Origin of the sequence: Oculatella sp. LEGE 06141 (assembly GCF_015207605.1) — a bacterium.
Taxonomy (GTDB): Bacteria; Cyanobacteriota; Cyanobacteriia; order Elainellales; family Elainellaceae; genus Oculatella.
The window spans coordinates 172,433-230,103 of record NZ_JADEWO010000003.1 but is presented as its reverse complement, the minus strand read 5'-3'; the positions used below and the strand labels follow the sequence as shown (position 1 = coordinate 230,103).

44 protein-coding genes and 1 tRNA gene (1 of these 45 cut by a window edge) are annotated in these 57,671 nt (G+C 50.0%); 26 read left to right on the top strand and 19 right to left on the bottom strand.

The genetic code is table 11. The features are described 5' to 3' along the window. Positions 1–902 carry the beginning of an NAD(P)H-quinone oxidoreductase subunit F gene (locus tag IQ268_RS04000; RefSeq protein WP_193875764.1) on the bottom strand. Its footprint begins 976 nt before the window's first position, so the window shows 902 of its 1,878 coding nt (coding positions 1–902); it begins with the start codon at positions 900–902; its stop codon lies off the left edge, out of view. A gap of 845 nt (positions 903–1,747) precedes the next feature. On the opposite strand from IQ268_RS04000, the gene IQ268_RS03995 reads away from it, so the two are divergent. From IQ268_RS03995 to IQ268_RS03970, 6 genes are all read left to right on the top strand, one after another. Continuing rightward, entirely contained in the window at positions 1,748–2,056 is a 309-nt protein-coding gene (locus IQ268_RS03995; protein WP_193875762.1) for a carbon dioxide-concentrating mechanism protein CcmK, read from the top strand. Between the two features lie 106 nt (positions 2,057–2,162). Then, the gene (locus tag IQ268_RS03990) at positions 2,163–2,504 is read left to right on the top strand and encodes a carbon dioxide-concentrating mechanism protein CcmK (RefSeq protein ID WP_193875760.1); all 342 of its coding nucleotides are present in this window, start codon (positions 2,163–2,165) and stop codon (positions 2,502–2,504) included. 7 nt (positions 2,505–2,511) lie between these two features. Then, positions 2,512–2,811, top strand: coding sequence for a EutN/CcmL family microcompartment protein (locus tag IQ268_RS03985; protein WP_193875758.1), 300 nt, complete (start codon positions 2,512–2,514; stop codon positions 2,809–2,811). Between the two features lie 83 nt (positions 2,812–2,894). Further along, the gene (locus IQ268_RS03980; RefSeq protein WP_193875756.1) at positions 2,895–4,613 is read left to right on the top strand and encodes a ribulose bisphosphate carboxylase small subunit; all 1,719 of its coding nucleotides are present in this window, start codon (positions 2,895–2,897) and stop codon (positions 4,611–4,613) included. A 150-nt stretch (positions 4,614–4,763) separates the two neighbouring features. Further along, positions 4,764–5,339 carry a transferase gene (locus tag IQ268_RS03975; RefSeq protein ID WP_193875754.1) on the top strand — a complete coding sequence of 192 codons (576 nt, stop codon included), beginning with the start codon at positions 4,764–4,766 and terminating at the stop codon, positions 5,337–5,339. Between the two features lie 35 nt (positions 5,340–5,374). After that, complete coding sequence (locus tag IQ268_RS03970; protein ID WP_193875752.1) at positions 5,375–6,190, top strand: BMC domain-containing protein; 816 nt, start codon at positions 5,375–5,377, stop codon at positions 6,188–6,190. A 57-nt stretch (positions 6,191–6,247) separates the two neighbouring features. Here IQ268_RS03970 and IQ268_RS03965 read toward each other — a convergent pair whose 3' ends face one another. Continuing rightward, complete coding sequence (locus IQ268_RS03965) at positions 6,248–6,541, bottom strand: DUF4342 domain-containing protein (RefSeq protein WP_370584640.1); 294 nt, start codon at positions 6,539–6,541, stop codon at positions 6,248–6,250. A gap of 697 nt (positions 6,542–7,238) precedes the next feature. Here IQ268_RS03965 and clpB point away from each other — a divergent pair. From clpB to IQ268_RS03930, 7 genes are all read left to right on the top strand, one after another. Continuing rightward, positions 7,239–9,914, top strand: a complete 2,676-nt coding sequence (clpB, locus tag IQ268_RS03960) for an ATP-dependent chaperone ClpB (protein ID WP_193875748.1) — start codon at positions 7,239–7,241, stop codon at positions 9,912–9,914. 188 nt (positions 9,915–10,102) lie between these two features. Further along, positions 10,103–12,079, top strand: a complete 1,977-nt coding sequence (gene htpG, locus IQ268_RS03955; protein ID WP_193875746.1) for a molecular chaperone HtpG — start codon at positions 10,103–10,105, stop codon at positions 12,077–12,079. Between the two features lie 178 nt (positions 12,080–12,257). Next, entirely contained in the window at positions 12,258–12,494 is a 237-nt protein-coding gene (rpmB, locus tag IQ268_RS03950) for a 50S ribosomal protein L28 (protein ID WP_193875744.1), read from the top strand. 877 nt (positions 12,495–13,371) lie between these two features. After that, entirely contained in the window at positions 13,372–18,126 is a 4,755-nt protein-coding gene (gene hpsA / locus IQ268_RS03945; protein ID WP_228035065.1) for a hormogonium polysaccharide biosynthesis protein HpsA, read from the top strand. Positions 18,127–18,141: 15 nt separating this feature from the next. Further along, on the top strand, positions 18,142–18,915 hold the full coding sequence (locus tag IQ268_RS03940; RefSeq protein WP_193875740.1) for a prepilin-type N-terminal cleavage/methylation domain-containing protein: 774 nt from the start codon (positions 18,142–18,144) through the stop codon (positions 18,913–18,915). Between the two features lie 50 nt (positions 18,916–18,965). Continuing rightward, entirely contained in the window at positions 18,966–19,970 is a 1,005-nt protein-coding gene (locus tag IQ268_RS03935) for a prepilin-type N-terminal cleavage/methylation domain-containing protein (RefSeq protein WP_193875738.1), read from the top strand. Between the two features lie 45 nt (positions 19,971–20,015). Beyond that, a complete protein-coding gene (locus tag IQ268_RS03930; protein ID WP_193875736.1) occupies positions 20,016–20,534 on the top strand; it encodes a Tfp pilus assembly protein FimT/FimU in 519 nt (172 codons plus the stop codon). Between the two features lie 166 nt (positions 20,535–20,700). Here the strand turns inward: IQ268_RS03930 and rpiA are convergent, their stop codons facing one another. Beyond that, a complete protein-coding gene (gene rpiA, locus IQ268_RS03925; RefSeq protein WP_193875734.1) occupies positions 20,701–21,411 on the bottom strand; it encodes a ribose-5-phosphate isomerase RpiA in 711 nt (236 codons plus the stop codon). Positions 21,412–21,516: 105 nt separating this feature from the next. Between rpiA and IQ268_RS03920 the strand changes: the two genes are divergently transcribed. After that, positions 21,517–22,731 (top strand): tetratricopeptide repeat protein, encoded by a 1,215-nt coding sequence (locus tag IQ268_RS03920; protein WP_193875732.1) that lies wholly within the window; start codon positions 21,517–21,519, stop codon positions 22,729–22,731. 82 nt (positions 22,732–22,813) lie between these two features. Here the strand turns inward: IQ268_RS03920 and IQ268_RS03915 are convergent. Both IQ268_RS03915 and IQ268_RS03910 read right to left on the bottom strand, forming a co-directional pair. After that, positions 22,814–22,887, bottom strand: a tRNA-Val gene (locus tag IQ268_RS03915). A gap of 48 nt (positions 22,888–22,935) precedes the next feature. Next, a complete protein-coding gene (locus IQ268_RS03910) occupies positions 22,936–27,738 on the bottom strand; it encodes a translocation/assembly module TamB domain-containing protein (RefSeq protein WP_193875730.1) in 4,803 nt (1,600 codons plus the stop codon). 282 nt (positions 27,739–28,020) lie between these two features. Between IQ268_RS03910 and IQ268_RS03905 the strand changes: the two genes are divergently transcribed. Next, positions 28,021–28,404, top strand: coding sequence for a DUF3110 domain-containing protein (locus tag IQ268_RS03905; RefSeq protein WP_193875728.1), 384 nt, complete (start codon positions 28,021–28,023; stop codon positions 28,402–28,404). A 28-nt stretch (positions 28,405–28,432) separates the two neighbouring features. Further along, positions 28,433–29,380 (top strand): N-acetylmuramic acid 6-phosphate etherase, encoded by a 948-nt coding sequence (gene murQ / locus IQ268_RS03900; protein ID WP_193875727.1) that lies wholly within the window; start codon positions 28,433–28,435, stop codon positions 29,378–29,380. 19 nt (positions 29,381–29,399) lie between these two features. Here the strand turns inward: murQ and IQ268_RS03895 are convergent, their stop codons facing one another. Beyond that, positions 29,400–30,284 (bottom strand): S1 RNA-binding domain-containing protein, encoded by an 885-nt coding sequence (locus IQ268_RS03895; protein WP_193875726.1) that lies wholly within the window; start codon positions 30,282–30,284, stop codon positions 29,400–29,402. A gap of 382 nt (positions 30,285–30,666) precedes the next feature. Beyond that, the gene (locus IQ268_RS03890) at positions 30,667–31,407 is read right to left on the bottom strand and encodes a dienelactone hydrolase family protein (RefSeq protein ID WP_193875725.1); all 741 of its coding nucleotides are present in this window, start codon (positions 31,405–31,407) and stop codon (positions 30,667–30,669) included. Positions 31,408–32,057: 650 nt separating this feature from the next. Between IQ268_RS03890 and IQ268_RS03885 the strand changes: the two genes are divergently transcribed. Then, a complete protein-coding gene (locus IQ268_RS03885) occupies positions 32,058–33,047 on the top strand; it encodes a GntR family transcriptional regulator (protein ID WP_193875724.1) in 990 nt (329 codons plus the stop codon). A 42-nt stretch (positions 33,048–33,089) separates the two neighbouring features. Here IQ268_RS03885 and IQ268_RS03880 read toward each other — a convergent pair whose 3' ends face one another. The 4 genes from IQ268_RS03880 to tig form a co-directional block, all read right to left on the bottom strand. Further along, positions 33,090–33,986: an alpha/beta fold hydrolase gene (locus IQ268_RS03880; RefSeq protein WP_193875723.1), complete on the bottom strand. Its 897-nt coding sequence runs from the start codon at positions 33,984–33,986 to the stop codon at positions 33,090–33,092. 143 nt (positions 33,987–34,129) lie between these two features. Further along, positions 34,130–35,464: an ATP-dependent protease ATP-binding subunit ClpX gene (clpX, locus tag IQ268_RS03875; protein WP_193875722.1), complete on the bottom strand. Its 1,335-nt coding sequence runs from the start codon at positions 35,462–35,464 to the stop codon at positions 34,130–34,132. Positions 35,465–35,473: 9 nt separating this feature from the next. Further along, positions 35,474–36,079 (bottom strand): ATP-dependent Clp endopeptidase proteolytic subunit ClpP, encoded by a 606-nt coding sequence (gene clpP / locus IQ268_RS03870; protein ID WP_228035064.1) that lies wholly within the window; start codon positions 36,077–36,079, stop codon positions 35,474–35,476. A 314-nt stretch (positions 36,080–36,393) separates the two neighbouring features. Continuing rightward, on the bottom strand, positions 36,394–37,857 hold the full coding sequence (tig, locus tag IQ268_RS03865; RefSeq protein ID WP_193875720.1) for a trigger factor: 1,464 nt from the start codon (positions 37,855–37,857) through the stop codon (positions 36,394–36,396). Positions 37,858–38,525: 668 nt separating this feature from the next. On the opposite strand from tig, the gene IQ268_RS03860 reads away from it, so the two are divergent. The 4 genes from IQ268_RS03860 (at position 38,526) to IQ268_RS03845 (ending at position 43,436) form a co-directional block, all read left to right on the top strand. Continuing rightward, a complete protein-coding gene (locus IQ268_RS03860) occupies positions 38,526–39,578 on the top strand; it encodes an aspartate-semialdehyde dehydrogenase (RefSeq protein WP_193875718.1) in 1,053 nt (350 codons plus the stop codon). A gap of 75 nt (positions 39,579–39,653) precedes the next feature. Then, complete coding sequence (gene dapA, locus IQ268_RS03855) at positions 39,654–40,550, top strand: 4-hydroxy-tetrahydrodipicolinate synthase (protein ID WP_193875716.1); 897 nt, start codon at positions 39,654–39,656, stop codon at positions 40,548–40,550. Between the two features lie 184 nt (positions 40,551–40,734). Then, positions 40,735–42,504 carry a ribonuclease J gene (locus IQ268_RS03850; RefSeq protein WP_193875714.1) on the top strand — a complete coding sequence of 590 codons (1,770 nt, stop codon included), beginning with the start codon at positions 40,735–40,737 and terminating at the stop codon, positions 42,502–42,504. Positions 42,505–43,007: 503 nt separating this feature from the next. After that, the gene (locus IQ268_RS03845) at positions 43,008–43,436 is read left to right on the top strand and encodes a Mo-dependent nitrogenase C-terminal domain-containing protein (RefSeq protein WP_228035063.1); all 429 of its coding nucleotides are present in this window, start codon (positions 43,008–43,010) and stop codon (positions 43,434–43,436) included. Between the two features lie 27 nt (positions 43,437–43,463). Here IQ268_RS03845 and IQ268_RS03840 read toward each other — a convergent pair whose 3' ends face one another. The 4 genes from IQ268_RS03840 to IQ268_RS03825 all read right to left on the bottom strand — a co-directional run bounded on the left by IQ268_RS03840 (position 43,464) and on the right by IQ268_RS03825 (position 48,936). Beyond that, a complete protein-coding gene (locus tag IQ268_RS03840; RefSeq protein WP_193875712.1) occupies positions 43,464–44,207 on the bottom strand; it encodes a response regulator transcription factor in 744 nt (247 codons plus the stop codon). Positions 44,208–44,771: 564 nt separating this feature from the next. Next, positions 44,772–45,230 (bottom strand): SRPBCC family protein, encoded by a 459-nt coding sequence (locus tag IQ268_RS03835; protein ID WP_193875710.1) that lies wholly within the window; start codon positions 45,228–45,230, stop codon positions 44,772–44,774. An 86-nt stretch (positions 45,231–45,316) separates the two neighbouring features. Continuing rightward, a complete protein-coding gene (gene zds, locus IQ268_RS03830; RefSeq protein WP_193875708.1) occupies positions 45,317–46,753 on the bottom strand; it encodes a 9,9'-di-cis-zeta-carotene desaturase in 1,437 nt (478 codons plus the stop codon). 158 nt (positions 46,754–46,911) lie between these two features. Beyond that, on the bottom strand, positions 46,912–48,936 hold the full coding sequence (locus tag IQ268_RS03825; protein ID WP_193875706.1) for a DICT sensory domain-containing protein: 2,025 nt from the start codon (positions 48,934–48,936) through the stop codon (positions 46,912–46,914). Positions 48,937–49,415: 479 nt separating this feature from the next. Between IQ268_RS03825 and IQ268_RS03820 the strand changes: the two genes are divergently transcribed. Together IQ268_RS03820 and IQ268_RS03815 are read left to right on the top strand one after the other, a co-directional pair. Continuing rightward, positions 49,416–50,165, top strand: a complete 750-nt coding sequence (locus tag IQ268_RS03820; protein ID WP_193875704.1) for a HEAT repeat domain-containing protein — start codon at positions 49,416–49,418, stop codon at positions 50,163–50,165. A 345-nt stretch (positions 50,166–50,510) separates the two neighbouring features. Beyond that, positions 50,511–51,437, top strand: a complete 927-nt coding sequence (locus IQ268_RS03815; RefSeq protein ID WP_193875702.1) for a LysR family transcriptional regulator — start codon at positions 50,511–50,513, stop codon at positions 51,435–51,437. 29 nt (positions 51,438–51,466) lie between these two features. Here the strand turns inward: IQ268_RS03815 and IQ268_RS03810 are convergent, their stop codons facing one another. After that, on the bottom strand, positions 51,467–51,913 hold the full coding sequence (locus tag IQ268_RS03810; protein ID WP_193875699.1) for an SRPBCC domain-containing protein: 447 nt from the start codon (positions 51,911–51,913) through the stop codon (positions 51,467–51,469). 170 nt (positions 51,914–52,083) lie between these two features. Here IQ268_RS03810 and IQ268_RS03805 point away from each other — a divergent pair, with 170 nt between their 5' ends. Beyond that, positions 52,084–53,475: a malic enzyme-like NAD(P)-binding protein gene (locus tag IQ268_RS03805; protein ID WP_193875697.1), complete on the top strand. Its 1,392-nt coding sequence runs from the start codon at positions 52,084–52,086 to the stop codon at positions 53,473–53,475. Positions 53,476–53,551: 76 nt separating this feature from the next. On the opposite strand, the gene IQ268_RS03800 is transcribed toward IQ268_RS03805, so the two are convergent. Continuing rightward, positions 53,552–54,073, bottom strand: a complete 522-nt coding sequence (locus IQ268_RS03800) for a hypothetical protein (RefSeq protein ID WP_193875875.1) — start codon at positions 54,071–54,073, stop codon at positions 53,552–53,554. A gap of 601 nt (positions 54,074–54,674) precedes the next feature. On the opposite strand from IQ268_RS03800, the gene IQ268_RS03795 reads away from it, so the two are divergent. Both IQ268_RS03795 and IQ268_RS03790 read left to right on the top strand, forming a co-directional pair. Then, positions 54,675–56,267 (top strand): DEAD/DEAH box helicase, encoded by a 1,593-nt coding sequence (locus IQ268_RS03795; RefSeq protein WP_193875695.1) that lies wholly within the window; start codon positions 54,675–54,677, stop codon positions 56,265–56,267. A 110-nt stretch (positions 56,268–56,377) separates the two neighbouring features. Beyond that, positions 56,378–56,878, top strand: a complete 501-nt coding sequence (locus tag IQ268_RS03790) for a DUF4149 domain-containing protein (RefSeq protein WP_193875693.1) — start codon at positions 56,378–56,380, stop codon at positions 56,876–56,878. 66 nt (positions 56,879–56,944) lie between these two features. Here IQ268_RS03790 and IQ268_RS03785 read toward each other — a convergent pair whose 3' ends face one another. Then, positions 56,945–57,250 (bottom strand): TMEM165/GDT1 family protein, encoded by a 306-nt coding sequence (locus tag IQ268_RS03785; RefSeq protein WP_193875692.1) that lies wholly within the window; start codon positions 57,248–57,250, stop codon positions 56,945–56,947. 11 nt (positions 57,251–57,261) lie between these two features. Further along, positions 57,262–57,582, bottom strand: coding sequence for a TMEM165/GDT1 family protein (locus IQ268_RS03780; RefSeq protein WP_370584639.1), 321 nt, complete (start codon positions 57,580–57,582; stop codon positions 57,262–57,264). Positions 57,583–57,671 lie beyond the last annotated feature (89 nt).

Here is a 57,671-nt window from a genome sequence, read left to right as displayed (position 1 = left end):
ATCAGCGATGTACCGATTGCTGTCACCGAACCGATAATGATCAACGCATCAGAAGAGATAGGAGATAGCGTAAATACAGGCTGAAGTTTGATCAGAACATACGCCCCAGCCGAAACAACAATCGAGTTTCGCATAATCGACGCTGGATTCGGCCCTTCCATCGCCTCATCCAACCACAGATTCAGCGGAAACTGAGCACATTTGCCCGTCGGCCCAGCAATCAATGCCAGCCCCAACAAAGCAGACGTTAAAGGCGATAACGGGTACGTCTCTGACCAATCTGCCAGCTCAGAAAAGTTCAACCCCGCACCATAGCTTGAAAGCGCCACTAGCCCCATAAACAGCAAAATATCACCGACTCGCTTGGTCAGAAACGCATCGCGAGCGGCGGTTACTACTAGCGGCTGAGCATACCAGAACCCAACCAGAAAATAGGTCGAGAGGGTGAGCATTTCCAGCAACCCGTAGCTCAGCAATAATGAATCACTGAGGGCGATCGCCAGCAATGCCGCCTCAAAGAAACCCATCATGCTATAGAAACGAGCCAGCGCCCAATCCTTCTCCATGTAACCCAGGGCAAAGAGTTGTGCCAGCAAACTAATAGCGGTGACGATCTCCATTGCCCCCAAACTCACAGGCGAGATTTCGAGGGTTAACGTCAAATCCAAATCAGCCGCTTGCAGCCAGTGAAACACCAACTGCTGCGGCTCTTGTCCCCAAATCAAAATAAACGCCGCCGAGCCGTGAATAAACGACAAAACGGTTAAAAACAAATTAAAGTATGCTGCTGGTCGCGGCCCAGTTCGACGCACGATTCCAGTGGACCATGGCAGGGTCAGAATGGCACCTAACAGAGCATACCCAGGCACCCACCAGATTGTCTGGAGCAGGAACTGAGTCATCACGCTTATCCTTTCAGTTGTCAGAGTTAAACGAGTATTCGATTCAACTGCCTATCTCGTTCAGAACAGACTTCCAGCATCCAGCCCAAAGACCGAACTGGTAGATAGAGCAACCTATTAAGCCATGCAACCTCATCCGTGGCTGCAAGCAACCTAGCCTTAGTCTAATGCTCTATGTCCTCTCATAGATAGCGATTGACCAGCTACTAGAGGGACAGAGATACATCATTACAAGTTTTATTATTAAGAAAATATTAGCATCTCTCAACTGAAATTTAATCATGTGTCATTTCAATAATTTCGCCTAACCAATATTTAACAAAATAACTAAATATTGAGAATCATTTAAATTAAAAACCTTTGCCTATCAATGGTATGATCCAAGTCAATCCCTGCCAGGTTCTTTTGCCCTATCTTCCCTGATGTGATTGGCGTGTAAATCTCAGGGGTGCCCTTCAGAAATGCTCATCGCCTAACAGAAGGTTGGTTCATTGCTGCTAAATCCGCTAGGCTTAACGAAGGTCAATCAAGGCAACTTGGGTGCGTAAATTGAATTCAAAAGAGAGCTAGATTTCGACCAAAGCTGTTAGAAAGGCGTTGACAAAACGGCAGTAGTGATGCCATTTCACAGAACCAACTTAGTAGGAAGAGCTACTTTGCATAAGCCGGGTTTATAGCTATCATTAAAAACTATCATTTTACATTATATTGTCAAATGTAAGAGTTGCCATGTATTCTTAACATGGGAATTCTGAAGCGTTTTTCAAAGATAAAAATCGATATTCCTGTCGAAATCTTCAGGCAAGATTTTGAACCAGTTTATTCTTCCTTTATGGAGCTAGACAATGCCGATTGCAGTTGGGATGATTGAGACTCGTGGGTTTCCTGCGGTTGTAGAAGCAGCGGATGCCATGGTCAAAGCCGCACGGGTTACCCTGGTGGGCTACGAAAAAATCGGTAGCGGTCGCGTTACTGTAATTGTACGGGGCGACGTGTCTGAAGTTCAGGCTTCAGTTGCAGCAGGGGTTGAAACCGCTAAGCGGGTTAACGGCGGTGAGGTGATCTCAACTCATATCATTGCCCGTCCCCACGAGAACCTCGAATATGTCTTGCCCATTCGTTATACCGAAGCCGTCGAACAATTTCGGTCTTAACGATTAAAGATTGAGGCGAGCAAAGCAAGTTTGTTCACACTTTTTAGAGTAGGTTGTTAGTAATAGCAACGTTACGTTTTCAACTTAATTGGAAGGGAGAATTATAATGGCGATTGCAGTTGGGATGATTGAGACATTGGGGTTTCCTGCGGTTGTAGAAGCAGCAGATGCCATGGTTAAAGCCGCACGGGTTACCCTGGTGGGCTACGAAAAAATCGGTAGCGGTCGCGTTACCGTAATCGTACGAGGCGATGTGTCTGAAGTGCAAGCTTCAGTTGCAGCGGGGGTTGATAACGTTAAGCGAGTCAATGGTGGACAAGTTCTGTCTACGCATATCATTGCGCGTCCTCACGAAAACCTCGAATATGTTCTGCCCATTCGCTACACCGAGGCAGTTGAGGCATTCCGGGAGAGTGTGAGCGGCATCCGTCCGATCAACCGTCCGTAGGATTCTGATGCAAATTGCTAAAGTTTGCGGCACTGTTGTTAGCACCCAGAAGGAACCCAGTCTTACAGGCGTTAAGTTCCTCCTGGTGCAACTGCTGGATGAGGAAGGGCAGCCTTTGCCAAAGTACGAAGTCGCTGCTGATACTGTTGGGGCGGGAATTGATGAATGGGTTCTTGTCAGCCGTGGCAGCGCTGCTCGTCAGGTTGCTGGTAGCGAAAGCCGTCCATTAGATGCTCTAATTGTTGGCATTATTGACACGGTTAGTGTCGAGAATCGTCGTCTCTACAGCAAGCGAGATCAGGGATAGGTTTCTGCTGACAGCGTTGTCGCGTCTATGTTTTTTAATACAGCTACTTGCGGTATCGCTTTTCAGTCAGGAGAGAAGACCCTATGGTAGTCCGTAGCTCTGCTGCTCCGCCTACTCCATGGTCGAAGAGTTTAGCTCAACCCCAAATTCACGACACCGCTTACATTCACTCTTTCTCGAATATTATCGGAGAAGTTCACATTGGTGCGAATGTGCTAATTGCACCGGGAACCTCCATTCGAGCAGATGAAGGGAGTCCTTTTCATGTAGGGGATGGCAGCAATGTCCAGGATGGAGTAGTCATTCACGGTTTAGAGCAGGGGCGTGTCCTTGGAGACGACCAGAAGCAATATTCCGTTTGGGTTGGCCAGAACACGTCTATTACGCATATGGCGCTGGTTCATGGTCCGGCCTATATCGGGGATGACTGTTTTATTGGTTTTCGTTCAACGGTGTTCAATGCACGCGTTGGCAAAGGCTGCATTGTCATGATGCACGTCTTAATTCAAGATGTAGAGATTCCACCCGGCAAGTACGTTCCCTCAGGGTCAATTATTACCAACCAGCAGCAAGCCGATCGCCTTCCAGATGTTCAATCCATTGATGTTCAATTCGCCAATCACGTTGTTGGCATCAACGATGTGTTGCGATCGGGCTATCAATCGGCTGAAGACAAAGCGCGTATCACACCCGTTCATAGTTCGTTAGACCAACCAGCGAGTAAAAAAGGCTCCAACAACCATAGCCATCGTTTTAGTCAGGCAGAAGGGACTCTTATGAATCAAGACGTAGTTGAGCAGGTACGTCAATTGCTTGCTCAGGGATATCGGATCGGAACAGAGCATGCTGATACACGCCGTTTTCAGACCAGCTCTTGGAAGACCTGTTCTCCCATTCAAGCCACCCGTGAATCAGATGTTTTCTCAGAATTGCAGGCGTGTTTAGCAGAACATAAAGGCGAGTATGTTCGCCTGTTTGGCATTGACACTAAGGTAAAGCGGCGTGTCTCGGAGTTGATCGTGCAACGCCCTGGCGATCGCCCCGTTGAAGCATCACGCTCGTCCTCCGGCAGCTATCCATCCAGCAGCTACCCGTCCAGCAGCTACCCGTCCAGTTCGTATCAACCGAGCAGCAGTCGCAGCAGCCATTCTTCCTCCGGTAGCGGTTCACTCCGTTCAGAGGCTGTTGATCTCATTCGCAATCTCTTAAGACAGGGTCTGCGAATTGGCTCAGAACATGCTGATGTCCGTCGCTTCCAGACCAGTTCCTGGAAAAGCTGTTCTCCCATTCAGTCTACCCGTGAGTCTGATGTGATTGGCGCTCTTGAACAGTGTATGGCAGAGCATCAGGGCGAATACGTGCGCGTCTTTGGAATTGACACGCAGTCAAAACGGCGTGTTTCAGATCTGATTGTGCAGCGTCCGGGCGATCGCAATAACGGCAACGCCAGCGCTTCCCGTTCGTCTGAGTCTTCGAGACACTCATCAGATTTTAGATCCTCCAACGGTAACGGCCATGGCCAGAAACCGCCAGCACCGGGGAACCTCAGCCGTGAGGTGGTCAATCAGGTGCGCCAGTTGCTTTCGCAGGGCTACCGAGTTGCAGCAGAACATGCCGATTCGCGTCGATTCCAGACGAGTTCTTGGAGAAGCTGCGCCCCCATTCATTCAACACGGGAAGCGGATGTTCTCGCAGCCGTTGAAGCTTGTGCCAACGAAAATCGCGGCGAATATGTCCGCCTGTATGGAGTGGATACCCAGTCCAAACGACGGGTAGCGGAAACCATTATCCAGCGTCCGTAGCCCCGATTCAGCGGGGAGCTTCTATTAAAATGGACTTTAGACATAGGCTCTCCAGGCACAGTTGAGCTTTTTCAGGAATCGGTGCTAAGGTGCAATGGTGCTAAGGTGCAATGGTCTAAAGTCCATACTGGAAGCGTTTTCCTCGATTTAATGGCTGCGACTTTGACCCAGATGAGTGAGTTCCACTTTTATATCAGCGGCGATGTGACGATTCACCCAGAAGCGGCGATCGCCGCTGATGTTGTCCTCCAGGCTGATCCAAACAGCCAACTCATCATTGCAGCCGGTGCGTGTATCGGCTCAGGGACAGTATTGCACGCTCAACAGGGCACTTTAGAAATAGAAGCAAGCGCAACGCTAGGAGCAAAAGTCCTGGTCGTTGGTAACGGTCGTATTGGCAAGAGTGCCTGTATTGGCTCACAGACCACCATCATCAACTGTTCAGTTGAAGCAGAACAGGTAATCTCGGCTAATTCTCTGCTCGGCGATACAAGCTATCAACTGACAGAATCTACGACTGACCCTGCTCATCACCCCACATCCTCCCATCCCCCAAAGGCGGATACAGCATCCAACTCAGACCAAGCAGGTACGCTCTCAGAAAGCCGTCCGGCTCAGGTCTATGGCCAAGCCTCCTTTAACCGAATGATGGTAGCGCTGTTCCCAACTCGCCAATCTTCTAATAATTTGTCGCCGTTCAATCCATCTTCTGATGGAGATACTTAAGTGAGAGAGGCGTATGGTTGTAGTGGAGGTAGGTGATGGATATTGAACAAAGTCAGTCAGCGTTATCTAAACCGTCGTTTCGCTCAAGGCAGCCTCAACTAAACGAAAGCAAAGACCTGACTGACAAAGCGCTAGGCATGGTTTCAACCCGCAGTTTTCCGGCCATCATAGGAACTGCTGACATGATGCTCAAGTCTTCAGGGGTGACGCTAGTTGGCTATGAAAAGATCGGTAGCGGCTACTGTACGGCGGTTGTTCGCGGTAGCGTCTCAGATGTACGAATTGCGGTAGAGGTCGGCGCAGAAACCGCTGAGCAGTTCGGCCAACTGATCTCAAAATCCATCATTGCTCGTCCTTATCCCAATTTAGACGCAGTGCTGCCAATTGGTAGTCGCCTGATGCATGTTGCAGAAGACCAGGGCTATAGCCGTCTAAGCAACATGGCCATTGGCCTATTAGAAACCCGAGGCTTCCCGGCAATGGTGGGGGCGGCAGATGCCATGCTGAAAGCAGCCGATGTTCATCTGGCCGCTTATGAAATTATTGGAGATGGCCTGTGTACTGCTATTGTTCGCGGTCGTGTTGCCGATGTGGCAATGGCGATCGAAGCCGGAATGCACGAAGCAGAACGCATCGGTGAACTCCACGCCGTGATGGTTATTCCACGACCGCTGGATGATTTAGAACAATCTCTGCCGAGCGCGAGCTGCTGGATTGAGAAACCACAGCCCCTAGCTCTGCCAATCGATCTAAAGGAACCGCAGAAAGAATTGGTGGAACAGCAGGAGCAAGTTCAGATTGAACTGCCAAATTTGACCCAGATTCCGGTTCACGACGAACGGTTACTTTAGATCCTTTGATCAACATCAGCCGTAGGTGACGAACGATGCAGATGAGCGGGACGGCTGTTACACTTTCCGCTCAATGACTACCGTCAGGTGGGCGACGAGAGCGCCGATCGCCCCCAGAGCTGCCACCACTGGAAACACTGCCGCTCCAACCAACCCTCCAACGACTCCTACAGTTAAGGGAATTTCAATCAACGTTCGCCCTTCTTCATTCTTGATGATGATGCGTCGAATGTTGCCTTGATGAATTAACTCTTTGATTTTCGCAACCAACGAGTCTCCGGTAATTTTGAATTCTTCAACGCTGATGTTGTCGTCGGCAGAACTATCAGACTCAACCGTCGGTTCAGTCATTTGAGGTTCAAGTGGTGGGCGATCGCTCGGTTCGTACATGGTTCCGCTCCTATCATTAACTTGTCTACGGGTTGTCTGTACTGCCATCATCCCCTGGCTGCGTGACTGGTCACTTACGAGCAGTAATTTAATAAATGGGTAATAACTGACTAATAGTAGATGAGTAGCACCATTATTCTCGGCAGTTGAAATGGCGATCGAATCTCTCGCAGGTTGCAATCTACACCAAACGACAGAGAACGACATGGCAACACTGGCATAGATTTGAAATCATACGCTTCAGAAGGCGTTTGAACGGTAGCAAACGATCTGCATTCGTTCCATCCAGTCCCTACTCTGAGGTTTTAACCTGAGCGCTCAGGTCAAAGCTCAGATCAGACCGTTTGGAAGGGGGCTTAGCGCTTATGGCATAACCATAAAAGGGAGCGGTTCGAGTACCACTCAGCCCGTTTGAACCATCCTGACCAGGCTCGGCAGCCAAGTTAAACAATTAACTGTATAGTAAGCGAAGCAGATAGGTAGCATGGGGCTAGTTCAACCAGTTGGAATCAATCTCAAGCAAGCGTATTGCTTCTTGAAACGTTAAGACCGAGTTGAGCCTATCCCCCGATTGCCGTCGGGTACCAGAAGCAACGTACCCCACTTGCTATACTGAAAGCGCCAGATTACGGTTTCTTGAGGTCATTTCGTTTAGAACATGCAGCCCACTGACCCTAGCAAATTTACTGAAAAAGCTTGGGATGCGATCGTTAAATCCCAAGATGTCGCCCGCAGCTTTAGACATCAACAGCTAGAGGTTGAACATGTATCGCTTGCATTATTAGAGCAAGAGGGGCTTGCCGACGGCATTCTAGACAAAGCTGGAATGAATCCAGATTGGCTGAAGCAGCAACTCGAAGGCTTTGCCCAGCGCCAACCCAGAGTATCAGACAGTTCTCAACTTTATCTTGGTCGCGGTCTGGATGTCATGCTAGACAAAGCCGAAACGGCGCGGCAAGTGTTGCAAGATGAGTACATTTCAGTCGAACACTTACTGTTGGCATTGGCGGAAGACGATCGCGTCGGTCGTCGCTTATTCAAAACGGCCAACGTCGAAGTCAAACAGCTTGAAACGGCTATCAAATCCGTTCGAGGTAGCCAAAAGGTTACCGACCAAACGCCTGAATCCCGTTACAATGCGCTCGACAAGTATGGGCGAGATCTCACCGAACAGGCCAAAGCAGGCAAACTCGACCCCGTGATTGGTCGGGATGAAGAAATTCGGCGAGTGGTTCAGGTACTTTCTCGCCGCACCAAAAATAACCCCGTTCTGATTGGAGAACCGGGAGTCGGTAAAACAGCGATCGCAGAAGGGCTGGCTCAACGCATCGTCAACGGAGACGTTCCAGAATCCCTCAAGAATCGGCTTTTAATTTCCCTCGACATGGGTTCGCTGATTGCCGGGGCAAAATATCGCGGCGAGTTTGAAGATCGCCTGCGTGCCGTATTGCGAGAAGTTACCAATTCCGACGGTCAAATTGTCCTGTTTATTGACGAGTTGCACACTGTGGTTGGGGCAGGAGCCGGACAGGGCACAATGGACGCTGGCAACCTGCTAAAGCCGATGCTGGCAAGGGGTGAGCTGCGCTGTATTGGTGCAACCACGCTGGACGAATACCGTAAGCACATTGAAAAAGATGCGGCGTTAGAACGACGATTCCAGCAGGTTTACATTGCCCAACCAGGCGTGGAAGCCACTATTTCAATTTTACGGGGTCTCAAAAATCGTTACGAAACCCACCATAATGTTCAAATTTTAGACTCTGCCCTGGTCGCTGCCGCGACGCTGTCCGATCGCTACATCACCGATCGCTTCCTGCCCGATAAGGCGATCGATTTAGTTGATGAAGCTGCCGCCAAGCTCAAAATGGAAAGCACTTCCAAACCAGAAGAGCTAGAGACGATCGATCGCCGCTTGATGCAGCTAGAGATGGAGCGCCTATCCCTTGAAGCAGAAGGTCAGGCATCGGGCATTCTCACTGCCTATCGCACCTCCAAAGAACGGCTGGAGCGGATCGAACAGGAAATTGACGAACTGAAGCAGCAGCAGCAGCAATTTAGCACTCAGTGGGAATCTGAGAAGCAAATGCTAGAGGCCATTAAGGCGCTGCGAGAAGAGGAAGAACAACTGCGGCGACAAATTGAGAAAGCCGAGCGAGACTATGACCTGAACACGGCAGCTCAATTGAAATACGGTCGTTTAGAAGCCGTGCATCGAGAGCTAGAGGCCAAAGAAGCCACGTTAATTGACATGCAGGCGCGTGGAGCGGCTCTACTCAAGCAGCAAGTAACGGAGAGTGACATCGCTGAAATTGTCGCCAAATGGACAGGCATTCCCGTTAATCGCCTGTTAGAAACAGAGCGGCAAAAGCTGTTGCAGCTTGAGAGTTACCTGCATCAGAGGGTTATTGGTCAGGAAGAAGCCGTTTCAGCCGTTGCCGCCGCCATTCGCCGCGCCCGTGCTGGTATGAAAGATCCCTCGCGCCCAATTGGGTCATTCCTGTTTATGGGGCCAACGGGCGTTGGTAAAACCGAACTGGCACGGACGTTAGCAGAAGCGCTGTTCGACTCCGAAGATGCGATCGTTCGCATTGATATGTCGGAATACATGGAGAAGCATGCCGTTTCACGATTAGTCGGTGCCCCTCCGGGGTACGTTGGCTACGAAGAAGGCGGACAGCTTACAGAGGCCATTCGTCGTCGTCCCTATTCAGTTTTGCTGCTTGATGAAGTCGAAAAAGCCCATCCCGATGTTTTCAACGTCTTACTGCAAGTGCTAGACGATGGGCGCGTGACCGACTCGCAAGGGCGAACGGTCGATTTCCGCAACACAATCGTCGTCATGACCAGTAATATCGGCAGCGACCACATTCTGGACGTGTCTGGGGATGATTCGCAGTATGAGGTCATGCGGAAACGTGTCATGGATGCGTTGCGATCGCACTTCCGTCCAGAGTTTCTCAATCGTGTCGATGACATCATCCTCTTCCATCCGCTCAACCTGAAGGAGTTGCGGCGCATTGTTGGCATTCAGCTTCAGCGGGTTCATCGGCTCTTAGCCGATCAAAAGATTGGGTTAGAGCTAACCACAGCCGCCCAAAATTACATTGCTGATGTGGGCTATGACCCGGTTTATGGGGCCCGTCCGTTGAAACGCGCCATCCAGAAAGAGGTAGAAAATCCCATTGCAACCAAACTGTTAGAAAACACGTTTGTTGAAGGGGATGTTATTCAGGTCGATCTGGTTGACCATCAACTGGCCTTCATCAAAAAGTTAGCGGTTCCCAGTCCTCCAGACCCAGCGGTTGCTCCTCTTCTCAGCACTGAGGGGTGAACTTCACCGCCCGGTGCAGGCCAAGCAACAACTTGCCGCTATTGACTAAGGTAGGGAAATCCGTATCACGATGGAGAAATAGTCTTCTAATTAAAATAGAGAGCGATCGCCTAGCGTATTGGTGTGACACATCGCTCCCGATTGGGCAAGAAAAATTTAAACCTAGACCTATAACCTGAAGTAGACCCATGACGACGATCCTAGAGCAGGGAAACATCAGTATCCATACTGAGAATATTTTCCCAATCATCAAAAAGTGGCTTTACTCTGACCACGAAATCTTCCTGAGAGAACTGATTTCCAACGCAGTAGACGCTATCCAAAAGCTCAGCATGGTTTCTCGCTCCGGTGAATACTCCGGCGAGTTAGGCGAACCAGAGATCAAAATTGCGATCGACAAGGAAAACAAAACGCTTTCCATCTCAGACAACGGCATCGGCATGACAGCCGACGAGGTGAAAAAGTACATCAACCAGGTCGCTTTTTCTAGTGCTGAAGAGTTTGTTGAAAAATACAAAAACAGCACCGATCAAAACATCATCGGTCACTTTGGCTTGGGCTTTTATTCCTCCTTTATGGTGGCAAGCCGAGTGGAAATCGATACCCTGTCTTACCAGGATGGTGCGAACCCGGTTCACTGGTCGTGCGACGGTTCGACCCAGTTTGAGATCAGCGAATCGACTCGCACCGAACGGGGCACCACCATTACGTTGACGCTGCAAGACGAAGAACTAGAATACCTGGAGCCGTATCGCATTCAGCAGTTAGTCAAAACCTACTGCGACTTCATGCCCTTCCCCATCAAGTTAGATGGAGAGCAAATTAACCAGCAAAAAGCACCCTGGAAGGAATCGCCCAATACGCTTTCCAAAGAAGATTATTTGGAATTTTACCGTTATTTCTATCCCTTCCAGGAAGAGCCGCTTCTGTGGGTTCATCTCAACACCGACTATCCCTTTGTGGTGAACGGCATTCTTTACTTCCCTAAACTGAAGCCCGATGTCGATGTCACCAAGGGGCAAATCAAGCTGTTTTGCAACCAGGTCTTTGTTAGCGACAACTGCGAAGAGGTGATCCCTCGCTTCTTGCTGCCGCTACGCGGCGTAATTGATAGCGTTGATATTCCGCTGAACGTATCGCGCAGCTTTTTGCAAAACGATCGCACCGTTCGCAAGATTGCAGATTACATTGCCAAAAAAGTAGGCGATCGCCTCAAGGAACTCTATCGGGACGATCGCCAGGCATACATCAAGAGCTGGCAAGACCTGGGCACCTTTGTCAAGTTCGGCTCCATGAACGACGACAAGTTTAAGAAGCAGGTTGAAGATATTTTGATCTTCCGCACCACTGCCAGTTTGGGAGCAACCGCTGACCAACCCAAGGTTGAGGTACAAACGGCAGAAAGCGATGTCTGGCAAGAAGCCTCGGAACCCAAGCAGAGTGACGTGGTGGATGGCAAGTCTTACACCACATTGAAAGACTATCTAGAACGTAACCAGGCTCGTCACGAAAACCGCGTGTATTACTGCACAGACGAGGCATCGCAAGCAACCTATGTCGAGTTGCACAAGAGTCAGGGCTTAGAAGTGCTGTTTATGGATTCCTTTATCGATAGCCACTTCATCAGCTTCCTGGAGCGAGAGCATCCAGACGTGAAGTTTTCGAGAGTCGATTCGGATCTCGACGATACGCTGATCGATAAAGATAAAGCCAGCGACATTGTTGATCCCAAGACCAACAAAACGCGAGGCGAACAAATTAAAGAGCTATTCGAGAAAGCGTTAAACAAGCCCAAGGTTACGATCCGGACCGAAGCGCTCAAAGCGGAGAATGCTGATACTGCTCCACCTGCGATCGTGCTGTTGCCCGAAACGCTACGCCGGATGCGGGAGATGAATGCACTGTTAACGCAACAAGCGGTCGAGTTTCCAGAAGAGCATACTTTGTTGGTCAACACAGCTCATCCGCTGGTTCAAAACCTGACCAACCTGAACCAGGGCAGTATTGTGCAAGCCGATGGAAACTCACCATCCAGTGAATTAGCCACCCTGATCTGCCAGCATGTTTATGATTTAGCACTGATGGCGCAAAAGGGGTTTGATGCCAATGGTATGAAAGCGTTTGTGGAGCGATCGAACCAGGTTTTGACACGTCTAACCCAATAACAGCGGCGAGTTGGGCACCCTCAAACCAGTCTCCTCAGCAGAGAAACGATAGGGGCAAGAGACATCCACTCGTCAATCGTGCTTTGTTCAACAGCGCGGCTTTCAGTCCTTGCCCTTTCCTCTAATCCGGTTCTTCGGATATAATCAACGTTCGTGTCAACTTACTCCAACTACTGCTATGTCGCGCAAGTGTGAACTAACTGGTAAGAAAGCAAACAATGCTTACGCAGTCTCCCACTCCCACCGCCGGAACAAAAAGCTGCAAGAAGTGAACCTTCAAGACAAGCGAGTGTGGTGGCCTCAGGGAAATCGCTGGGTAAAACTTCGTCTGTCCACAAAAGCCATCAAAACCCTGGAACGCAAAGGGTTAGCCGCAATGGCAAAAGAAGCTGGGATCGATCTCAGAAAATATTAATTTCGTTGTTTCACCAACTTCAAATTAATTTTAAGTATGCAAATAACGTAAAGGGCGCAGGACTTGCGCCCTTTTTGATTTTAAATTGCTCTGACGGGTGCAACGGTTCAAACTGCATTTGGGAAATATAGCTCCCCCTGATCGATTTTTGAGTGGACGGGGGCACTATAGGTCGTATTAGTTCATCACAAAATATTCATAAACTAAAAGCCTAATCAAGATAAAGTTGTGTTGGCATTAGTTTCCTGTTGTGATGTCCCAGCGTGACAACGCTGCGGCATAACTGCCCAGGTGTTCCTTTGAGAACTCAGGCAGTATTGTGTTGATGTGTATGGTTACTGTTAGCCCATCTCAGAGGATGTTTGAAAAGCGCCCTTTGATACCAAACACTTCAGATCTCCTTAAATTCCCTCAACACACGGGGAATTTGAACAGCTCAATTCCTCTCCAAATGAGAGGAATCAGGGAGGGTTTGAGAGGTTTGCATCTTGTTCCAGGGTGGATTAGATACTTTTCAAATCTCGTCTTGCTGATGCAGACCCATTGCTCTTTGCAAACGACCTCCGGGAATGCATTAGCTCTAGCGACATTCGATCGCCTGCTCAGCCGAGTCACCGTTAATTCTACGGAGTCAATCTATAGCCGTTATCGTAATTTCCCTGTTGATGAGGAGAGAGCCAGTTGTTAAGACATAAACACCGTGTGCTTAATCTATGAATTTTAGATGAAGTTTTTCGAACACAGGGTTTGAACCCCCGTTCAAACGGATTACCAGAGCAGCCGATTATCTCAGATCGCCTCTCTTCTACTAACCCATCCCACGTATCTTCCCTGGCCTTTGAATCTGGGGCATACTATCTTCGACAGGAAAGCAGCTATGTCAACGCGTAAGCTAAGTAGGGCAATCCAATCTCTTCTTGAACAAATCAGTAAACTCGCTCGTTCGGTTACAAAAGGAATCATCAGCTGGCTGCTTCGAGGTCTATTGGTCATTGGACGGCAGCCTCTGTTCGCCAAAGCAGGCTTTGTCCTACCGACAACAGTCCTTCTTCTGTTAGTAGTAACCCTTACCGTAGGCTCCATCGGTTATCGAACGTACACCCGATCGCAACAGACAATGGGCGAGCGGCAACAGCGGGTAATTTACAACGCAGCCACACCAGCCATTGACCGAGCCAAAGCCAAACTGGAATACCTCTTCGACGTTCAAAAAGATCCCCGGTTTCCTGGCGGTATTCCCAGTGAAGATTGGTTGATGGGAATGTTGCTGAATGACGGCAAGCCAGTCAATGGAATCACCGTTGGTCAACACCGTCCTCAGAACTATGACCCCTACACGTTTCCCGATGAGGGCACTCGGATTGACATCAACGGCGATGGACGGACAGACAACGCCTGGAAATACAAGGCAGATACCGATGGCGATGGGGTTGACGATGCCCTGGTGGCCTATTCCATCGTGTTCCAAACTCCAGCGGCCGCGAATGCAATGAAAGATTCGCGCCCTGCTGCGTTACAGGGGCGGGCAAAGAATTTGCAAGTGCGCCAGGCACCGCTCAGCAACCTGAGCGAACTCAACAATTCATGCAAGCTGGATTCATCCAATAGCCAGAGCGCTCCACCCATTGAACAGGGTTGGTTCCGAGATGACTCCAATACCGCCATCTTGCGGAAGAACTTCCAGGTTAATGCTTACGTTCTCCCCATCAACGCAGATGGTTCCCCCAACCTCAACGGCACCGTTTCAACTCTGGAGTTTCAGCAAGATCGCCAGCTAACGCGAGGAAACAAATGGGGTGCCTGGTTCCGCAATGACCTTGAGATTTTCCCTGGTCCTGCGTTCAACTGGAACGGAGCCATGCATACGGAGGGTAATCTGGTTGTTGGGGGAAGTCAATTTGTTGGCTATCTCATCAGTTCTCCGGCCTCATGCCTCTACACCAAAGATGCGTCGGAGATCACGATCGCCGCTAACGCCGCCGATCCAGCCAAGGATCAACCCGCCTTCACCGGGCAGTTCATGAGCGGTACGGTTAGAGACGACAAGTTCGACGGAAATTCCACCTTCCACCTCTACACCAGCACCGGCCCCAGCTACAAAGACGGGGGTGGTAACCCAATCAGCAAGCTTGATACAGGCACCGATTCGGTTAAACCGACTAGCGGTACGACCCCTGCCGCCTTCAGCCTCGATCCAGTTAGATTGCAAACCGAAAATATTTCTGCTGCTAGAAAGATCACGAACTTTGAACAGCAGATGGATGGCAACTGGGAGAAAGGGGAGCTGTCTAAGCAGGAACGGATGAGACGGCAAGCGGAAAAAGCGCCCTATGTAGACGATACCTACCGTGCCGATAACCGCTATGGCCCTAAACCAACCTATGCGGATGAAGCTATTCCAGGGGCGATCGGCCTACCTATTTCTGGTGAACCCAAGCTAATTGGCAACGATCCGGGGCCAGGGCAAGATACAACCAGTGTCGGTTTAGATGGCTACTGGGAACGCCGTGCCCGCCGTGAAGGCTTGCGCGTCATTGTTGGACAGCGGATGGAACTTGGAGATCAGGCAGGTTGGGGTGGCCCACAGGATGCAACCTATGAAAATGAACCGCTGCTTCCATTTCAAGGATGTACGGCTACCAATAACAACCGATGCGCCGAATCACGACAGCGGGAAACGTTATGGGATAATCTTTCTGCTGTTCAAGCGGCTGCAATCTACCACAAAGACAGTCCCTCCGGTGTTGATATTCCAGCCGCTTGCCTCGCTTTAACGGTTCATCCCGGCACAGCAAAGACACTGGAAGAAAGCGCCACATTTAGGAATTTAGCGTTGGGGCTGCCTGCCAGCACATTTCAGAACGTTAAGGATGAGAACGGCAACCCAGCTCCTATCATCAGTAACTTCTTCCGAGGGCAGGGAACCAACGGATGGGAATACAGCGTTCCGAAAAAAGACGACTTTAAATCGGGCACTCCATTAATGAGAGCGCTGAAAAACTTAGCGCTGTATGCGGGTGATCCAGCAGGTGGCGCTCCCTCTTTTCAGCCTCAGCAAGACAGCAACGGCGGAGATGTTCATCCCTATCCCAAAATGGCGATGTGGGGCGACTTCTCTATGCTGCGTAATGTCATCCGGCTAATAGATAACGGAGCCACCTTCGATACTCTCAGTCCAGCCGACAAGAGTACGCTTTACAGTGCCTCTTGCACGTTGGGCATGTTAGCTTACAACGTCAACTACTTAGAACAGCTTGACATTCAAAATCTTCCTGGCAACCTCATTGGCCCACCAGGACAGGGCGATGGAGCAATCAACAATGGACTGCGCGGTGCTCTTCGATCGCTGCTAAAGGGGACAGCCGCTGTTCCTCCGCTGACGGTACCAGATCCCGAACTCCTCTTGTACAAAGCCAAGATCAATCCGAATAATGCCACGGATAATGGCGCATGGGTGAATGCGACAGGTTCAAATAATCCAGATGTATTCGTCTGGATGCTAGAGCGTTGGGGAACGAAACTGAGCGGCGCAAATAAAACCACAATGGATTCGATCACTGCGCTGGCTCGTCTGGTGATTGATAAACAACAGGTAGAACGCGATCGCCACTATGGCTTCTCTAAGAACCAACAAAGCCTTACCTGTGATCTATGGGAAAAGTTAGCGAGCGCCGAGATCAAAAAGAAGGTGCCGCCTATACCTGATAATTGGTACAACCAACGCCTTGAGGAGCCGCTACTCCTTCTTTGCTCCAAGAGAGCACGATATCCAATTCTCCACTCGATCTTTACAACCTATGATCCGACTTTAGACGGGAACATCACGAATGAACCCAAGAAACGAATTGACCTTGACTACAGCAAGCTCGATAGCCACGACGAAAGTAGTGGGGTTCCCTTGCAGAGAACGCGAGACTTTTTCGATGCATACATTGATAAAGTCAACGTTCAGGCTAATCCACGAGCAATTTACACAGTGGTTCGGCCATCCGATATTGCTCTCAGCCCTCGATATTTAACCGACTGGAATCTTCCAGCAGTAGACAAAACCAATGCAGCTCTCCTTCCAAACAGCAACCGCGAGAATTTAATTAAATGCACACCCAACTGTCCAGATAGTGCATCTGGTGCTGCTGGTAGTGCCAAGGTTCTCAGTGTCGCGCTCAAAGATGGAGCCTTCTTCAACGGTCGAGAAATGATGAGTGTTCGAACGCTAGACATGGATCTAAAGTTGATGCGTTCACCCAGCAGCAAACTCAACAACAAACCCTGGCTACCTCCAAGTGGCATCGTTTATGCCTTCCGCGAAGACGCTGTCTCGGAGAACAACATCGTTCGACCCAGAACCTCAGGAGCAACCTGGAGCAAGTGCAAGAAGAATGACGATCTGCAAACGGCTACTTGCCGCATGAATGTATCTGCGACGGCTACAGATGCCTTTAACTCAACCGACCCGCCATACAACGAAACCAACCGGATTAGCACAAAACCTGTTGATTACTTTGCCGATCCAGATCGCCGACCAAACGGTTTCCGCATCCGGCGTGGAATGTTTGTTTGGCGCGACGGTGACGATGGTCGTGGATTGTCGTTCGTATCCGATAACCCCGTCTATATTCAGGGCGATTTCAACCTGCACCAGCGGTTCAGTTCCAATGGTCAAGAAACACGAGACGATGCCAATCGCCTGGAAGAGTTCAACACCAAATTGGCAGATAACTACACAGCCGACAACTTCTACAACCGCAAAGATCTAAACACTACTGAGTTTTCTCAGAAAGAAAAGGATCAGTGGCGACCGTCTGAAATTCTGGCTGATGGCATTACCATCCTTTCAGACAACTTCTGCGACGGCAGTATTGAAGATGGGTTTATGACGCTTGGTCAAGCTGGCAGCACCAGCTTGAAGGTGAGCAACAAGTTCTATGGTTGCATGGAGAATAATGCCGTTCCCACTCAAATCGCCACGTCTTACTTGAACCAGAACCGCCCCAGTGTAGTGACTGCGGCTAACACGAACGGCGTTTACTGGATGCGAACCAACATCGCTGAACTGGACAGACCCGTACTAGCAGCCGAAACCTCCGAAACCTCACCCATCGTGATTACTAATTCTGGCGACCCGATGCGCCACACTGGCGATGGCTACGACAAGGCTTACTACGCGGTAAACAGCGTTAAGGCTCGAAATGTTGCCAAAGATTTAACGCGGGTCAACTCAATTCTGATCAGCGGCATTGTGCCATCGCGTCCCAAGCAATCCTATGGCGGTTTGCACAACTTCCCTCGATTCATTGAGGACTGGAGTGGTAAAAAGCTCTACATTTCCGGGTCGTTTATTCAACTCAACTTCAGCAACTATGCTACTGCTCCGTTTGACCAGGATTCATTTGAAACCAACCAAACCACAGTAGATGCAGAGGTCATTCGATACTACGAACCACCGAACCGTCTCTGGGGTTACGATGTAGGGCTACAATATGCGCCGGCTGGCCCGATCGCACAGCGATTTGTAACCTCACAAGCCATTCGTAGTGAGTTCTACAACGAACCTCCGGCTAACGATCCGTTCATTCGGAACTTGTGCCTTCAGGTAAATACGGTATGTCCTCCGCTTGCGACTGGATCTTAAACGAGGTAGCCACCCATGTCACTGCTCACTGTCCTATTACAGCAACTCAGCAGGAGGGGGGCTACCCCCCCTCCCCAATCCGCCAAACACCCGCCGTCTCAAGATAGTCGCTTAGAACAAGGGTTTACGTTATTAGAGTGTTTGATGGCGATCGCTATCATTAGCCTCACCGTGGTTATGGTGACACCTCCTTTGTTTGTGGCAACGGCAACCCGAGTTCAAAATCGACGGGCAGAACAAGCGTTTCAGCTTGCACAAGGAGAGATCGATCGCATTCAGGTATTAGTCGAAAAAAGCGAACACTATCCCGACAAATTGCCAGCAATAGTGACCGGGCTTACCAAGCCAGAAACATATGCGCCTCCCTCCGCTATTTCAGCGCAGATGAAGTCTATCCGTAGCAGTTGTGGGACGTATACAGGTCAGCAAATTCCAGCCAACACAGCACTTAAGGTGGATATTGACGGCGATTGCGAAACCGACTTTTTAGTGCAGATCTATCGAACCCAAACCGCAAATGCGATTTCAGATGGAGAAAAAGCCACAAATAAGAATCGACCGACCAATTTTCAGATCGGCCTTCGGGTTTATGCGGCGATCGCCGGCGACAACAACACCCTGACTGGGTTAGATAATCCTGTCAGGCAGGCATCTTTACAGCTAACGTCCGGACAGGGAAGCCAGCGTAAACGCCCCCTGGCCGTTTTCTACTCCAATATCACCTGGAGCGATCAGAGCTTTGCCCTCTGTAACTACCAAACTACGAACACTGCACGTGCGTGCGATTAGCGTACCTGAAGCTCTTAGGACTAAACCAACCCAAGCTGGGCAAAACAATCATGGTGAAAACATCTTTACTCTCTCGAATGAGGCGCTTCCGGTACGCATTTAGCCAGCAGCGAACGAAAGGATTCACGCTCCTTGAACTGCTGGTTGTCATGTTAATTGCAGGCGGCATTGTTTCTGGCTTGATGTATGTTGTTGTAGAACTGACTACCACCGATCAGCGCGAGTCTTCACTCACCGAAACGCAACGGGAAATGCAGCTCGCTTTGGACTACATCGGTGCAGAGCTGCGTGAAGCAACCTACATCTACACCGGTGAATGTCTGGCAGGTCAAACAGAAGACCTCAGCAAGAACCCGCCAATTCCCTACTGTCCGGGACTTGCCGACTACATTCCGGCTACCCTTAAGACTGACAGAAGCGTTCCTATCATCGCTTTTTGGAAGCAACAACCCATTCCTAGCGCGGTTCGAGACAAATGCGCCAAGAATACTGAAGCCGTTGGCACACCCTGTCAGGCAGCCAGTTCGTATTCACTGGTGGTGTATTCACTGGCACTCAATCAACCGACGGACATCTGGAAAGGACGCGCCAGAATCACTCGTTATGCTCTGACTCAGTTCAATAGTAAAGGTGACGCAGTGGCAGGCTATGCCAACCCTGCTTCATTAGGATCGTTTGATAAGTGGCCTCTGGATAAGAATGATGTCAAACCCAGTGCGCGCCCCACGGGTGATCCAGTCACGTTGGTTGACTTTGTGGATGATGGCAGTGGAGCCGTCATCACCTCAACTAACTTTTCCACCTGCCCCACTGGATACAGCATGTCTCCTCCAAATTCGATGCTAACTGGAAAGTTTAGCGGTGTCAGAAGCGTTTACGCCTGTGTAAACATCGGACTGAGCGCAGGGGAAAATCGTGATGTGCTTCTGTTTGTTAGAGGCAATGCTTACGGTCGAGCAGGCGTGCGATCGGATGCTGGGTTTTTGCCTACATTACAAACCCAGGTTCTTAGCCGTGGAGTTCTCGGCAAAAACCCAGGGGCAACAACCAACTAGTCTCAAGACATTTCAACTGAACTATATAGACTGAGCGTGGAGAACATGACAAATAAGGGATGTCCAAAGCGTTCGATCGCCGGATTCTCACTCATCGAACTGCTGATCGTCATAGCAATTGTTGGAGCGTTGGCGGCGATCGCCGCTCCAAGCTGGCTGGCTTTCTTGAACAATCGACGGGCAACGGCCATGAGCGATCAGATTCTCCAGGGAATCCGGCAAACTCAGTCAGACGCAATTCGCAGCCGCCAGCCTCAAATCCTTGGCTTCAATCCAACCGCTATTCCTCCGACAATTACAGTGAGAGGAATTACCCAACAATTAGGCGTTGGCGAGATCTCGCCTACCGCCATTAATCTGCAAGCGGTAGACAATGCTGGTACTGCCGTCAGTCAAATTCAGTTTGATGCCTCCGGAACCGTTGCTGCCGATCTAAATTTACCCATTGCCATTCGAGTTACAACCCCAGCCACGGGCGGAAGCAGACGGTGTGTCGTTTTGCAAACGATCCTGGGAGCCACACAAACGTTGAGCCGTGGAGACGACGCTACGCTGTGTCCCTAACTCGTTACTGCATCTAAACTTTCATCCGAATACAACACAAGGCAGAGGGCTATCCCTCTGCCTTTTCAATTGTGGTTGAGTTACGCTGCTTCAATGCTGACGAGTATTAAAGTAGGCTCCGTACGCATCATCAAATGGATAGGAGTTCAACCCTTCACTGATTGCGTTAGAGTTCCCGCACAGAGGGCTGTTCCCCTTGAATTTCACCGATCAGCACGACATCCGCCAAACCAACAAATAGGCCGTTTTCTAGAACGCCTGGAATGTTGTTGATTGTTTTCTCCAAGGCGGCTGGGTCCGCGATCGCCCCAAAGTCAACATCTAGAACCATATTGCCTTGATCGGTAATTACAGGGCCATCCTTCTTCACTCCCATCCGCAGTTCCGATTTGCCGCCTAGCTTTTCGATCGCCCGTGTAACTGGACTAACAGCCATTGGCAAAACCTCAACTGGCAACGGAAACGTAGTACCCAATTGATCGACAATTTTGGAGCTATCAACCACAACAATAAACAGGTCGGCCAGGCCATCGACCACCTTCTCGCGAGTATGAGCTGCTCCACCGCCCTTGATTAAATTCTTTTGCGGATCAACTTCATCTGCTCCATCAATTGCAATATCAATTGTCTCAATCTCATCTAGAGTTGTGAGAGGAATTCCATATTGCTTTGCTAAAACCGACGCTTGGAAAGAAGTTGGAACGCCTTTGATATCTTTCAAGTCACCAGATTTAAGACGCTCACCAATAAACTGAATGGCAAAGGCAGTTGTTGATCCCGTTCCCAAACCAACAATAGACCCAGATTGCACTCGCTCAGCCGCCGATCTGCCGACCTGCTGCTTCATCAACTTTACAGGATCGTGCCCTGCCGTCATTGTAGAACCTCCTTAAAACAGACGAACGTTGTCTAATTGATAGACGGTTTCTAGCATATCGTTTGAACTGCCCAATCCCACTTTATTCTCATCAATTCAGTCTTTATGCCTTTTAGTCGAGATTCTACGACCGATGACAATGAGCCATCCGAGCAGGAGGGGAACGCTCCAGACCATCCGCCGACCAGCAATGCGCTGAGGTCTAATCAAGCCCAAGCGAATTTGCTTTGCCATCGGGGTTGGTACTTGACCCAGGCTGGACAATATGAGCAGGCGATCGCCAGTTTTGAGCAAGCATTAGAGCTTCAACCCGACTGTTACTACGCTGCACTCTATAAAGTTGTTAGCCTCGCTATGTCAGGCCAGTTTTTGAAATATTGTACCCGTTCAAATACTCGAGCAAAACTAGCGAAAGATTGGCTGATCATTCTCAATTTTTTGAAGTATCGCCTGTTTTTCCTAATCGGATTTATTGGGGTTTTAGCCTATGGAAAAGGAACGTGGATCGAAAGCATTAAGGATGCTCTACCGATCGCGCTTTCGGTAGGTATTATTGTTTTGATTGCTGTAGATTTGTGGAAAAACCGCTCACGAATTCATTTTATTTGGCAAACCTATTTCGGTTGTGGCATTCTCACTTATCTGCGCGCGATCGGAATCATTGTAGTAACCCTACAACTGTACACATTCGCAGATCATCATGCACTGCCCTTCATGCGATGGGGATGGGCCGATGCTGTGTTTGGTCAACCTGGCAACATTATTTTCCAGCCGTTCAACTTAGTAGAAGCCTATCCAGAGTGGGGGAGCCATTCTCTTGCTAATTCCGCTGACATAATCCGGCATTCTGTTGCGTTGATACATGTGGCAGTCAGCCCATCGCCTGCCTTGTTGGAGCATACTTTTCTGGGAACAATTGCCACTGGCCTCAACAGCAATACCCTGAAAATATTGACCGTTGTTTTTGTGATTGCTTTTTGGCTATTGCTATTGCTAGGAATTCCATTTTGGGCAATGCTAGAGGAACGAATCTTTCGTAAAGGTGCCAACACTTGGCGAAAAATTGGTATTCGCTCCGTCCAGTTTGGCATGGTTCATCTATTAGTTGGAATCCCGCTTTTGGGTGGATTTGTCTTAATTGTGCCAGGTTTTTTGTTTGCCTGTCGGTACAAGTATGTGCGCGATCGCCACTGGCATAAAACGAAGGATTCGATTCGGGCAGAAGAGATGGGAGTTCTCGCCAGTACAGCCGATCATGCGTCCTATAACGCCATTCTTGTCACCCTGCTGGTCGGCACTTTGTTGCTGTTTCCAGGCTAGAGTTAGTCCATAAATTAGCAATTGTAGCGATCGCAGCACCGATTAGTTGAGACGGCTGCTATGAAAAATAGACTCTGTAGAATGGACACAACTGGACTCGAACCAGTGACCCCCACGATGTCAACGTGGTGCTCTAACCAACTGAGCTATGCGTCCGCAAGGATTTCAAGAATAGCATAGCCTCCTGCACAAACACAAGCGTTATCAAAAACTGGTTCTAAACTCCAGAACCGCACGGCTGTCGCCCGATAGGTTCGTTGCACCGCGCAGCAGGAATTCATCCGTTAAGCGATAGCGGATGTTATATTGCGTGGGCACTTCAGCCGTCAAGACCTGCAACAGCGAGACTGAAATATTGTCAGTAATGTCGGTGCCTAGCTCAGCAGCCAGCCCAAAGGTAGAAGTGCGCTCTTCATCATTGATGATGGTGGTGGGAAACAGGCGAAACTCGCTTAAGCCCAAGGTATTGCCGATCAAGTTTTGCACATTGCTGAGCAAGGCAGAACCCGCTAAGTTGGCGATCGCCAAAGTGGCATCTCCTCGACCCAGCGTATCAATGAAACCGCCACCCAATAAGGCAATTAACTCAGTATCCGAACGAGACGGACTGCTCGAGAGTTCCAAGTTGTCGTAGATTTCACTGGCTGGCCCCGTCACGGTTGCTTCGACTCGAACGGTTTGAACCTCGCCAAACTCTGCTGCCGAGCTGACATCCGCTACTTCAGAACTAAAGAACGGCGAAGCAGATTGCTGGAATAACGGTGCCCGAGTCACCTCTAGAACAGAGGTCACCAATTGCACATCAAGGAACGGATCTAGCCCATCATCGGGATCAAACGTCACCGTATTGGGATAACGCCGCGCCAGATTGAATTGGCTGGTAAATAGATTAACCTGACCACTGCGGAGATTAATAACACCGTCTGGACGCAGATCGCTAAGCGTACCGTTGACCACTAAATCGCCTGTTGCCACAAAGCTAAGCAGCGGTTCTCGAGTGACTTGCAAATTATTCCCCAGCGTCAACATTAAGTTGTCGAGTTGAATGGGGGTTTCCTCATCTGCGGCGGGGATACCGGCTCCACCCGCACCGGGGGTACCAGCTTCAGAGCCATCTGGAATAGCAATACGACCGTTGCTAAGCAAAATGTTACCGCCAATCATCGGAGCAAGCGCAGTGCCCGTGATGATTGCCTGTCCTTCCACGCCGCCGTTATACAGTCCTTTAAAGTTGAGGTCGATACCATCTAACGCTACGGTGAGCGGTGTAGCCCGATCGGGGCTAGTTGCTGGAAGCGGTAAGAAGATTGGAATGATCCCCTGAGCCGCAACAGCACCATCGCTAAACTGTCCCTGAAGCGATTCAACCACAATGCGATCGGTATTAAACAGCACCGTTCCGGTCACATCAGTGATCGGTTCTGGCAACGCTTGCGAGGTGAACCGGGCACCATCAAAGGTTGCAATTCCATTTGCTCGCGGTTGGGATAGCGTGCCCCGAACTTGAAGATTGACGGCTCCTTCGCCACCACGCCACGCTACTTGATTGGTAAGCAGGTTGATTAGCCCCAACCCCTCATTGGCAACGTCCACGTCCAGACTCAGTTCGTCTGTGTCGGGCTGCCTGGTCATAAAGGGGAAGGCGTAAGGGATGTTTCCAACCACGGTGAGCGGTTGATTTTCCTCAATGACCACCACTCGGCCATCGAAGTTGAGACGGGCATCACTATAGCCAAAGATGCTTCTCGCCCCCTGAACGGCGGTATCGCTAAGCGTGGCATCGGTCAGGGTGATTTCCCCCAGCACTTGTGGATTTCCCAGGCTACCCGACAGCGTTGCCGTGGCGTTGAGGTCGCCTGCAATATCAAGCGGCACATCAAACAAATCTACCAGGGCTTCTGCGGGGACGTTTTGGGCGCGAAGCTGACCCGACTGTTCTTCTCCTCCCACTTGCCCAGAGAAAGTGAGCAGCGTTTCGTCAGATTCAAACCGCAGCGGCAGTAACGTTACAACTCCATTAGACAGGCTGCCGTCGGCAACAATTTGATCAACCTGATAGTCTTCCCAGACCCAATCTTGCCCACGCAGGCTGAAGTCGAGTTCAACGCCAGTTTGTGGCGCAAAGGCAATGTCCACTTGCCCAGTGAATATCCCTTCTAAACTGCTGAGGTCAGGTAAAAAATTGGCCTCTTCTCGTTGGGCAATTTGCTGTTGACGCAAAACGGCGATTTCCGAGAAGCGACGAAGCTGGTTGAGCAGGGAGGTATTGGGATTGCCAACCCCAACTGGCGCAACGGCGATCGCTGGGTCATAGGTGGGAGAACGAAAGCCCCGGCCAAAATCGCTCAGTTCAAAGATTTGCAGAGCCGTTAAGATATCCTCAACCCGGCCAGGTTCAGCCGTAATTTGTCCCTGTAGCTGTTTGGCCTGGGAGTCAAAGTTGCCTGATATCAGATAGCGGCTTCCCGCTTGCTGCAATTCACCGTTGTTTAAAGTGGCAACACCGTTGATGTAGCGGATTTGACCCGTAAAGCTGTCGCCAGCAATGTAACCAAGAGCGGGGTCGGCGATCGCCACTTCCCCCACCACCTGCGGATTGGACAAATCGGCAATGTTGAGGTTGAAGTTACCGTTCAGCGTTCCCCGCACGCTGCCAACGCCAAACTGCTCAGCCGGAGCAATATTTAGCACAGCCAGCGGGAAGTTGCGTAGCTCGGCGGCCAGCCGTTCCCCATCTCCTTCCCCGATGGCGATCGTCTCGTCTCGCTGAATCAAGAAGGAGGTCGGACGGTTTTGGGCGTTCAGCGCCACCTGAATTTGATCACGGGAACCCGCTACGTTTAAGTCTAACCCCTGGGCAGAATAGCGAATGTCGCCACTCAGCACAGGTTCAAAGGCGATCGTATTAACGGCCAACCCTTCTAGCTGGAGGGCACCGACCAAATTGGGGCTGGCTGGCGTTCCGGTTAAGCGTCCGGTAAAGTCAGCCTGTCCGGCAACGAGCACCGCCTCAGGAATGGGGAAAGACAATTCGTTGAGGTCGTAATCTTGCAGTGCCAGGTTCAAGTCTAAGCCCGTGATAGCCGGGGCACCTTCCCCTTCCACCTGGGTTAAAACAAAACCGTCGGCGCGGAAGCCAGTTGCAGTAGCCTGGTCTACCCGAACGCGATCGCCCAGCCAGCGAACGTTGGCCGTAAGAGAGCGATCGATTGGGCCGATACCTCTAGAAAATTGGGCATTTCCCTGCGCTTGAATCGCCTCTGGCCTGACATCATCAAGGCTGCCAGACAGTTGAAAACTGCCGCCAAACAGTCCGCGCAAATCGCTCGAAAAACGAGCCAATTGAATTTGAGATGCATCGACAACCGCCTGCCAGCGTCGGTCAACAATCTGGCCTCTGCCGCGCACCGTTCCACCTGCCACTTGCAGCACCGTATTGCGAAACTGAGTAGTGCCGCCAGCGACCACGATCTCGCCTTGAGCTGGATAGGTTCCTTCTGGCGCACGCCAGTTAACGATCGTTTGAAAATCACCCAATGGCCCAAACACCTGGGCATTAGCGTTCACTTGTCCAATGTTGATCTGTTCAGCGTTGAAGCCATAGAGACGAGCAATCGGATCGCCGGGCACGTTTTGCCCCTGGATATCAAACACCACGCCGCCGCGATCGCCAAATTCAATGCGACCATTGCCTGTAACTTGCCCACCCACCGTAGGGTTGGCCGCAATTTCGTTAAACGTCAATCCTTGAGGGGTCAGAGTAAAGCGAGTCCGCACGTTTTCAACATCAACCCGATCGACCCGTGCCGTGCGAATGCTGGTTGCAATTCCGGTGAGCAGAGGGCTGTCGATCGCGCCAGCCAAATCCAAATCGGCACGCAGATTGCCTGCCACCGGAACTGGAGTGTCCAGGTCAAACGTGTTGAGCAACTGCGCCACAGTGGCGTTGGGCACTCTGGCAGTGAGGTTATATCCATTTTGGGTGTGCAGACTTCCCCCAGCAATCAGCGGAATTTCACCATAGAGCGCCCGCACATTCTGGAAGAAAATTTGCTGTTCGTTAAAGCGCAGCGTGCCGTTGCCCTGACTAAAGAGATTGGGAACGTTCTCAATAACGACCGTGGCATCTTGAAATTGCACCGTTCCAAACAGGTCGAGCGGCTCATCGTCCGGGGGAAATTGCACCTCTAAATCGGTGTTTAACAACCCGGCAGTGAGGTCAAGCGGCAAGGGAATAAGCTGATTAACATCGGTTGCCAGCAGGTCTTGACTGCGAACTCGCAGGATTGTTTCTCTGGTTTCTAAGTCAGTTTCGCCTTGAATTTGGAGTTGGCCGCTCGAAACGAGACGACCTGAAACGTCATAGGAAATTTGCTGGTTCCGGTTGCGAAAGACCGCAGCACCGTTTACATCAGTTAACGTAATTAGCGATCGTTCTGCGGCTGGAAGCGGCGGGTCGGTTGCATCGGTAGCTTGGCGCACGTTTGGATGCGGAGCAACGACTAACCGCGAATTCCTGACTCGAATTTCATTCAGTTCTGTCCGAATCGGCCCTTCCGATTCTTGCTGCTGAATTTCGGTGATAATCCAGCGTCCGTCTGGCGTTTGGTCAACATACAAATCGGCTTCAGCTAGCGTGATGTCTAGCCGCAGCGTTCGCGTCGTCAATAGTTCTAACAGGTTGAACCCAACCGCTACCGTTTCAACAGTGGCGCGATCGGCATCAGTTTCAGTGGGTGGCAGTTCTGACGGCCCAAACCGCAGCCCGTTCAGGTTAATCGTCTCCAGGTCTCCCAGATCGACGGGACGATTTAAAGTTTGTCTTAGATTTTGCTCGATTAAAGGGGCAAGCTGTTCGTGAATAAATACCCAGGCCCACCAGGCTCCGCCGATTCCCCCGACTAAAACAACACCTGCCAACAAAAAACCAGCACGCCGCCAGCCAAGTCGTGAACGGCGGCTGGTTACAGGTTCAGGCTCTTGACCTGAATTTGGAGAATTTGTCATCTCGTCCTCGCCCTACAAACCATCGCCATCGATGATGTCACGATTACCAAAGGAACAAGGTAGCTTCAATAAACCTGCGCTCAACATACAGGCTTTTTAGTACTAATACAATGGCGATTAGAGCATATCTCAGAAACTTGCCAATGTAAGTGGACGTTACCAAAATTGAGACTGAGAATCACATGGTCTTGCCTAAAAGAACCTTTACCCCACTACCATAGACAGTCGAGGCAGTCGAAGTAGTGTAGAAACAAGTCTTGGTTCAGAATTCTTAGGAAAACTATGCAAGTGTTCGTTTTACTATTTAATGCCCGCACAGAAAATGAAGGAATTCATACGCTAAAGGTGGGCGATCGCAACGTCGTATTGATGTTTGAATCGGAAGAAGATGCGACTCGGTTTGGGCTGATGCTAGAAGCGCAAGACTTTTCCAACCCGGCGGTAGAAAGGTTTGAAGACGACGAAATTGAAGAATTTTGTCGGGAGGCAGGCTATGAGTGTAAACTCGTTCCCGAAGGAATGTTGGCCGTGCCTCCTGATCAAAATGTTGACGTTACCGACTGGCAACCCGAAGGCACAAAGGCAACCCAACCGGAATCGAGCGAATCCGAATTCTCGGACTCTGAACTGGATCGAATTCGCCGTCAGCTAGAAGGGTTACTGTGAACTGGAAGGACATCAATACGGTATGGCGATGGAAAGCACAGAGCAAGTTATAGAGCGAGGCCACTTGCTCACCGAGCAGGTGAATCCGAATAGTCATAATCTGGATGAACTGACGGCGCTGGATATGGTCGCTCTGTTTAATCAAGAAGATGCCCAGGCGATCGCAGCAGTGGCAGCAGCTCGCAGTGCTCTGGCAGAAGCGATCGAGCGCACGGCTGTGGCACTACGGCAGGGAGGGCGCTTGTTTTATGTGGGTGCCGGAACCAGCGGACGTTTAGGCGTTTTAGATGCGGCGGAGTGTCCACCTACTTTCTGCACGCCCCCGGAACTGGTGCAGGGCATTATTGCAGGGGGAGCCGGAGCGCTGGTACGCAGTTCCGAAGATTTGGAAGATCGAGCCGAAGATGGCATGGAGGCGATCGCCCATCGCCAGATCACAGCATTAGATGTGGTGGTGGGCATTAGCGCCGGCGGTACAACACCGTTTGTGCAGGGGGCGCTGCGTGCCGCGCGCCAGCGAGGAGCCACCACAGTGATGATGGCTTGCGTTCCGGCGGAGCAGGTGCCCTGCGAGGTTGATATTGATATCCGCTTGCTCGTTGGCCCCGAAATTATAGCCGGATCGACGCGCCTCAAGGCCGGCACGGCAACCAAACTGGCGCTGAATATTCTCTCAACCGGGGTGATGGTCAAGCTGGGAAAAGTATACGGCAACCGTATGGTGGATGTTGCCGTCACAAACAAAAAGCTGCACGATCGCGCCCTGCGGATGCTGCAAGATCTGACGGACTTAAATCGGGAAGCGGCAGCGTTCTTGCTCGAAAAGAGCGGTCGCCGGGTCAAGCTGGCGTTGCTGATGCACTGGACTGGGGTCGATGCGGAAACGGGCGATCGCCTGTTGGCAGAACACCACGGAAACTTGCGGCAAGCAGTGCGAATCTATGGTGCTGGAGGGTCAGAACTAGGCCCCAGGTAGTACGGCATTACCAGCGAGCCTAGAGTCCTTCAACGCCCCGTGTCTCGATCGTTTTTTGCACCTTCTCAGCACGGGTTGCCGCGTCTGCCATCACCTCACCCATTTTTTCTAAAACCTCTCCAGGGTAATTCTCCAAGACTTTCGTGGAAAGGGAAATCCGTCGCTTAACGTCGTCTAAATCAATGATGACAGCTTTGATCGGCTGACCTACTTCAAAAATGGCTGGCAACGAGGCGACGTAATTTTTACTGACTTGATTGATGTGGAGTAGCCCGGTGGTTCCGTCAAAGTCAACAAATACACCAAACGGTTTGATGCCGCTAATTTTGCCGTCAACCAACTGACCAATTTGTAGCTGCTTTAAGCTAGCCGCCTGGGTTGCTAGCCGCTGCGACAAAACGAGCTTGCGGCTATCGGGGTTAATTTCCAGGAAACTGACGGTCAACGTTTTACCCACCAGCGCTTCTAGATCGCCGCGATCGACTAGGTGCGATCGTGGAATAAAGCCACGAATACCCTGGACATCAACCGTTACGCCACCTTTGTTAACACCGCCAACTCGCGCCTGTATCGTTGCGCCATCCTCTTGCATTTCCGCTAAGAGCTGCCAGGCTTTCTTAATTTCGAGCTGTCGAATCGAGAGTGTGACCTGCCCGTCTGCGTCTTGTTCGCGGATAATCAAAAATTCTCGTTCTGAGTCGATCGGTAGCAGGTCGGCTAAGTTCATGACTCGCCGTAAAGAGGCTTCCTCAAGAGGCAAAAACGCAGCCGATTTACCACCAATGTCAACATAAGCTCCGCTTGAGTCATGGCCTGCTATTTTGCCACGCACGAGCTGACCCCGTTGAAATTGGTAGTCATGCTGTTCTAGAGCTTTAGCGAAGTCGTCAGTGGAAAAGGACAAAAGTCAGCCTCCTACAGTAAATTAATATCTCTTGCAACAGGCCAAACCGGCTGACTTAAGCGATTCCCCTTGCGGACGGAATGAACGGTTTAACCAGGTTTGCAAGACTCTCAGGCTCAGTTGAGTTTTCTCAATATAATCAATTCGTGACGAGTCTGGCAGAAAATCGCATAAAGTTATTAATCAATTTGAACAAATACATATTAGAGGATGTTTTAAAGGGCTAATTTATAGCCCTTACGGGAGGCTTTTGAAACGTTTCAAACATCCCCTTGGGTTCGTCTGGGTTTAAGGTTGAACCCACCTGTAGCGGTCATGACCGCTTGAATGCTCGCGAACCACTTCGTCCTTTCAAGTTTGAACCGTGTTTTAACACATTCATCTACAAGGTGGTCTGAAACAATTCTTGCACCTGCTTCCAGGCATCAGTTGCGGCCTTGGCGTGATAGCTGCTACGCCGATCGCAGAAAAAACCGTGAGCGGCGGCTGGATAGCGAAAAACACGGTGCGAAACCTGCTGTTTTTGTAACTCTGCCTCAATCTGATCGATATGGTTAGGGGGAATACTGGCATCGTCCAGCCCAAAGAAGGCATACAGCGTACCGTGAATTTTGCAGGTTTGGGTAATCGTGGGCGCACCGCCACCCGGAATCCAGGTTGGAATGCCAGCCCCATAAAATGATGCTGTTGCCTTAATCTGGGGTAGGGTGGCAGCAAGATAGGCCACATGACCACCAAAGCAAAAGCCAATACAGCCGATCGCATCTGGCTTCACCGTGGACAATTGCTGGAGGTGGGCAATCGCACCCTGGATGTCGCCCAACAGCTCACTGGCCTGCGTTTGTTCTTTATAGGCTCGTCCCAGTTGAATATCCTCCGGAGTATAGCCCGCTTCAAAGCCGGGAGCCTGCCGCTGATAGAGAGCAGGGGCGATCGCAACGTAGCCGGCTTTAGCCAACCGCTCTGTGACATCCCGGATGTGAGCATTCACTCCAAAGATCTCTTGAATCACCACAACGGCAGGAAACGATCCAGCACCGACTGGCTCTGCCAGATACGCATCAATTGATAAGTCGCCGTTAACAACAGCGATGCTACTCGTACGAATGTCCTGATCTACCATAAAAGCGAGGTGGCTCAATCTCCGAACCAATCCTAAAGGGTTGTTTGAAAAGTAGCAAATGTGCCGCGTTCGCCTCCCTTGCCCGGTGTACCTAAAGGGCTTCAGCCCCTCCGGGTTAGGAAATGTCCAAATATTGCAATTTGAAGAACTCCGGTCGCATGGAGTTCTTGATAGTAGTTGCCATGCAATCTTTACAGTGAGTACTCCTAAAAAAACATAACCTTTTGGTAAAACACTCAATTAAACCTGCTTTAGGAAACGAAAACTAGCCATCAAAGCATCTGGTTCCAAACAGCGTAAAAACTAGCATTCCGTTTTACAAACTGCGATTTTGATGTCCCTCTTAAACGTCCTCTTATTGCTCAATTTGGTGTAATTTAATTAGGTTTGTTGATAAACTTAGGAATGTAGAGTCCCTGCGTCGAGATACAACCTAAACCTCAGCAGGTTAATTGTATTGGTTTAGTGTTACAGCATTTTGAGGTAATCTCTTCTTGAACATTTTCTAGCGTTAATCCATAACTTGCATACTTCACAAAACTCATTTATATCGGGAAAATAGAACTTCCAAACGGTAGATCTAATTATCTAAAAGTTACGTGGCAAACTACGAATAGACCCTGCTCAATTGGAGCACTGTGGAGACTCCTATGGTTCAGTTTCATATTCAACCTGATAGTGAAATTCCAGCATCTACCCAGCTTTATAACCAGATTCGTTTTGCGATCGCCTCGCGCCAGTTTCCCCCCGGGCATCGCTTGCCCAGCACGCGGCAGCTAGCCATGCAAACGGGGCTGCACCGTAATACCATTAGCAAGGTTTATCGCCAACTCGAAGACGATGGTGTAGTCGATGCCCATGCCGGTTCGGGCATTTATGTCCGAGCGCAAGGCGATGAAGGCGGCAGCGCCGGAGGGCGTTCCCCGCTGGCAGAAAAGTATCCGCAAGCCTATAAACTGGTACAAAAAAGCCTGGACGAACTGTTAAGCCAGGGATGCTCGTTAAGCCAGGCTCGCGAGCTATTTCTTTCGGAGGTAGACTGGCGGTTACGGTGTAGTGCCCGGGTACTGGTATCGACCCCCGGACAAGATATCGGTGCGGGTGAACTGATGGTGTCTGAACTGGAGCAGGCATTGCAAATTCCGGTACAGCTTGTGCCAATGGAAGAGCTGGCGCAGGTGTTAGACCAGGCGCGGTCTGGAACAGTGGTGACAAGTCGTTACTTTATTGGAGAAGCAGAGGCGATCGCCTCTCCCAAATCGGTTCGGGTCATCCCGGTCGATATTTATGACTACGCTCAGGAATTTCAGAAGCTGTTGAAACTGCCAAAAGATAGCCGTCTGGGGTTGGTCAGCCTCAGTTCCGGCATTTTGCGAGCGGCTGAGGTAATTGTCCACAGTCTCCGTGGAGATGAACTGCTGGTCACGACGGCTCAGCCCAACGATACTTACAAGCTCAATGCCATGGTTCGTAATGCCCAAAGTATCTTCAGCTTTGATCAAGTGAGCTGTGCCGCAACCAAAACCGCTGTCTCCAAAGCCAGAGAAGACATTATTCGTCCACCGCAACTAGTTTGCTGTGAAAACTACATTGGCACAAAGTCAATTAGCCTGCTCAAGCGTGAACTAGGGCTGGATTGAGCACCAGCCTGGTTTAGTAGTAGGGTTTAACCGCCCTGACCGTTATCGGTTGGCAGGTGTTGGGGCATTATCTAACTTAAGAAATGTCCGAACGTGCTGCAAATAGGTAGCCTCATCTTCCAACATCGGAAAATGACCCGTATTAGACATCACAACATGGTCAATGTTCTGATTTAGGGCTGCCGCCTGTCTGCCCATTTCAGCCGGAATAATCTGGTCATATTCTCCGGATACCAGCAGCGTTGGCACGGTTAACCTGGCAAATTCTTGCGGCATCTCTTCGGCAGCTCTCTGGCTAACGGAGGTATAGATCGTCCCTAACGCCGCTTCATATTCTGCCATCAGGAAATCTTCCATAAACTCGCGGCTAACGGCATCGGGTAGCGATCGCCGCAAAAAGCGTGCCATAAAGAGCCGATTCACAAACGGTAAATAGCTTAACCAGCGTGGTCGAAACTTGACAACATATCCACCAAATTTATGAAATGCAGTAAACGCTTTTTCGTCATATTCAAAGATGCCGCTACAGGTCAAAATGGCTTGCTCTACCTGCTCGGGATAGCGATTCAGAAACAGCGTCGCAATGGAGGAGCCAGTCGAATGGGCATTGAGATAAACCCGCAGGAGCTGAAAGGCATCTAACAAAGCCGCCAAATCGTCGGCATAGCTTTCCAGTTCATAGCCGATCGCAGTTACGTCTGATGAGATTGGTCGAGTAAACCGCGATCGCCCAAATCCGCGCAAATCGTAAAGCAAGCAGTCAAACTGCTCTGCTAACGCCAGAGCCGTCTTGTGCCAGTACCGGGCTGACCCTGCCCAACCGTGGAGAAAAACCATGACTGGTTTACCAGACTGGGGCTTTTCATCCAGGGAGGAAGGGGCTGATGTGCTAACCCATTCGTAATAGTGGTCAACCCCACGAATAGTGATATAAGGCATTTTTCAATGAGTTTGAACGGTAGATCAAGTACTTCAAACGGGGTTTAAAGCAAAAAAAGGGAGTCAGGAACTATTTTAAGCGTCGTCCTTATCCCTTTATGTTTAAATTTTAAGCTCGTGTGGTGCAGCACTCAAGGCTGCTTTCAAGCAGATTCAGGCTTCGGTATCGAAGACGGATGCAGCAACAACTCGGCGGTAGACCGTTTTTCAACCATTTCGCGGGTGATGAAACAGCGCGTAACGTCTTTGCGGGACGGCAGCTCATACATCACATCTAGCATCAGTTCTTCAACAATGCTGCGAAGCGCTCTAGCTCCTGTCTTTCGCCGATAAGCTTCTTTGGCGATCGCCCGCACGGCATCTGCCTTGAACTCTAATTGGACATTGTCCATCTTCATCAGCTTTTGGTATTGCTTCACCAGAGCATTGCGAGGCTCCGTCAAAATTTCCGTCAGTGCATCTTCGTCTAACGGCTCCACCACAGCAATTACTGGCACGCGCCCAATAAACTCTGGAATCATGCCAAATTTAACCAGATCATCTGGCTCTAAATGCTTCAGGATATCGGCGGCTCGCTTCTCCTTCGACTGGCTATCACCCGGTTGGATAAAGCCCATCGTTTTCTTGCCCGTTCGCTGTTCAACCGCTTTGTCCAATCCAACAAAGGCACCGCCGCAAATGAATAAAATGTTGCTGGTGTCAATTTGGATACAGTCTTGATAGGGATGCTTGCGCCCCCCTTGCGGCGGAACATTGGCGATCGTTCCCTCCAGCATCTTCAGCAACGCTTGCTGCACACCTTCGCCAGACACATCGCGGGTGATAGACGGGTTCTCGCTCTTGCGAGCCACTTTGTCGATCTCATCAATGTAGATGATGCCACGTTGAGCCTCTTCTACATCTAAATCGGCAACCTGTAACAGCCGCAACAAAATGTTTTCAACGTCTTCACCTACATATCCGGCTTCGGTCAGCGTTGTGGCATCGGCAACGGCAAACGGCACATCCAGCATTTCAGCCAGGGTCTGCGCCAGCAGCGTTTTACCACAACCAGTCGGGCCAATGAGCAAAATATTCGATTTCTGTAATTCAACAGCATCGTCTAGCTTGTTGCCCTTATTCTGAACGTAGCTCAACCGCTTGTAATGATTGTAGACAGCGACCGAAAGGACTTTCTTCGCTTCATCTTGACCAATCACATGCTCGTCCAGATGCTTCTTAATCTCCCTGGGCTTTGGTATCTGCCCTAAAGAGAAATTAGACGCTCGAACTTGCCGTTTTTCGGGCTGTTGTTCCCGTCTGGGAGAAGGCTGAGGAACTGCCGCACTGGAATCAAACAACTCCTCATCCAAGATTTCATTGCAGAGGTCAACGCACTCATCACAGATGTAGACTCCAGGGCCAGCAATCAACTTGCGAACCTGTTCCTGCGATTTACCACAGAATGAACACTTGAGATGGGAGTCGTATTTAGACATAGTTGCCTCTTATTTCACTGCGGTAACAGACTCTCCGGGCATGGGCATATCTTGCCGGGAGATAACCTGATCAACTAAACCGTAGTTCTTTGCATCCTCTGCCGACATGAAGAAGTCGCGCTCGGTATCTGCCTCAATTCTCTCAAGCGGCTGACCTGTATGATAAGCCAACAACTCGTTCAATTGGCGCTTGTGGTACAAAATTTCCTTAGCCTGAATCTCAATATCGGCAGCTTGCCCTTGAGCACCACCCAGCGGCTGGTGAATCATGATCCGAGAGCTAGGAAGGGAGAGACGCTTGCCTTTTGCACCACCGGCCAGCAAAAATGCGCCCATGCTAGCCGCTAAGCCGAAACAAATCGTAGCGACGTCAGGACGGACTTGCTGCATGGTGTCGTAAATTGCCATGCCTGCCGTCACCGAGCCACCTGGCGAGTTGATATAGAGCTGAATGTCCTTCTCTGGGTCTTCGGCATCCAGAAAGAGTAATTGAGCCACGATTGAATTGGAGATATCATCATCAACTGGAGTTCCCAGGAACACAATCCGCTCACGCAGCAGTCGAGAATAAATATCAAAGGCTCGCTCACCCCGACCGGATTGTTCAACAACCATAGGGATGACCCCGTCGGCAGCCACCAGATCGGAACTCCCAGAGTAATACCCTGAGGGTCTGACACCAGAAATTAAGTGATCGAACTGAGATACAAGCATAAACCAGGGAAAGATGAGAGAACTCTAGAAACTACAACAAACCGTGTTTCCCAAAAATAAAACATGTTTGCTGAGCAGTTCTATCCGACATTATGCCCTAATTACTTTAGGACTGGTGGGACTCTAGAAAATGCTACAAAAGTTTTCCGGCATGGCAACTCAGTATTGCCTCAGAACGATAAATAACTTAATCCTTTTCCGAGCCTATCAATACTTCATTCAGTCGCTTCGCTAACAGTAGAGGCAGAAACATCTACAGTGGCATCCGTCGGATCTAATTCGATATTTTCGTCTTCGGTTTCCTCATCTGCGTCGATCGCCACTTCGGGGTCGGGCGTAAGCGTGCCCTCTGGCACTAGCTCTACGGTACCGTTTTCCTCCAGCCATGCAATGATCTTGTCTTTTAGCAGCTCTTCTTCAATGACCTGGTGCAATTTTTCTTCGTCAACATCCTGACCGCTATAGTCTGCCAGAATGGTTTGAACTTTGGCCTCAACTTCGTCAGCCTCGACTTTAATCGACTCTAGCTTGGCCACTTCTCCTAACGCCAGGGTGCGCTGAATCCGGGCGATCGCTTCTGGACGAGCCTGATCGCGCAGAATTGAGACGATATCTTGCGTAAAGGTTTTGCGGATATCCATGCCCTGCTCACCCAGACGCATAGCGGTTTGGGTAATGGAAAAATCGACTTCTCGTTTAATCAACGTTTCTGGAATATCCACTTCCAGGTGCTTCACCAATTCCTTGAGAAGGGCCTGCTCTTTGTTGGCTTTTAATTTTTCGTCTGCTTCTTCCCGGAAGCGCTTTTCCAACGATTCTTGCAGTTCGGCTAACGTTTCAAAATCGCTAACCTCTTGAGCAAAGTCATCGTCCAATTCAGGCAATTCTCTTTCCTTCAGCTCTTTGACCGTCACGGTAAAGGTAGCCGCTTTGCCAGCCAGGTCTTTTTGCACATAATCGTCGGGAAATTGAACTGAAATATCCTTCGTTTCTCCTGAATTGATGCCGACAATCCCAGTAACAAAGCCAGGAACAAACTTGTCCTCAGCCAGCTCGATTTCAAAATCTTCAGCGCTGCCGCCGGGAATTTCTTCCCCTTGTTCGCCGTCTTCCTCGCCCTCTGTGGCTTCTTCATTGATCAGCCGACCGACAAAATCAACCACAGCCACATCGCCCAGTTGGGCAGGCCGATTCTCGATGGGCACCAGTGTTGCAGTTTGCTTACGATAGTTTTCTAAAACCTGCTCCACCCGTTCTGAGTCGTATTTCACCTCTTCTGCTTGAACCTGTAAGCCTTTGTATTGAGCTAGTTTGACAACAGGTGGTACATCAACCGCCGCAGAGAAGGTTAACGGATGTCCTGGCTCAAACTGGTCAATCAAATCTTCAAAGGACGATCGCAACTGAAAGTTGCCGAGCGCATCAATTTTTTCTTGCTCGATCGCCTGCTTCAAGCTGCTGTCAATCAAATCCTCTAAAACCGCTGCTTTGAGGCGAGTTGAACCAAAACGCTGAATCAAGACTTGACGAGGAACTTTACCCTTGCGGAACCCAGGAATATTGGCAGAACGAGTGAACTCTTGTAGAGTCTTCTCATATGCCTTCTTGGACATCTCGGGAGTGATCTCAATTTCCAGACCAATCTGACTAGCAGGTAGTTTTTCCTGGGTAACTTTCATTGCGCGTCTCGTAACGATTAGTTTTTCAAAGCGTAGCTATCCGGCTACTGAGATAACTCAGCTTTGCCGCAATTAGCTATAGTAACTGATTCTGACTCAGGCGATGAGAAGATTCGTTGAAATCTAATCCTCTTCATCCCAGCGTAATGATTGGGGCAACTGGTGTAATTATTTCAGGTTCTCCAGGCCAAAAGGATTCCAGTTCAGATTGGTAGAGCATATTGTCAAGATAGACACAGAATGAGTGCAGAGTCCGTTATCATCGTATGTAGCTAAAAAGGTTAGGTAGCCGCAAGCCGTTAGGGTGCTTAAAAATATATCGCCCTTGTCTGGTTAGCCTCAGGGTCAATGACTGGGGAGTCACTAACCACAAAATAAAGTTTTATGAATATTTAACATTATTTCGTTACTGCTAGTCTTGGGTCAATGCGAGGTGACAAACCGCACCTTTTCGATTGGAGGAGTAATTAGAGGATTCAGACAGCTTTATCCAACTATTCATTCAATGTCATTCAACCAATGGTTTTGTTGGTTGCAGATCTGAAGTTTACGAGCTTTGAAGTTCAAGGATGTCAGTTAATTCTTCCTGAAAGCTTGTTTCTGAGATGGTCAGATAACCGTTTTTGAAGACTGATACATTAACTTACTTGTCTGGAGGAAAATTAGAGTTGCCTCAATCATATAGAGTCGCTATCTTAGGCGCGACAGGTGCCGTTGGCAATGAACTGTTGACTCTCCTGGCGGAGCGCCAGTTTCCCGTCGCTAGTTTAAAGCTGTTAGCATCGCCTCGGTCTGCCGGGGAAACGCTTTCGTTTCAGGGAGATGATCTGCGGGTGGAAGCGGTGAGCGATCGCTCGTTTGACAACATCGATCTGGTATTGGCCTCAGCGGGCGGTTCCATTTCCAAAGCCTGGGCTGCAACGGCGATCGCAGCAGGTGCCGTCATGATTGATAACTCCAGCGCCTTTCGGATGGACTCTCAGGTACCTTTAGTGGTACCGGAAGTGAACCCAGAAGCGGTTGTGTCCCATCAGGGAATTATTGCGAACCCAAACTGCACCACAATTTTGATGGCCGTTGCAGTTTATCCGCTGCACCAGGTTCAATCCATCCAACGCATTGTTGCCGCTACCTATCAGTCGGCTAGCGGTGCTGGAGCCAGAGCAATGGAGGAAGTAAAAACTCAGTCTCAGGCCATTTTACAGGGTCAGCCTCCGGTGGCTAAAGTCTTTCCCCATCCGTTAGCCTTTAATCTGTTTCCCCACAATTCGCCCCTAAACGACATGGGTTACTGTGAGGAAGAAATGAAAATGGTCAACGAAACGCGGAAGATATTTGGCGCACCCGATCTTCGCGTGACAGCAACCTGCATACGGGTTCCCGTACTGCGTGCCCATTCAGAATCGATTAATATAGAGTTTTCAACTCCGTTTGATGTTGCACAGGCGCGCGACATCCTCAGTCGGGCTCCCGGCGTGAAGCTTGTGGAAGATTGGCAGGCCAACCACTTCCCTATGCCTGTAGAAGCCAGTGGTCAAGATGAGGTTTTAGTTGGTCGCATCCGCCAAGATATTTCTCATCCCAACGGTTTGGAGCTGTGGCTTAGCGGTGACCAAATTCGCAAGGGTGCCGCTCTCAATGCCGTACAAATTGCAGAGCTGTTAGCACAGCGCGGCTTGATTCGTCCAGTTGAGAAAATTGAAACGATTGGAGTTCGGTAATTTTAACCAGTGTCAGGATAGTTGAAGCAATAGGCTATCCTTGTCTATCTAGTTTCCGTGAGGAGTTAGCGTAGTGTGACTAGTTTTGGACGTGTTCTGACTGCCATGATCACGCCATTTCAACCGGATGGTGATGTCAGTTATGGAGTGGCTGAAGAGTTAGCAGCTTACTTGGTTAGCCACGGCACAGATACCTTGGTTATCTGTGGTACAACTGGAGAGTCTCCTACTCTCAGTTGGGATGAAGAATATCAGCTTTTCCAGGTGGTCAAACGAGCCGTAGATGGGAAAGCTAAGGTGATGGCAGGAACAGGCTCTAATTCGACAGCAGAAGCGATCGCAGCGACCCAAAAAGCCGATAAGATAGGGTTAGACGGAACGTTACAGGTTGTTCCGTATTACAACAAGCCGCCCCAGGCCGGTTTGTATCAACACTTTCGAGCGATCGCCGAAGCCAGTCCCGACTTATCGCTCGTTTTGTACAATATCCCTGGGCGAACAGGGCAAAACCTGTTACCCGAAACCGTTGCTCGTCTGGCAGAGATTCCTAATATTGTTGCTATCAAAGAAGCAAGCGGCAATCTCGACCAGGTTAGCCAGGTTAGGCGATTAACCCCCCCTGAGTTTGCCATTTACTCAGGCGATGATTCGTTGACGCTGCCAATGTTGGCAGTTGGGGCACAAGGAGTTATCAGTGTTGCCAGCCATCTGGTTGGGTTGCAACTGCAAGAGATGACTCAAGCCTTTGAGAAAGGGCAAACTCAGCTTGCCACCCAAATCCACCTCAAATTGTTTCCTTTATTTAAGGCGTTATTTCTGAGTACTAACCCCATTCCGGTTAAAGCCGCTCTCAGGTTACAAGGCTGGCAGGTCGGCTCGACCCGCTTACCCTTAGCGGATGACTCTTCAGATAATCTAGAGCAAGCATTAAGAGCAGTCATGGCAGACCTCGCCTTGCTGAAAGACAACTGACTGCTAATCCAGTTTTTTGCACAACTGAATAGTTTGATCACTCTCCTTGCCTGTGTGTCGCTCTTGTCTATACCGATAGTGTGACGATCCAGCTCTGGCTTACTAAGCGCAAGGTCTAATCAACGGCATACGCTTATGCCAACCATTCTTTAGTTTTTGAAACCCTAGTTGTTTAAGGATGAACATGAATCAAAACGGAAGTCAAAACGGTTCTTCACCAGCACTTAAAATCATTCCGTTGGGAGGCTTACACGAAATCGGTAAGAACACCTGCGTATTTGAAGTGAATGATGAAATTCTTTTACTAGATGCGGGTCTTGCCTTTCCTACGGACGGAATGCACGGGGTTAATATTGTCCTACCCGACACCACTTATTTGCGTGACAATCGTCACAAAATTAAGGGGATGATTGTTACCCACGGGCACGAAGACCACATTGGCGGTATTCCGTTTCATCTCAAGCAGTTTGATATTCCTGTAATCTATGGGCCTCGGCTAGCCATGGCGTTGCTAGAAGGCAAGCTCGAAGAGGCTGGCGTGGCCGATCGCACAGAATTGCGTTCAGTCAAGCCTCGCGAGATTGTTCGGGTCGGCAAATCGTTTTTAGTGGAATATATTCGCAACACCCACTCGATTGCAGATAGTTTCAGCGTTGCCATTCACACGCCCGTAGGTGTGGTGATTCACACCGGTGACTTTAAGGTAGACCATACTCCGGTGGATGGTGAGTATTTTGATTTTCAAAAGCTGGCAGAACATGGCGAAAAAGGCGTGTTGTGCTTAATTAGCGACTCAACGAACTCTGAAATACCTGGACAAACTCCATCAGAGCGATCGGTCTTTCCCAATCTCGATCGCGTTTTCACCCAGGCACAAGGACGGCTGTTGGTCACAACCTTCGCGTCTTCAGTCCACCGAGTCAACATGATTTTAGAGTTGGCGAAGAAGCACGGTCGTTCTGTCTCTATTGTTGGGCGATCGATGCTCAACGTCATCGCTCATGCCCGTAACCTGGGTTACATCAAATGTGAAGACGACCTGTTTGTGCCGCTCAACATGGTCAACAAACTGCCAGACGAGAAAGTACTGGTGTTAACCACGGGTTCCCAGGGAGAACCGATGGCGGCTCTCACCCGTATTGCCAACAAAGAACATCGGCAAGTCAAGATCCGGGAAGGGGATACGGTAGTCTTCTCAGCCAATCCGATTCCGGGCAACACGATTGCGGTCGTCAACACCATCGACAAACTGATGATGCAAGGAGCAAAGGTCGTTTACGGTCGCAGCGAAGGCATTCACGTTTCGGGTCATGGCTCTCAAGAAGATCAAAAACTGATGATCGCCCTTACCCGTCCTAAGTTCTTCCTTCCGGTGCATGGAGAGCATCGAATGCTGGTGAAGCATTCGGACACGGCTCAAAAAATGGGCATTCCCGCCGAAAATATGGTGATTATCAACAATGGAGATGTTGTTGAGCTGACGAAAGACAGCATCCGAATTGCGGATAAAGTCTCGTCTGGGATTGAATTGGTAGACTCGTCTTCTGGGGTAGTACATGAGCGAGTGCTGAAGGAACGTCAGCAGTTGGCAGAAGACGGCATTGTTACGGTTGCAGCGGCGATCGGTCAAACCGGAGAACTGTTAGCCAAACCCGAAGTGCATTTGCATGGGGTGGTCACTTCGGTTGAAAAAGCTCGGATGCAAAAGGTCGTTGCTTTAACGCTGAGTGATTTTCTGAGCGATCGCTGGAAAGACTTTACTCACTCCTTCAATGGCGATGACCTTGAAGTCGATTGGACAAAACTTCAGGCCAGTGTTGAAGCAGAACTGAGACGATTGGTACGACGCGAACTCCAAAGCAATCCGTCGCTAGTATTTTTGCTACAGACTCCAGAACAGACTGTCACGGCTTCACCCCGGAGGCAGCGATCGGCGGCTAAAGTTGCGTCTTAACGTCGCGGCCTGAAGTGGCTTGAATCAATACCTTAAACCGTTCTAAATGATTGGGGAGCAGAAGTTCTGCTCCCCAATTTTAGTTGCATGGCATAGCCGTTGCCGTAATCAGTGTTGATTGAGCGGTTGATTGAGCGTGATTGTCTTGGGTTGTAGCGATCGGAGTTCGAGAATCCAGCACCAAGGGAATTAAACCCTACTTTCAAATGTACGAGATCTGGCGCGGTTAGCTCTTTCAACAGATTTGCGGAGGAAAGCAGTGACCACCCAAAACTAACCAGCAAAACTTGAGTATTATCACTCACCCCTATCGTCTTAACTTCGGGAAAGATATGGGTGTCCTGTAGAAGAACATTCTATGAATCCCATACAGGATTAGGGACTCAACCAGGTTGCCTAAAGTGACGGCCCTTCAACCCTTGTTAATCCAGACGATGGTAAACCAATCTAACCAGTGTGCTTCAGCAAGTGTAGAGTTCCTATCGTGGAATTCTAAAACTACGATGCTCGTTAACTCAACAGTTGCTGACCTGAAAGAGCCAACGATGGACTTTGCCGATTGCATGGCGCAAGATCCAGCCCTCAATTGCTGGACTTGGATTTGTAAGGCAGATTCTGCTGCTCAGTGGATATCTGAGTCAGACCAGTCCATTCGCCCAACCCCTAAACTTCGCTTCAACTTATTGGACTCTGTACGTCAGTGGCTAGATCAAACTGAAATTCGCAACAGCAGGTTTGCCCACTTAGTTTGTAAGCTAATTCCTGCCCAATGTCCCTTTGAGCGCGATATCAAAGTTCTGGGTCACACACTGATCCACATTCCACCGCTCTGCAAGCTAAACCCGTGCTACGAGCAGGTGGTGGCCTTGCGTTTTCGTGCCCTGTGCTTCCTGGCAGATGAATGCGGCGAGGACATCACGCCCTATTGTTAGTGTCCGATTTCTGACCTGCTATGTAGGCTAGGCGACAGTAGACGATTCGGTATCGCCTGTCGCCTGCCCACTGGCGGGTAGTTCTAAACAGTAACCCGCTCCATATACCGTCTTGATGTATCGTGGATGACGCGGATCGGGTTCTAGTTTGGTTCGCAAATGCCGCACATGAACTCTAATGGTTTCAATGTCATCATCTGGATCGTAGCCCCACACTTCTTTAAGGATTTCGCTCGGCGAGACAGTTTGGCCGTGACGTTGCAGCAAACAGTGGAGCAACTCAAACTCCAAATGCGTTAGCTTTACCGTTTGGTCAAACCAAATGGCCTCAAGCCGCTCTGGTACAAGCGTTAGGGGACCATAGTTCAAGATTTCGCTGTGTTTAGCTGCCTGGGGAATGCGATCGGTTCGTCGTAGTAAAGCCCGAACTCGCGCCAGCATCTCTTCAACTTCAAAGGGTTTTGTTAAGTAATCGTCTGCCCCTGCATTAAAGCCTTCTACCTTGTCTTGTGTTTGACCCAAAGCGGTTAGCATCAAGACCGGGATATCAGCCGTCCGTTCATCACGACGCAAGCGCTGACATACCGTGAAGCCATCTACTTTTGGCAACATCAAGTCCAACATGATGAGATCTGGCAAGAGCTGGAGGGCTAAAGCTTGACCCTTGATACCATCTGCTGCCTGGCTAACGTCATAGCCAGCCATCTCTAGGTTGACTGCGACCAATTCTGAAATTGCAGGGTCATCGTCGATGACGAGTATCCGGGGCATTGCTAAATAAGTTTAACGACGGGTGGCGAGACGAAAGAAGTAACCTGACTAGAAATTACGAAGATTCCTGTACAGATTATAAGCAACGATTCTAAAATTTTTCTAATGCAACGGACATCAGAAAGGAAGGTTGTTAATTGATCAGATAATGCCGCTTTATGTTGTTTAATACGGGCTTACTCCTTTGGGGTAATGAGATGCTTGAGCCACAACCGAGCGTAATGAGGACAGCGTTTGCAGCCAATGTTGAGAGTGGGTGCGCTAAGAGCGAAATTAGTAGTGTATCAATCCTGGCATCTTCTGTCTGCTTCAATTCTGCTTTTCCTCAGTATTATCCTCTATACAGCGAAACTTCGCTACGCTAGTAGATTAGCTCTGGGTACTGCCCCAATGGGACACTGTTGTGTGTATGTGAGCAGTGTGTATGTGAGCAGTGAATTTACCAGGCATGCAATTCGTGATACAGATTAGTGCATTGAACAAAATGCAGCCGGATAAGTCTATTTTGTTAAACCACATCTGTTAAACCACAGATTGAAACGATGCAACCAGGAAAGCGGCGGGTTAAAGTGCTTGTTCCTGGTTGGCCTTTGCTTGCAGAGCATATTCCCGAAAGCGTTCCATGTCAGCTTTTAGTGTAGACTCAACGACTCGACCTAAGAATAAATCGTCCATCAGCCGACCCAAAAAGCCAGGGATTGCGTAAGCTACTGTCAGTTTGACGATGCTGCTATCGCCGCGATCGTAAAACCGAATTGCACCCCGGTTGGGCAAGCCGTCTACCGATTCCCACTGGATGATTTGATTGGGAACCTGTTTGAGGATGCGGGATAGCCAGCTAAACTCTAACCCCCCCGTGGCTAGTTTCCAACGCGACAACTCTGGGTTGTCTTCTAAAATTTTGACGGAATCGATCCATTTCATCCAGCGGGGCATCTGTTCGAGATCCGACCAGAGCCCCCAGACTGAATCAATGGGCGTTTCAACTTCGATTTGGACGCTGTGTTCTAGCCAGTCGGACATAAGGAGGTGGATTAAGAGTAGGCAACAGTTAAGAGTCGAACAAGCGCAAGGCATTAACCTGATGGGAATGCATACCCTATCCCCTACTACCCTACACCGTTCAGGATGGCCTTTGCGGCCTGTTCGCCTGAAATAGTAGCGCCTTCCATGCTGTCGATGTAGTCTTGCTGCGTATAGCTACCAGCCAGGAAGAAGTTGGCGATGGGTGTTTTTTGAGCCGGACGATAGAGATCCATGCCGGGGGCTTCTCGATATAGCGATTGAGCCAGTTTAACAACGCTGTACCAGGTCATGTTCAAGTCTCTGGAGGAGGGGAATAGATCGTGGACTTGCTTGAGGACATGCTGAGCGATCGCCTCATTGTTTTGTTTAATGAACGGATCGCCCGGTGTTAACACCACCTGTAACAGAGACCCTTGCCCTTGGCGATAATAGTCGCTGGGGCTGGTCAGCGCTAAGTCTGCGAAGCAGGAGAAATCTGCATCGGGCGTATAGAGTAAGTTGTCCATCCCTGCGGCGTGGTCGAGCTGGTTGCGCTCAGCGTGGTTGTGCAATTCAGTAACCCAACCATCAAACCGAAGTTGCACCGTCGCAACGGGAACCGTATCAAGCTTGTAGATGTTATCGAATTCAGACCAGGTTCGCCATTCCGGCGGCAGCAGGCGTTGGATGCCGGGAACATCGCAGGCGCAGAGATAGGCATCGGCCACAACGGTGTCCTGGTTGTCACCATTGGCGATCGCCAAACCTGTCACTCTGGTTTCCGCCCCCTCACCCGCAAACAGAATTTGCCGCACGCCCCGACGGGTATGAACCTTAGCGCCTCGCGCTTCTAAATAGTCGAGCAGCGGTTTGTGTAAGTATTCATGGGGTGACCCTTCCAGCATTCGCAAAATTGAGGCTTCGGTGCGAGCCGCAAATAGCTGAAAGATCGTTAGCATACACCGAGCCGAGATCGTTTCAGTGTCAATGAAGCCCAACGCATAGGCGATCGGATTCCACATCCGCTTAAGGCTGCCATTGGAGCCACCATGCTGGCGAAACCAATCGGCAAAGCTGATTCGGTCTAGCGCTCGAATCGTCTTCATTGCTCCGTCAAAATCGATTAATCCGCGCACAATTGGACTGGTACCCAGGGCGATCGCATTTTGCGCTTTGTCTTGCAGCGATAGTTGAGAGGTAGTGAAGAAGGCTTTTAGCCCATTGAAAGGAGCACCTGTGATGAAGCGAAAATCCAGAGTGCCCGTCTGTCCACCCCGATTCACAAAGGTATGGGTATGTTCTTTGAGGCGCAAGTTTTCTCCTGCACCGACCTTTTGCATCAACGAAAACAGGTGATAGTAGCAACCAAAAAAGACATGTAGCCCCATCTCAATATGGTTGCCGTCTGCATCAACCCAACTGCCGACTTTGCCACCAATAAACGGGCGAGATTCAAAAATTTCAACCTCGCAACCAGCATCGACTAATTCTACAGCCGCAGCCATACCGGCCAGCCCAGCACCAACGATCGCAACTCGCATTCAACCGTTCCTTATCCGTTTCTTTACAGATTGTAATGGGATTCAGTGCCCTGGGGATCAGGGAAAGCAGATTTATCCACCAGCACTGGATAGCAATGGTCTGAATATCAATTGGTCTGGATATCAATACTCTAGATACGAATGTAGCGACCAACGGCTTATCGTAACGTTGCCCGACTGCTGGAACGGCGGCTTTTGCCCGCAACGCGAGAGGGAGAGCTTAGTTTAGGAGTGGCTTCCGGTTCCGACGAGTCAGATTGTGCGATGGGAATGGTGAGGTGAAAGCGACTGCCCTGATCTCGCCCTGCGGACTCTGCCCAAATTTGCCCTCCCAGACCAAGCACAATTTGCCGGCAAATCGCCAGCCCCAACCCAGTACCACCCGCCGTCCGCCGTAATGCTCCTTCTTCCTGATAGAAGCGATCGAACACCGCTTCTAGTCGGTTGGGTTCAATGCCTCGCCCCGTATCTGCGATCGTCACTTCCAGCATTTTGCCCCCGTTGGGTTTAGCCTCAATCACAACGCGCCCTTCCGGCTCTGTAAACTTGCAGGCATTATCTAACAGTTTGGATAACGCTTCTACAAGCCATTCACCATCTGCTCGCACGAGAGGCAATTCCAGGGGAACATGGGTTTCAATTCGAGGAATACCATTGCTGTCTTGCCGCGTGCGAATGCTGCTCAAGGCCAAATCAACGCATTCATCAAGTGCGAGAGGTTCTAGATGCCATTGCACCCGTCCACTTTCCAAACGCGACAGGGTGAGAAAATCTTGCACCAGGCTCCGCATTCGCTCGGCATCTGTGAGGGCTGTACTCAGCATCACCTGTCGCATTTCCAGGGGCATATCAGGTTCGCTGGCGAGGCTTTCAAGGCATACCTGAATAGTAGAAAGGGGCGTTCGCAGCTCGTGTCCGGTGATGGCAATCAGGTTGCTACGGGTTCGCTCTAGCGCTTCTAATTGCTGATTGAGATCTTCTAAATTGGCATAGGATTCAGCCTGAATGAGAGCCACACCAAGCTGTGTAGCGATCGCCTCTACCAAATCGATCTCGTGTTCTGACCAGGCATGAGGAGCGGCCTGACAATGATGCAATTCGACCACTCCCAACAGCCGCCCTTGATACAGCACCGGAACAATCAGCCATGACCGAATACGCCAGCGATCGACAAGCGCTTGAATAGGTTCCAGGTTGTGTTGGGTTTCGTGCTGAGTGTCAACAATTGAAACCGGATCGAGCGTTTTAACAACGGCTTGAAACAGCGGATTATCTTGGAGCAACCACGTTTGCCCAACCAGGGATTGAATGGCTGGATCAGACAACGATTCGTGAATTATTGTCGTCGTCGCATCTGTGGCTTTGCAGCGGTAAATTAAACAGCGGCAGGCTTGACTGGCTTGACCCAGTTCTTTGACAGCAACTTTAAAGATCTCGTTGGGATCAAGCGATCGCCGAATGGCAGCCGTAATCGAGTTCACCAGTCTTTCTTTTCGTTCCTGTGCCGAAATAGAACGATAGGCTTTTAGCAGCTTGTATTGCCCTGCTTGCAGGTAGGTAATCAACCGTTGGGCAAAGGGATCTGGATCGACTTCTCGCACACCAGACGGGACTTCGGCAATTAATTTTGCTCTAGCTTTTTGGATTTTGGCCTTCAGTTCAGGGCGATAGACCTGAATTCGATTCAGCAAAATATCTGCGGCCTGACAGCTAACCTGCCGATCGAACGTCCAGACTCCCTCAAAGCGGCGAGTTTGATCCATGTGAAGCGGTTCATCCGACATTTCTGGCGAAAGGACTTGCCGTTCTCGACAAATAAGGCAGGCCGAATACTGATCGCTAATGACGACCAGGTGCCACTCGTGGCTGAGCTGATCGGTTGGCTCAAAGGCGATCGTTTCGTACTGCTTAGAGTCGTTGGAAAAACTGGTTTCTGGAGCAGCCAGAACATACACCTGGGGCGACAGTGCTGCAACCCGCTCGTAACGGTGTGCTTCCTGCCGATAAAACCGCTCCCGCTGGAAGCTAGCAATGACAAGGGGCTGGCTGCTGGCGCTTCCTGCCAATACCAGATCCTCCATGGCATGAGAAAGCGCAGTCAACGAGGATTTGAAATAGATTTGTGGGCGCAGGGATGGTGAGTTTTGCAGTAACTCTTCCAGCACGGAAGTAGGGATGCTCATTAGATCGTCTCTATCAATCCAAATTCTGCTCAAATCCAGGCCATTGCTGCATGGTCGAAGCCTATTCCCACAACTACACGGTGAACTCAGGTTCAGCGTGCAGTTGGTGACAGCAATGTCGTCCTAATCTATAGAAAAAATGGATTCCAGTGAATGCCTGAGCATCTGCCTGCAAACCAGATAGCAATCTGACCCAGCTTTTTTTCTATCATGAGCTGACGGTGTTGTAGATCCTTAAAAATCAGGACGAAGCCAAGCAAGTTAACATGCTCCTAGATCCAATATATATTTTTGGCAGGCTATTCGAATAAAACATTTGCACGAGACGCGAAATCCTGAGGGGTTGAGCTGTGCAAGCTCACTTCCACAACCTCACTTCCACAAATAGTAATCATTGATCACAAAGGCGATCGCTTGATTTGTGTAGACTCTATCCTTTAGCACTGATCGGAGCATAAGCTTTGCTGTAAAGTGGCTATATGTATGACGAAGACGAACTCACGGTGCTGGATGCCGATCTAGAGAGTCCTTTAGACAAACTGGGTCCGCTTAGCGCTGAGACAGAAACGCCTAAGCCCGATCCAGAAGCCATGCTGGCCTTGTTGGGCGCTCCCCAAAACCAGCAGCGAATGCTGGCTGCCCGAGCGTTTTGTGAAATTGAAGACGAGCGAGCCATTCCAGCGCTGATCGAGCTGTTAACAGATGCCTGTCCATTAATCCGCGTTAGTGCCGCCTACGCCCTGGGGCGCAACCCCAGCGCTGTCGCGGTGGAGCCGCTAATCGTGCAACTTCAGCGAGATTGGAACGGCTATGTCCGTAAGGGTATTGTGTGGGCGTTGGGCAATTGCCGCGATCGCCGTTCGCTAGAACCATTGATTGACGCGCTCAAAACCGATATATCCGCCGTTCGCCTGTGGGCTGCCAGCTCGTTGGCGCAAATGGCAATTAGCTATGAAACCATTGTCGCAGCCATGCCGCCGTTAATTGAAGCATTGCGGCAAGACCCCATTGCAGCGGTACGAAGCAACTGCGCCTGGACGATTGGCCAACTGTGTCGCGAACTGCCGTCCAATGTAATTTATGCTACTGCGATCGACGCATTGATTGAGGCGTTCGCAGAAGACCAGGAAATGGGAGTTCGTGAAGATGCTAAATCAGCCATTCTTAAGGTAGGCGATCCCAGAGGGTTGCAGGTGGTTGAAGAGCTAGAGCTAGAAGGATTCCTGTAAACATCAGTGGGTTATCTGCAAACCGGAACAGGCGATCGCCCCCGCCTGTCGGGAAAGATGCGTTTAGTTGCCCATCAACCTGACGCGATCAGACGCGCATGAGTCTGCGAATGCTGGAAAAGCGTTACGCAACCCAAAACAACCTTGCTCAAACTGGAAGGAACCGCAAGCGGAGCGGTCGTTTCAGCTTGACCTGGCAATTTGCTTGAGTTGCATAACGCAGGTTGGAAGGGAACCAGTAGACTTGCCAGTGCTGTTATAGTAGCGCCAAAAATCATAGATTAAAATCACTAGATATGTTATTTATGTTAGTCTTTTCTCTATGGTTTTTGAGGATGACGACACTTGATTCATGCCACTCTGCATCAACTAAAAGTTTTTGAAGCGACTGCCCGTCATGGCAGCTTTACAAGAGCGGCTGAAGAATTGTTTCTGACCCAGCCGACGGTATCCATGCAGGTCAAGCAGCTCACTAAAGCGATCGGTCTACCGCTGTTTGAGCAGGTAGGTAAGCGCCTTTTTTTAACCGATGCTGGACGGGAGCTATTTTCTACGTGTCAAGAAATCTTCAGCCGACTTGAGCAACTAGAAATGACCATCGCCGATCTGAAGGGCATGAAACAGGGACGGTTGCGGCTGGCCGTGATCACCACGGCCAAGTATTTTATGCCACGTCTGTTGGGGCCGTTTTGTCAGCTTTATCCAGGTATTGATGTATCGCTCACGGTAACTAACCATGAACGTGTGATCGATCGACTGGCGAACAACCAGGATGATTTGTATGTTATGACCCAACTGCCCTCCCATCTGGATATCAAGACACATCCGTTTTTAGACAATCCACTGGTGGTGCTTGCCCCCAGCAATCATCCGCTGGCAAACGAAAAATCGATTCCGCTGAAACGATTTGCCGAAGAACCCTTTATCATGCGAGAACCTGGCTCAGGTACCCGGCGAGCCGTTCAACAGCTTTTGGATGAGAACAATCTAACCGTAAAAGTGCGGTTAGAGTTAGGCAGCAATGAGGCAATTAAGCAGGCGATCGCCGCAGGGTTAGGGTTATCTATCCTCTCTCACCATGTCCTGTCTATGGAGGGCACAAGCGGCGCGCTGACGGTGTTAGACGTACAGGGCTTTCCCATCCAGCGGCAGTGGTACACGGTTTATCTTGCTGGAAAGCAGCTTTCTGTTGTGGCCAATACGTTTTTGCAATATCTACAAGAGGCGGCGCGTGAATTGGGGGAAGGAGTGCTGGCTAAAGAAAAATCATAGAAGAGAAGCCTTTCCATCAATGATGCCGCTCACCAGCCTGGTCTAGCATCCTCAACATGCCGCTTCAACTCTCTCGCCATTCGCCTTAAGCCTTGCTGCTCATCTTGCCGCAAAAAAACTAAAAACAGGCGTGACACCGTTCCAGAAAAGGTTTCTCGGTGGATGTACTTGGTTCGTTGTCGGCCTACATCTTGTAGCTCAAAGACATGTTCGCTGCGAAATCCAGGAGCAGAATAAACCCAGACCAGACAGGTTTCTGGCTGAAGCAGGGTTACCATTGGTTCAAACTCGGTTTCTGCTTCTTCTGCCAGTCGTCTCAGTGACAAAAAAACCGTTTTTCCCTGCACGAATGCTTTGGTTGCGTCGCGATCGTACAAAAACGTATTCCACTTGAGCCAATCTTGCTTGCGAATCAGTGCTTGCCAAACGGCTGTCTTGGGAGCGTTGATCTCAATTTCTGTATATAAGCTTGGCATAAACCAGTTCAGGCTAAGTCGTCAACGGTAGCAACATGTCGGTGTGACTGGGTACAATCATGAGCTTAATCATCCCCTAAGCTAGGGACAACCGCTTCAGAGTCCTGACTAGTTCTCAAAGCAGATCTAGCAATAGAGGCTACGCCCATTTAGAGAAAAACAGCACTCCTATGGTCAATTTGACACCTAATCCCAGCTTTAGTTTAACGATTCGGTTTCAGCTTCCTCATCAGGCTGGGATGCTGGCGCATGTTACGCAAGCGATCGCCGCCGTTGGGGGAAACATTGGTCAGATTGATCTGATTGAACAAAACCGTAAGACGCTGATTCGTGATGTTACCGTTGATGCTGCCAGTACTGAACATGCCGAGAAGATTGTCTCAGCCGTCAAGGCGCTTGACAACATTAAGGTACTAAACGTTTACGATCGCACATTCAATTTGCACAGGGGCGGCAAAATTAGCGTCCACAGCAAACTTCCCTTAAGAAACCAGGGAGATTTGGCGATGGCTTATACGCCTGGGGTGGGTCGTGTCTGTACGGCGATCGCAGAGGAGCCAGATCAGGTCTACGCATTGACTATTAAAAGCAATACAGTTGCCATTGTCACTGATGGAAGTGCGGTATTGGGGCTAGGAAATTTAGGTCCCGCCGGAGCGCTCCCCGTGATGGAAGGGAAAGCCATGCTGTTTAAGGAGTTTGCTGGCATTGATGCGTTTCCAATTTGTCTGGCGACTCAAGACACGGATGCCATTGTGGAAACCATCAAAAACATCGCTCCGGTGTTTGGTGGCATTAATCTAGAAGACATTAGCGCCCCTCGCTGCTTTGAAATTGAAGCTCGGTTGCAGCGTGAGTTAGATATTCCAGTGTTTCATGACGATCAGCACGGAACGGCTATTGTGACATTGGCGGCTTTGTTCAACGCGCTCAAACTGGTGCGGAAGTCGCTAGAGAATGTCAAGATCGTAATTAATGGAGCGGGCGCGGCTGGAGTGGCGATCGCCCGGCTGCTACGGAAGGCAGGAGCCAGAAGCATTTGCCTCTGCGACTCTCGTGGCATTCTTTCGACAAGCCGCTCAGACTTGACGCTGCAAAAACAGGAATTTGCCGTAACTGAAAGCGGTTCACTAGCCAACGCTCTGGTAAATGCTGATGTGTTCCTGGGGGTCAGTGCGCCCGGCGTGTTAACCCCTGCGATGGTAAAAGCAATGGCTCCAGATGCGATTGTGTTTGCAATGGCTAACCCTATTCCTGAAATTCAGCCGGAATTGGTAGTGGGCGATGTGGCTGTGATGGCGACTGGGCGCAGCGATTATGCCAATCAAATTAACAACGTTTTGGCCTTTCCAGGCGTGTTTCGAGGAGCGCTGGACTGTCGGGCGGGTACCATGACCACCAGCATGTATTTGGAAGCGGCAGCGGCGATCGCCTCCCTGGTCAAGCCCTCCGACCTCAATGCTGAGCACATTATTCCTTCTGTGTTCGATGATCGAGTCGTGGCAGTTGTGTCGGCTGCAGTTCAACGTGCTGCCCGTGAGGATGGCGTTGCTGCCAACTAAGCAACATTTACACAACAAAACGAGGGGCGGCCTTGCCGCCCCTCAAATCTAGCTATCCGAAGTGAATCACCGATGATTAACGGTTGAAGTATCGGTTGTTTCCACCCAGAGAATCCAGTTGTCTCTGAACAGAAATCTCGTATCCGGCGCTATCTGCTCTTTCAGAGGAAAGGCCGTAACTATCTACCGCTGCTTGAATCACATCGTCGGCTGTCACCTGACCCGTGGTAACGGCAGTCGAGAGTGCATAATAGCTGGGGATACCCTGCTCGCTGAAGTAACCCTGCCGTGCCAAGTTGACCACCTGAAAGGCAGTCAAGTCGGTTTGCATTTGACCAGCCATTGGAGAGCCAGTCCGCTGATCAAGTCCTTGGGGAGAATTTCGGTTGTATTGTTGATCCATTTGTCCAGGAGTCATAGGCTGACCGCTTTGCCCAGGCATAGTCTGTCCGGGAGGCATCTGTCCAGGAGACATTTGTCCGGGTGCCATTTGCTGAGATCCTGGAGTCTGTGGTTGGCTCATCTGTGCGTTGGCCACCGGAGCGATCGCAGTCGCCAATAGTGCAGCGGATACTGTTCCGTAAATTAGACGTTTCATAATATAAGTCTCCTATCTCGATATAGCTCTACTGAGCGGATTTACTAAGCGCTCGTTAAAGGCCAAGTAGTCACTATGTTAAGAACGATATTGAATAGAGACATGTGTCAGCAGAGGTAAAAATTGTTAGCGATGCGGCTCAAAATATACGCAATTTGAAGGACTCGCATTAAGCTCCTGATTCGCTAAGAATTCAGATACAGAGCAGACACGACCTGGAAAAAATAAAGTCAATCCGCTTAGCCAGGTCACTTCAAAAACTCAGTCATTTAAGCTACACAGAAATAATAAATACGGAGTGCCCTACTCTTTCAATGGCGACTAAATGATGTGTAAATTTGAGTTGGTTTCAGCAGGACACACCTAAAACACCTGGCTTTGATGCAACTGTTTATCTGCCTTTGTGCAACAGATCCTCGCTTTTACTTCCAACCTGGATAGATGCGTGCGGTTGTGCAGAAACTAGATGTAGCAATGGTTCAACAGCTAAGAGGCTTACACTGTACCAATACATCATCTAAGTCGCCAGCCAATTGCCGCCTTTTGGTGTACTTTGAGTAATACACTTTCTCTCAGGTCATTTAGTTAGAGTCAGGATCGAATGCACCTGGACTCATCACCTAGTTCACTCCAGCCGCCAACTCTGCGTCCCTATCAACTCCATCTGATCAAAGAACTCTACACAACCCTGGGGCGGGGACATCGCCGAGTCGCGATTATTGCTGGCACGGGTGCCGGAAAAACAGTGATTGGCGGCAAAATCTGTGCTGATGCTGAAGCTAGAGGCTTAAAGCTGCTGTTTTTAGTGCATCTGGATGTGCTGGTAGGTCAAACTTACGAAAAGATGAAGTCGTTCGGATTGCACTGTGGCTTTATTAAGTCCGGGTGGCGAGAAGATCTGGATGCGCCGATTCAAATTGCCAGTATTCAAACGATGGCGAAGCGAAACTGGTGGCAGCAATGGCCAGCCAATGTGGTGTTTTTTGATGAGGGACACACTACGGTATTCAGCCAGATTGGTCAGCAGGTGATGTATGAAACGCACCCCTCGGCTGTCCACTTAGCAATGACCGCAACTCCTTATCGCTTAGGGCGATCGCAATTAGGCGATCACATGGAGACGTTTGTAGCCTCGCCCGTTCCGGCAGAGCTACAGCAGATGGGCTTCCTGGCATCTATGAAGTATTACGGCTTGCCAACCGAAAACCAGGTTGACTTAGAAGGCGTACGCACCGTTGCGGGAGACTACGACGAACGGGATTTGAAGAACGCTTGCGATCGCCCCGAACTAGTTCAGCGCATCGTTGAAGAATGGCATCGTCTCACCCCCAACAAACGCACGATCGCCTTTTGTGTGGACGTTGATCACGCTCGGCATGTGGCTGAAGCGTTTAAGGCCGCAGGCGTTCCTTCAGCAGCAGTGGATGGTAGCACTGCCATCAAAGCACGGCAGCGGCTCTATGCCGAGCTAAGGGCAGGAACCATCCTGGTTCTCACCTCGTGCAATGTCATCAGCATTGGTTTCGATGAACCTAGCGTGGAAGTGGGTCTGTTGTTGCGACCGACGCAATCGCGCGCATTACACCAGCAGCAAATTGGACGAGTGATGCGAATCTCCCCAGCAACGGGCAAAATCCACGGCATCATTCTCGATCAAGCGGGAAATTTGCCGCGCCTTGGCTTTCCCGAAGATGTGAAGGAATATCGCCTGCCCACCAGCAAAGAACCCGATGCCAGTGAAACGCCACCCAACAAACAATGTCCTGATTGCAACCGCTTTGTTTGGGGTTTTGTCTTAGAATGTCCTGACTGTGGCTATTCCTGGCAAACAGAACCACAGGTTCATACCGAAGCGATGGTCGAGGTTGTCAGCGAGGAGATTCTGCGCCGTCTTGAAGAACAAAAAAGGATCGAGTTCTTTCGAATGCAACGGCGCAAAACCTTTCTGCAAGGAGCAGCACCCAACTGGACAAAGCGCGTTTTCTTTGAACGATTTAACTGCTTACCCGATAAGGCTTGGAGCCAAAATGCCATCTTCGGGGAAACGCCTACCCGTGCCGATAAAGTGGCTTACAAACATTATTTAGCCACGATCGCACAGCAGCAGGGAAAAGCCCTCTCCTGGGTCATCGACGAATTTCAACAGGAGTTTGGCTCAGACCATTGGCAAGACATTCTTCTTAATCCCTCGTAATGGATGAGAGCGTTGTCCGATGCGTATCTACACATACTGCAACGATAGTTCACCCTACTGGAAGGAGAGATTCGCTAAGCTCGAAGGTAGAGAGTAATCCTTAGGAGCCTATGTTTGCGATCGCCAGTTCTGAATTCCAACGTTCTAAGTGGCAAACGATTGTTACAGGAACGCTAGCCTTTTGGCTCAGCAGTAGCTTGCTTTTGGATTTTGTGGTTATGCCGGGGATGTACACGGCTGGCATGATGACCGAACCAGGATTTGCAACCGCTGGCTATTCAATTTTTTGGATATTTAACCGCATCGAGTTGGTGTGTGCGGCGATAGCATTAACTGGGTTGCTCGTCCTTCGCACCACCCGACCTACCGTGAATCAGCTAACTGCATTCGCTTTAGGGTTAGGGTTATTTCTCTTTGCAGTTTCCCTGATCTACACTTATGGGTTAACTCCAGAAATGAGCGCCCTGGGTTTACAGCTCGATTTGTTTCAGCCCAGCGCTGAGGTTCCAGCAGCAATGGATCAGATGCATCAAGAGTATTGGCTGTTGGAGCTGTTGAAGCTAGGTGCAAGTGGTGCTTTGCTTGGGCTGTGTTGGAACAAGCAAGTCTAAGGCAAATTGCTTTGTTGATCCGTTCATCCAAAACTAACCCCGCCGGTGCGGGGTTTTTTGTTGTTCTTAAAGTTGCTCTTCAGACGGTTCGGGCACCTCACTCGCATCAAACCAAAGCAGCCGGATAGCCATTATGGCAAACCCAACAGCGGCAACTGATTTGACCAGGCGAGTGGGCAACAGTTGCGAAGCACCATCGCCAAGCAGAACCCCCAAAAAGCTAGTCACCAGCAATGCAGCAACTGAGCCTAAAAAAACGGCTCGGATGGATTTTGAGTTACCGCTCAGGGCGATCGCAGCCAGTTGGCTTTTGTCCCCCAGTTCGGACAGAAAAACGGTGACAAAGCTCAGTCCAAGCAAATTCCAATCCATAGCGGCAACCTCTACATGCCAACGACATCCCACAGCAGCAGCACCGAAACTAGCAGCAAGATTGCTCCTGTCGCCGTTTCCAGCGTTGCCTTAGACACTCGCTTTGCCAACCAGCAACCAAGTGAAACCCCCAGCAAGCTAGTTGCAACTAGCGCCAAACTGGCTCCGGCAAACACAACCCAGGGAGATTGAGATTCGGCACTCATCAACAGGGTTGCCACCTGGGTCTTGTCGCCCAGTTCTGCCAGGAAGATCGTTAGGAAGGTAGAAAGAAAAATCTTGACCTCGTTGGCTGGAGGTCGATGCGATCGCTCTTCTGAAGAGCCTGCCACTGGCAGCGTGCTGTCCTGAGCAACATCATCGTTAACGCTATCTAGAGAATTCGGAACCAACGGAGGCTCGAAATGAGGCTGTATGACAA

Bases quoted from the DNA above. Each gene is read 5' to 3' on its own strand.
- IQ268_RS03825 (WP_193875706.1), bottom strand. From the start codon at position 48,936: ATGAGCATCCCTACTTCCGTGCTGGAAGAGTTACTGCAAAACTCACCA.
- IQ268_RS03805 (WP_193875697.1), top strand. From the start codon at position 52,084: ATGGTCAATTTGACACCTAATCCCAGCTTTAGTTTAACGATTCGGTTT.
- IQ268_RS03985 (WP_193875758.1), top strand. From the start codon at position 2,512: ATGCAAATTGCTAAAGTTTGCGGCACTGTTGTTAGCACCCAGAAGGAA.
- htpG (WP_193875746.1), top strand. From the start codon at position 10,103: ATGACGACGATCCTAGAGCAGGGAAACATCAGTATCCATACTGAGAAT.
- IQ268_RS03790 (WP_193875693.1), top strand. From the start codon at position 56,378: ATGTTTGCGATCGCCAGTTCTGAATTCCAACGTTCTAAGTGGCAAACG.
- IQ268_RS03880 (WP_193875723.1), bottom strand. From the start codon at position 33,986: ATGCCTTATATCACTATTCGTGGGGTTGACCACTATTACGAATGGGTT.
- IQ268_RS03835 (WP_193875710.1), bottom strand. From the start codon at position 45,230: ATGTCCGACTGGCTAGAACACAGCGTCCAAATCGAAGTTGAAACGCCC.
- IQ268_RS03905 (WP_193875728.1), top strand. From the start codon at position 28,021: ATGCAAGTGTTCGTTTTACTATTTAATGCCCGCACAGAAAATGAAGGA.
- IQ268_RS03885 (WP_193875724.1), top strand. From the start codon at position 32,058: ATGGTTCAGTTTCATATTCAACCTGATAGTGAAATTCCAGCATCTACC.
- IQ268_RS03800 (WP_193875875.1), bottom strand. From the start codon at position 54,073: ATGAAACGTCTAATTTACGGAACAGTATCCGCTGCACTATTGGCGACT.
- IQ268_RS03820 (WP_193875704.1), top strand. From the start codon at position 49,416: ATGTATGACGAAGACGAACTCACGGTGCTGGATGCCGATCTAGAGAGT.
- IQ268_RS03965 (WP_370584640.1), bottom strand. From the start codon at position 6,541: ATGACTGAACCGACGGTTGAGTCTGATAGTTCTGCCGACGACAACATC.
- IQ268_RS03970 (WP_193875752.1), top strand. From the start codon at position 5,375: ATGGATATTGAACAAAGTCAGTCAGCGTTATCTAAACCGTCGTTTCGC.
- clpP (WP_228035064.1), bottom strand. From the start codon at position 36,079: ATGGTTGTTGAACAATCCGGTCGGGGTGAGCGAGCCTTTGATATTTAT.
- IQ268_RS03840 (WP_193875712.1), bottom strand. From the start codon at position 44,207: ATGCCCCGGATACTCGTCATCGACGATGACCCTGCAATTTCAGAATTG.
- IQ268_RS03975 (WP_193875754.1), top strand. From the start codon at position 4,764: ATGGCTGCGACTTTGACCCAGATGAGTGAGTTCCACTTTTATATCAGC.
- murQ (WP_193875727.1), top strand. From the start codon at position 28,433: ATGGAAAGCACAGAGCAAGTTATAGAGCGAGGCCACTTGCTCACCGAG.
- IQ268_RS03920 (WP_193875732.1), top strand. From the start codon at position 21,517: ATGCCTTTTAGTCGAGATTCTACGACCGATGACAATGAGCCATCCGAG.
- hpsA (WP_228035065.1), top strand. From the start codon at position 13,372: ATGTCAACGCGTAAGCTAAGTAGGGCAATCCAATCTCTTCTTGAACAA.
- IQ268_RS03785 (WP_193875692.1), bottom strand. From the start codon at position 57,250: ATGGATTGGAATTTGCTTGGACTGAGCTTTGTCACCGTTTTTCTGTCC.
- IQ268_RS03940 (WP_193875740.1), top strand. From the start codon at position 18,142: ATGTCACTGCTCACTGTCCTATTACAGCAACTCAGCAGGAGGGGGGCT.
- zds (WP_193875708.1), bottom strand. From the start codon at position 46,753: ATGCGAGTTGCGATCGTTGGTGCTGGGCTGGCCGGTATGGCTGCGGCT.
- IQ268_RS03910 (WP_193875730.1), bottom strand. From the start codon at position 27,738: ATGACAAATTCTCCAAATTCAGGTCAAGAGCCTGAACCTGTAACCAGC.
- IQ268_RS03890 (WP_193875725.1), bottom strand. From the start codon at position 31,407: ATGGTAGATCAGGACATTCGTACGAGTAGCATCGCTGTTGTTAACGGC.
- IQ268_RS03795 (WP_193875695.1), top strand. From the start codon at position 54,675: ATGCACCTGGACTCATCACCTAGTTCACTCCAGCCGCCAACTCTGCGT.
- IQ268_RS03810 (WP_193875699.1), bottom strand. From the start codon at position 51,913: ATGCCAAGCTTATATACAGAAATTGAGATCAACGCTCCCAAGACAGCC.
- tig (WP_193875720.1), bottom strand. From the start codon at position 37,857: ATGAAAGTTACCCAGGAAAAACTACCTGCTAGTCAGATTGGTCTGGAA.
- IQ268_RS03850 (WP_193875714.1), top strand. From the start codon at position 40,735: ATGAATCAAAACGGAAGTCAAAACGGTTCTTCACCAGCACTTAAAATC.
- IQ268_RS03990 (WP_193875760.1), top strand. From the start codon at position 2,163: ATGGCGATTGCAGTTGGGATGATTGAGACATTGGGGTTTCCTGCGGTT.
- IQ268_RS03935 (WP_193875738.1), top strand. From the start codon at position 18,966: ATGGTGAAAACATCTTTACTCTCTCGAATGAGGCGCTTCCGGTACGCA.
- clpX (WP_193875722.1), bottom strand. From the start codon at position 35,464: ATGTCTAAATACGACTCCCATCTCAAGTGTTCATTCTGTGGTAAATCG.
- IQ268_RS03930 (WP_193875736.1), top strand. From the start codon at position 20,016: ATGACAAATAAGGGATGTCCAAAGCGTTCGATCGCCGGATTCTCACTC.
- IQ268_RS03995 (WP_193875762.1), top strand. From the start codon at position 1,748: ATGCCGATTGCAGTTGGGATGATTGAGACTCGTGGGTTTCCTGCGGTT.
- IQ268_RS03845 (WP_228035063.1), top strand. From the start codon at position 43,008: ATGCTCGTTAACTCAACAGTTGCTGACCTGAAAGAGCCAACGATGGAC.
- clpB (WP_193875748.1), top strand. From the start codon at position 7,239: ATGCAGCCCACTGACCCTAGCAAATTTACTGAAAAAGCTTGGGATGCG.
- rpmB (WP_193875744.1), top strand. From the start codon at position 12,258: ATGTCGCGCAAGTGTGAACTAACTGGTAAGAAAGCAAACAATGCTTAC.
- rpiA (WP_193875734.1), bottom strand. From the start codon at position 21,411: ATGACGGCAGGGCACGATCCTGTAAAGTTGATGAAGCAGCAGGTCGGC.
- IQ268_RS03980 (WP_193875756.1), top strand. From the start codon at position 2,895: ATGGTAGTCCGTAGCTCTGCTGCTCCGCCTACTCCATGGTCGAAGAGT.